Origin of the sequence: Pseudoalteromonas sp. ND6B, from assembly GCF_000764215.1 — a bacterium.
In the GTDB taxonomy this organism is placed as follows: Bacteria; Pseudomonadota; Gammaproteobacteria; order Enterobacterales; family Alteromonadaceae; genus Pseudoalteromonas; species Pseudoalteromonas tetraodonis.
Genome location: NZ_JQFL01000066.1, coordinates 1 through 42,518, shown reverse-complemented (window position 1 = coordinate 42,518; position 42,518 = coordinate 1). Strand labels below are relative to the sequence as shown.

General features: G+C 40.4%; 38 protein-coding genes and 5 tRNA genes. 10 read left to right on the top strand and 33 right to left on the bottom strand.

Translation table 11 applies throughout. The features are described 5' to 3' along the window. Positions 1-19: 19 nt before the first annotated feature. The 9 genes from ND6B_RS04245 to pspA form a co-directional block, all read right to left on the bottom strand. Positions 20-919: an IS982 family transposase gene (locus ND6B_RS04245; RefSeq protein ID WP_033103763.1), complete on the bottom strand. Its 900-nt coding sequence runs from the start codon at positions 917-919 to the stop codon at positions 20-22. Positions 920-1,027: 108 nt separating this feature from the next. Further along, complete coding sequence (locus tag ND6B_RS04250) at positions 1,028-1,372, bottom strand: 4a-hydroxytetrahydrobiopterin dehydratase (RefSeq protein WP_013465435.1); 345 nt, start codon at positions 1,370-1,372, stop codon at positions 1,028-1,030. A gap of 38 nt (positions 1,373-1,410) precedes the next feature. Continuing rightward, positions 1,411-2,208: a phenylalanine 4-monooxygenase gene (gene phhA / locus ND6B_RS04255; RefSeq protein ID WP_033104006.1), complete on the bottom strand. Its 798-nt coding sequence runs from the start codon at positions 2,206-2,208 to the stop codon at positions 1,411-1,413. Positions 2,209-2,446: 238 nt separating this feature from the next. Beyond that, complete coding sequence (gene megL / locus ND6B_RS04260; protein ID WP_033104005.1) at positions 2,447-3,628, bottom strand: methionine gamma-lyase; 1,182 nt, start codon at positions 3,626-3,628, stop codon at positions 2,447-2,449. A 135-nt stretch (positions 3,629-3,763) separates the two neighbouring features. Then, on the bottom strand, positions 3,764-4,792 hold the full coding sequence (locus ND6B_RS04265) for a TIGR01620 family protein (RefSeq protein ID WP_033104004.1): 1,029 nt from the start codon (positions 4,790-4,792) through the stop codon (positions 3,764-3,766). Beyond that, positions 4,789-6,207 carry a YcjX family protein gene (locus ND6B_RS04270; RefSeq protein WP_033104003.1) on the bottom strand — a complete coding sequence of 473 codons (1,419 nt, stop codon included), beginning with the start codon at positions 6,205-6,207 and terminating at the stop codon, positions 4,789-4,791. Before ND6B_RS04270 ends, ND6B_RS04265 begins: the two co-directional genes overlap by 4 nt. Before the next feature lie 63 nt (positions 6,208-6,270). After that, positions 6,271-6,669: an envelope stress response membrane protein PspC gene (pspC, locus tag ND6B_RS04275; RefSeq protein ID WP_013465440.1), complete on the bottom strand. Its 399-nt coding sequence runs from the start codon at positions 6,667-6,669 to the stop codon at positions 6,271-6,273. After that, positions 6,666-6,899 (bottom strand): envelope stress response membrane protein PspB, encoded by a 234-nt coding sequence (gene pspB, locus ND6B_RS04280; RefSeq protein ID WP_008111014.1) that lies wholly within the window; start codon positions 6,897-6,899, stop codon positions 6,666-6,668. The genes pspC and pspB overlap by 4 nt, the downstream gene beginning before the upstream one ends. Before the next feature lie 66 nt (positions 6,900-6,965). Continuing rightward, entirely contained in the window at positions 6,966-7,625 is a 660-nt protein-coding gene (gene pspA, locus ND6B_RS04285; protein ID WP_016899278.1) for a phage shock protein PspA, read from the bottom strand. Between the two features lie 186 nt (positions 7,626-7,811). On the opposite strand from pspA, the gene pspF reads away from it, so the two are divergent. From pspF to ND6B_RS04315, 6 genes are read left to right on the top strand one after another with little or no spacing between them, the layout of a single operon-like run. Then, positions 7,812-8,873: a phage shock protein operon transcriptional activator gene (pspF, locus tag ND6B_RS04290; protein ID WP_033104002.1), complete on the top strand. Its 1,062-nt coding sequence runs from the start codon at positions 7,812-7,814 to the stop codon at positions 8,871-8,873. Between the two features lie 14 nt (positions 8,874-8,887). Then, positions 8,888-10,495, top strand: a complete 1,608-nt coding sequence (locus ND6B_RS04295; RefSeq protein WP_033104001.1) for an ABC transporter substrate-binding protein — start codon at positions 8,888-8,890, stop codon at positions 10,493-10,495. Further along, positions 10,495-11,529 (top strand): ABC transporter permease subunit, encoded by a 1,035-nt coding sequence (locus ND6B_RS04300; protein ID WP_008111022.1) that lies wholly within the window; start codon positions 10,495-10,497, stop codon positions 11,527-11,529. The genes ND6B_RS04295 and ND6B_RS04300 overlap by 1 nt, the downstream gene beginning before the upstream one ends. After that, positions 11,516-12,409: an ABC transporter permease subunit gene (locus ND6B_RS04305; protein WP_013465445.1), complete on the top strand. Its 894-nt coding sequence runs from the start codon at positions 11,516-11,518 to the stop codon at positions 12,407-12,409. Before ND6B_RS04300 ends, ND6B_RS04305 begins: the two co-directional genes overlap by 14 nt. Next, a complete protein-coding gene (locus tag ND6B_RS04310; protein ID WP_008111028.1) occupies positions 12,410-13,402 on the top strand; it encodes a peptide ABC transporter ATP-binding protein in 993 nt (330 codons plus the stop codon). Then, positions 13,402-14,163: an ATP-binding cassette domain-containing protein gene (locus ND6B_RS04315; RefSeq protein ID WP_013465446.1), complete on the top strand. Its 762-nt coding sequence runs from the start codon at positions 13,402-13,404 to the stop codon at positions 14,161-14,163. The genes ND6B_RS04310 and ND6B_RS04315 overlap by 1 nt, the downstream gene beginning before the upstream one ends. Positions 14,164-14,214: 51 nt before the next feature. Here ND6B_RS04315 and ppiD read toward each other — a convergent pair whose 3' ends face one another. From ppiD to ND6B_RS04370, 11 genes are all read right to left on the bottom strand, one after another. Further along, positions 14,215-16,116, bottom strand: a complete 1,902-nt coding sequence (ppiD, locus tag ND6B_RS04320) for a peptidylprolyl isomerase (protein ID WP_028834040.1) — start codon at positions 16,114-16,116, stop codon at positions 14,215-14,217. A 174-nt stretch (positions 16,117-16,290) separates the two neighbouring features. Further along, complete coding sequence (locus ND6B_RS04325) at positions 16,291-16,647, bottom strand: HU family DNA-binding protein (RefSeq protein WP_255314649.1); 357 nt, start codon at positions 16,645-16,647, stop codon at positions 16,291-16,293. A 126-nt stretch (positions 16,648-16,773) separates the two neighbouring features. Then, entirely contained in the window at positions 16,774-19,134 is a 2,361-nt protein-coding gene (gene lon / locus ND6B_RS04330; RefSeq protein ID WP_028834039.1) for an endopeptidase La, read from the bottom strand. A 149-nt stretch (positions 19,135-19,283) separates the two neighbouring features. Next, positions 19,284-20,567 (bottom strand): ATP-dependent protease ATP-binding subunit ClpX, encoded by a 1,284-nt coding sequence (gene clpX, locus ND6B_RS04335; RefSeq protein WP_028834038.1) that lies wholly within the window; start codon positions 20,565-20,567, stop codon positions 19,284-19,286. A 131-nt stretch (positions 20,568-20,698) separates the two neighbouring features. Next, the gene (gene clpP, locus ND6B_RS04340) at positions 20,699-21,316 is read right to left on the bottom strand and encodes an ATP-dependent Clp endopeptidase proteolytic subunit ClpP (RefSeq protein WP_013465450.1); all 618 of its coding nucleotides are present in this window, start codon (positions 21,314-21,316) and stop codon (positions 20,699-20,701) included. Between the two features lie 159 nt (positions 21,317-21,475). Continuing rightward, complete coding sequence (gene tig / locus ND6B_RS04345) at positions 21,476-22,780, bottom strand: trigger factor (protein ID WP_033104000.1); 1,305 nt, start codon at positions 22,778-22,780, stop codon at positions 21,476-21,478. Between the two features lie 354 nt (positions 22,781-23,134). Beyond that, positions 23,135-23,211, bottom strand: a tRNA-Pro gene (locus tag ND6B_RS04350). 54 nt (positions 23,212-23,265) lie between these two features. After that, positions 23,266-23,342, bottom strand: a tRNA-Pro gene (locus ND6B_RS04355). Positions 23,343-23,359: 17 nt separating this feature from the next. Continuing rightward, a tRNA-His gene (locus ND6B_RS04360) sits at positions 23,360-23,435 on the bottom strand. Between the two features lie 24 nt (positions 23,436-23,459). Beyond that, a tRNA-Arg gene (locus tag ND6B_RS04365) sits at positions 23,460-23,536 on the bottom strand. A gap of 55 nt (positions 23,537-23,591) precedes the next feature. Continuing rightward, a tRNA-Pro gene (locus ND6B_RS04370) sits at positions 23,592-23,668 on the bottom strand. A gap of 347 nt (positions 23,669-24,015) precedes the next feature. On the opposite strand from ND6B_RS04370, the gene folD reads away from it, so the two are divergent. After that, positions 24,016-24,870 carry a bifunctional methylenetetrahydrofolate dehydrogenase/methenyltetrahydrofolate cyclohydrolase FolD gene (folD, locus tag ND6B_RS04375; RefSeq protein WP_013465452.1) on the top strand — a complete coding sequence of 285 codons (855 nt, stop codon included), beginning with the start codon at positions 24,016-24,018 and terminating at the stop codon, positions 24,868-24,870. A gap of 31 nt (positions 24,871-24,901) precedes the next feature. Here folD and ND6B_RS04380 read toward each other — a convergent pair whose 3' ends face one another. Both ND6B_RS04380 and cysS read right to left on the bottom strand, forming a co-directional pair. Beyond that, positions 24,902-25,798 carry a DMT family transporter gene (locus tag ND6B_RS04380; protein ID WP_033103999.1) on the bottom strand — a complete coding sequence of 299 codons (897 nt, stop codon included), beginning with the start codon at positions 25,796-25,798 and terminating at the stop codon, positions 24,902-24,904. 163 nt (positions 25,799-25,961) lie between these two features. Then, entirely contained in the window at positions 25,962-27,341 is a 1,380-nt protein-coding gene (gene cysS, locus ND6B_RS04385) for a cysteine--tRNA ligase (RefSeq protein WP_013465454.1), read from the bottom strand. Between the two features lie 144 nt (positions 27,342-27,485). On the opposite strand from cysS, the gene ND6B_RS04390 reads away from it, so the two are divergent. After that, the gene (locus ND6B_RS04390) at positions 27,486-27,977 is read left to right on the top strand and encodes a peptidylprolyl isomerase (protein WP_013465455.1); all 492 of its coding nucleotides are present in this window, start codon (positions 27,486-27,488) and stop codon (positions 27,975-27,977) included. Between the two features lie 67 nt (positions 27,978-28,044). Next, positions 28,045-28,779, top strand: coding sequence for a UDP-2,3-diacylglucosamine diphosphatase (locus ND6B_RS04395; protein ID WP_033103998.1), 735 nt, complete (start codon positions 28,045-28,047; stop codon positions 28,777-28,779). 12 nt (positions 28,780-28,791) lie between these two features. Here the strand turns inward: ND6B_RS04395 and ND6B_RS04400 are convergent, their stop codons facing one another. From ND6B_RS04400 to miaE, 4 genes are all read right to left on the bottom strand, one after another. Further along, positions 28,792-30,684 carry a sensor histidine kinase gene (locus ND6B_RS04400; RefSeq protein ID WP_235420567.1) on the bottom strand — a complete coding sequence of 631 codons (1,893 nt, stop codon included), beginning with the start codon at positions 30,682-30,684 and terminating at the stop codon, positions 28,792-28,794. 33 nt (positions 30,685-30,717) lie between these two features. Then, positions 30,718-31,710, bottom strand: a complete 993-nt coding sequence (locus ND6B_RS20445; protein ID WP_235420566.1) for an EAL domain-containing protein — start codon at positions 31,708-31,710, stop codon at positions 30,718-30,720. Beyond that, the gene (locus ND6B_RS20440) at positions 31,670-32,944 is read right to left on the bottom strand and encodes a DUF3369 domain-containing protein (RefSeq protein WP_235420565.1); all 1,275 of its coding nucleotides are present in this window, start codon (positions 32,942-32,944) and stop codon (positions 31,670-31,672) included. Before ND6B_RS20440 ends, ND6B_RS20445 begins: the two co-directional genes overlap by 41 nt. 195 nt (positions 32,945-33,139) lie before the next feature. Next, positions 33,140-33,910 (bottom strand): tRNA isopentenyl-2-thiomethyl-A-37 hydroxylase MiaE, encoded by a 771-nt coding sequence (gene miaE, locus ND6B_RS04405; RefSeq protein ID WP_013465460.1) that lies wholly within the window; start codon positions 33,908-33,910, stop codon positions 33,140-33,142. Between the two features lie 199 nt (positions 33,911-34,109). Between miaE and ND6B_RS04410 the strand changes: the two genes are divergently transcribed. Beyond that, a complete protein-coding gene (locus ND6B_RS04410) occupies positions 34,110-34,709 on the top strand; it encodes a Yip1 family protein (protein WP_033103997.1) in 600 nt (199 codons plus the stop codon). Between the two features lie 87 nt (positions 34,710-34,796). Here the strand turns inward: ND6B_RS04410 and purF are convergent, their stop codons facing one another. From purF to ND6B_RS04445, 7 genes are all read right to left on the bottom strand, one after another. Continuing rightward, positions 34,797-36,323 (bottom strand): amidophosphoribosyltransferase, encoded by a 1,527-nt coding sequence (gene purF / locus ND6B_RS04415; RefSeq protein ID WP_013465461.1) that lies wholly within the window; start codon positions 36,321-36,323, stop codon positions 34,797-34,799. 18 nt (positions 36,324-36,341) lie between these two features. After that, entirely contained in the window at positions 36,342-36,836 is a 495-nt protein-coding gene (locus ND6B_RS04420; protein WP_024601787.1) for a CvpA family protein, read from the bottom strand. 280 nt (positions 36,837-37,116) lie between these two features. Next, positions 37,117-37,740 (bottom strand): SPOR domain-containing protein, encoded by a 624-nt coding sequence (locus tag ND6B_RS04425; protein WP_013465463.1) that lies wholly within the window; start codon positions 37,738-37,740, stop codon positions 37,117-37,119. Positions 37,741-37,751: 11 nt separating this feature from the next. Further along, complete coding sequence (folC, locus tag ND6B_RS04430; RefSeq protein WP_033103996.1) at positions 37,752-39,017, bottom strand: bifunctional tetrahydrofolate synthase/dihydrofolate synthase; 1,266 nt, start codon at positions 39,015-39,017, stop codon at positions 37,752-37,754. Between the two features lie 25 nt (positions 39,018-39,042). Further along, positions 39,043-39,918: an acetyl-CoA carboxylase, carboxyltransferase subunit beta gene (gene accD / locus ND6B_RS04435; protein WP_013465465.1), complete on the bottom strand. Its 876-nt coding sequence runs from the start codon at positions 39,916-39,918 to the stop codon at positions 39,043-39,045. Positions 39,919-40,094: 176 nt separating this feature from the next. Next, on the bottom strand, positions 40,095-40,889 hold the full coding sequence (truA, locus tag ND6B_RS04440; protein WP_016899264.1) for a tRNA pseudouridine(38-40) synthase TruA: 795 nt from the start codon (positions 40,887-40,889) through the stop codon (positions 40,095-40,097). A 166-nt stretch (positions 40,890-41,055) separates the two neighbouring features. Then, positions 41,056-42,518: FimV/HubP family polar landmark protein (locus tag ND6B_RS04445; RefSeq protein ID WP_033103995.1), on the bottom strand; the 1,463-nt coding region annotated here is incomplete at its 5' end.

Here is a 42,518-nt window from a genome sequence, read left to right as displayed (position 1 = left end):
TAATTAACCTGAGATCTGGTTAAGCCAACATTAGATTATTACTCTCTAAAATTTCAAGTTCTTGCGATGTTAAATCTAATGACGGCTTTTCCTCTTTTAGGCAATAGGCAATTAATCCACCAAGTAAATTTAGCATAAAGCCATGCATACTGCGGTGTCTAGAGTGTTCAATGTAAGAAATGTTTTTCAATTGATCATTCACCGTTTCGATTATAAATCGTTTTTTCAATAAAGCCCTGTCCCACAATGAAATAAATTTTTTCTTCATATTCTTTCGAACCGTCGTGATCAACTCGACACCTTTTTCTAGTAACTCACCAGAGAGCGCTTTGCTGATATAACCTTTGTCGCCATAGAGTTTTCCGAAGATAGAGTCCGCCATATCAGAAACAGGCTCTCGATCATCCACATTGCCCGTTGTGAGCTTTAGCGCCACAATCTCACCTAAATGATTAATTATTAAATGTAGTTTGAATCCATATGACCAACCCATAGTGCCTTTTCCATGATGAGCAACGCCTTCAAACACTTTATTTCTTTTAGCTCTGATGATGTGACACACTTCTATTTTAGTGGAGTCAACAAATTGTATACCTGTGGGCTTGCCAAGTTTTGATGTGAGGTAACTGCACATCGGAACCACCACACTAGGCATAAGCGCGAGAAACCTTGTGTAGCTCAGCAACTCTGGAAAATAGGCTTTAAGTTGACGGCAAACATAGTGAAGGTAGTAGTTTTTGAAATCTCTGTAATGTGACTGGTGAAAATGGATGATAATAGTCATCACCTCTGACGGAGATAAGCGGCATGCTCTTCGACGTTTAATTTCACCATTTTCGAGCAATATACGCTGCCAGCTTGGGAAAAATAACTTTGAAAAATCATCGACATCACAGTACGTTTCAACTAACTTGTTCATGCTCGTTCCTTTTTGTTCTAATCACTCTTGGTCGAATGATCGGATCATGGAACGAGCATTTAGTTCCTTTAAATTAGTAATTTCTTATCCGAAGCTCAGGTTAATTAATTACAGCGCGTTAAACACATCATCTGTTTTAGCGGCACAAATAAAATCGTTTTTATGCAAACCTTTAATTGAATGGCTCCACCAAGTAACAGTTACTTTACCCCATTCGGTTAATAGACCAGGGTGATGGCCTTCATCTTCAGCCATATCGCCAACTTTATTGGTAAATGCAATAGCCTGCTTAAAGTTTTTAAACTTATAAACGCGCTCTAATTGCATAATACCGTCGCGTACTTCCGGCACCCAATCAGGGATTTTTTTAATTAATTCAGCCAATTCAGCATCTGATACTTTTGGAGCATCTGCATGACAGGCTTCACATTTTTGTTCACTTAATGAAGACATTTTAAATCCTTAATTCTAGTGTTACTTTTATTAAAAAACTAACTAGCTAATTTTTCTTTTGGGGGAAATTTCGGCTCGTGTAAACCAAGCGCCTTAGCTTGCTCAACTAAAGTCATTATATCCATTTGCGATATTTCAAACAGATCATGAATCGAATTAATGGTGTAGTACAGCGGCTGCATAATATCAATACGGTATGGCGTGCGCAGCACATCTAGCACATTCATTGGATTAATTTCTGGTGTATCTGAATACACGTATTGGGTTTCTCCTGGGCTTGATAAAATACCGCCACCGTAAATACGTAATCCTTTTTCAGTTTGCATCAAACCAAATTCGACCGTAAACCAATACATGCGCGCTAAATAAACGCGGTCTTTTTTCTCTGCCGCGTAACCTAGTTGCCCGTATTTATGCGTAAATTCAGCAAAGTCAGGATTTGTTAGCATGGCACAGTGGCCGAATATTTCATGAAAAATATCGGGCTCTTGTAAATAATCAAATTCTTCACGGCTACGAATAAACGTAGCAACAGGAAACTGCTTGTTGGCCAGTAGTCTAAAAAACTCATCAAAGTCGATAAGTGCAGGTACAGGTGCTACTTGCCAACCTGTTGTTGCCAATAGCACTTCGTTTAGCTCACTTAGCTGTGGAATACGATCATGCGGTAGATTAATTTTTTTTAACCCTTCCATGTACTCGTCACAGGCTTTGCCTTCAATGCACGCAAGTTGGCGTGCTACAAGCTCAGACCAAATTTTATTTTCTTCATCGCTCCAATGTATAACGCCATTTTTATCTGGTGTTTTAGAGGTGTAATTACTTGCTTTAGCCATAAATACCTTCTTTGGGTTTAAACCCTAAATCGGTGTCAAAATAATAGCCACATGCTCGGCTATTCGATGTAGCCATACTATGCAAAAGTGAACAAAAGTTTAATAGCTTGACTCAGATCAATACTTTCGCAGAACGCGCAGATCGTAAATTTATAATTACACCAAAGCAAAGATAAAAACACACCCTATATTTAACAGACCTTACAGATCGAAATCTCTGTAAATAATAAATTACACCTTACGATATTTTAGTAAATGCTTGGTTGAGATCGTTAATAATATCATTAACATCTTCAAGCCCAACAGATAAGCGAATTAAACCATCACTAATTCCGGCTGCTAATCTTTCTTCGGGTGTGTAAGGCGAATGGGTCATCGATGCAGGGTGTTGAATAAGTGTTTCGGCATCGCCTAAGCTAACCGCTAAAGTACATAGCTTCATGCTATCAATAAACTGCTCACCGTCGGTTAAACTCCCTTTAATTTCAAAAGCAATAACACCGCCAGCAGCTTTCATTTGCTTACCAATAAACCGATGACCTGGATGCGACTTCAGTCCAGGATAGTACACTTTACTCACTTGAGGGTGAGCCTCTAAATATTCAGCAATTGTTTGCGCACTCTGGCAATGACGCTCTACCCGTATAGCTAATGTTTTTAAACCTCGGTTAATTAACCATGCATCGTGTGGGCTAATCGTCGCGCCTATATCTTTTAACACCGTCATTTTAATATGTGTAATGTGCTCAAGGGATCCACACACAATACCTGCGACTACATCGCCGTGACCATTTAAATACTTGGTAGCACTGTGCATAATAATATCGATGCCGTATTGTTTAGGTGACTGTAGCAGCGGCGTTAAAAAGGTATTGTCGACCACACTTATTAAATTATGCTGTTTTGCTACATCACCAATAAGTGCTAAATCAATAACGGCCATCGTTGGGTTTATCGGGGTTTCTGCAAATATCATTTTTGAGTTTGGCTTTATTGCAGCACGTAACTCATCTTCATTGGTCATTTCCACAAAGGTGACTTCAATGCCCCAACGCGGCAACATATGCGCAAAAAAAGCAAAGGTGCAACCATAAAGCGCACTTGATGCAACTAAGTGATCGCCTTGTGATAAAAAGCTCAGTACTGAAGCCGATACCGCTCCCATACCTGTAGCCGTTGCCGCTGCAGCCTCACAGCCCTCTAATTGCGCCACTTTTTGTTCAAGTTCAGTGGTGGTAGGGTTACCCAAACGCGTATAAATATAACCTGGCTCATCGCCAGCAAACCGTGCAGCACCTTGGGCGGCATTTTCAAAATGAAATGTCGATGTTTGGTATAATGGCGAGGTTAATGCGCCATGGGGATCGTTGGCTTTTTGTGGGCCATGGATACATTGGGTGTGTGGATGATGCTTGCTCATTGTGTGCTCTCGTTTTTATTATGTGTGTCAATTACATAAATAAAACGCACCGCACTTTAAATCACAAGCATGCCGGATGCTCAGATGGCTATTTGTGCAAACTTTACTCAAAAAGCTGTACACAAATATTGCCAACTATTTACTCTCGGCTCTCTTAGTGCGACTCATAATTTTACTCGCAATCCCTTGAACAGTTCCTTTTAACAAGCTGCGTTTATTTTCAAGACGCGGTAAGGGTCGGCTTAATTCCATGGCTTTATAGCCTATACGAGCTGTAAATATACCCGCACTGACGCCTTGCGCGGCTCGCCCTGAAAGTTTGCCTAATAGCTCAGCACTAAGTGCCGTGGCAGCTAAATCAGATACAAGCTCTGCACTACCTACAAACATGACTTGTTTTAACAGCATTCGATAGAGTTTAATGCGACTGGCGTAACCAAAACCAATGCCATAAATTTTACCTATTTGTTCAATTAATTTTGTACCGCGCCATAACACCGCTATCATATCCACCAGCGCAAGAGGGCTTAATGCGACTAATAAGGCTGACTCTGTTGCAAAGCGGTTTATAAGCTTTTTAGCTTGGGTGTCTTGCGTTACCAGTAGGCTATTAGCGTAAAGTGTCATTATTTCTTTATCACTATGGTGGGTAGCAACTTGGTTTTTAAAGTTTTCAAAATTGTCTAACTGCTGGTGCTTGTTCAATTTTTCAAGCCAAGGGAGTGCACCACCCACTTGCTCACTGTTTAATAACCTATCGGCTTCATGGCGATGCAGCTGATTACGCTTTAAACTGCGCAACATCCGATACTCTCGCCATAACAATCTTGTTATTAATAACACACCGCTTACCACAGCGGTTAAATAAACACTGCCCAAAATAAGCGATTGCTGATAAGCAAGCACAATAGAAAACCCAAACTCTAGCAGTACTAAAATAATAAAGCTGAGCGCAAACAAGCCTTTGAGCGTTTGCCATTTTGACTTTTTATACACCGGCTCTAAATCAACTTCAGGCTCAAGCGCATCATCCTCAAGCTCAGAGATGTAATCACTTTGTCCGTGTTCAATAATTTTAGCAGGTGTTAACGCAGGCTCGTTTTGCTCAATACTTTGTGCACTAATACGACGCCCTGCTTGAAACTGTTGCGTTGACTCACTCATGTTAATTTGTCTCCTAGCAGGTACTGCATCACATGATCTAATCGAATATGTTTAAGTTGTTTGTCGGGGCTTGGTATCGGCGAAAATGACAAAAATTCAAACCCTTGCGCTGGCCACTCACTTTTATTAAGCATTCGACTTGGCGGCTCTGGTGGTAAATAAGTCAGCCACTCATGCTCATTTAAAGGTTTACCGTAAACGCAATCAAGAGTTTGACCTTTATCAACCACTTGGCGAGGTTGGGTTGCGGTAATTGATGACATAGCCATAGTTTCAATTTGTACACCATCAAACTTTAAATGATTACTTTGCTCTTTGACCAGCGAGTCTAGTAACAAGGCTAACGCTTTATGATGCTTAGCACTGATGTGATCTGACTTATTAGCCGCAAACAATATTTTATCAATATTCGGTTTGAATAAACGTTTAAAAAAGCCAGACTCCCCATAACTAAAATGTGCCAACAATTGATTAATAACACGGCTTTGCTCATGCAAAGTTTCATGGCCTTCATTTAATGCACTGAGTACATCAACCAACACAATTTGGCGGTCAAAGTGACGAAAATGCTCATTATAAAATGGCTTAACGACTTCTTTCACGTAAGCATTAAAACGTTTAATTAAATGCGCTAAATTAGAACCGGCCACCACATCGTCTTTCATTTTTTCAGGATTAATTGGAAAAAATAACAATAACGGCGCACCTTGCAAGTCGCCTGGCATTAACATTCGCCCGGGTTGTAACATCGCAAGTTTGGTGTCTTTTTTTAGCCCTACTAGCATGCGTTGATAAAGTTGTGCAATGTTAGCAAGCTCACTTTCATCCACAGGGGCATGTAAATCAAGTTGCTCTACGGCGTGTAAAAAATCGCCTGAGGTAGCGCTGCGAGGAGACTGATTTAATAATGGGTATTGCTGTTCACACCACGCAGTATAGCTTTGTTCAAGCATAGGTAAATCGAGCAGCCATTCGCCTGGATAGTCAATAATATCAAGGTATAACGTTGATTGCGGTGAAAAATGACCTCGCAGACCCGCATTACTTTGGTATTTAATCGCCAAGCGCAGGGTATTTATTCGCTCTGTAGACGCCGGCCATGCAGGATCACCTTCCATTGGCAGTAAAGCATTTATTGCACGGTTATAGTCAAAGGTGGGCACGTTTAATGCCTCTTGCGGCACAATCTTAGTGGCAATATGACGATGCTCGCGCATCACATCAAAAAAAGGTAAGTTGTTGTCATTCGCCTGAGAGGTTAAGTGCTTAACTAACGCACTGATAAACGCGGTTTTACCACTGCCGCTCAACCCAGTTACAGCAAGCTTAACATGTTGGTCTAAACTACGGTGCAGGGCTTTTTGTGCTTTGCCTTTAAAGGTTTTAAAGGTCTTTTTTGCAAATGATTGGCTCATAAAGTGTTTTGCACCCTATCTGCCGTAATTGTTCACGTTACAAACAAGGTGCTTATCAATCCTTTAAAGTTTATTAATTTCACGACTGACCGTAAATTCGCTTGAGGTAACGTAACGTTCCATCTCTTGTAAGCGAACATCAACACGTGTTAAACGCTCTTTTAAGTCTTGTAATGCACGACGAGGTGGCTCGCCCTTTTGCCATACTTTAAACTTAACTTCCAGTGGGTCATCACTATAAGTTGAATGCGTTTTATGTGTTGCAGCAGGCTTTTTATCTAAAATAAACCATGCTGCAATGTACGCTACCACAAATAATGGGCCACCGGTTAGTAGTACCGCACTAACAAATATAATGCGAACTAACCATAACTCCATATTAAAGTAGTCACTTAAACCGGCACATACGCCAGCTATTTTGCCGCGTTGTGGGTCTCTGAATAATTCGCGTTTAGTGTTCATACTTTTTGTCTCCACTGAGGTGACTCTTGATCAAGCAACGCTTCTAATGTTTCTACTCTATCAGCCATTTTTTCAGCTTTTTGTGCAAGCTCCAATAATTGGCGGTGCTCATGCTCACTCAACCCTTGGCTTACTTGCTTTTTGCTACGGTAGTGTAAAATTAACCACAGTGGCGCAACAAAAATCATAAATAAGATAAAGGGGGCAACTAGTATCTCTGGATCAAACATAATCCTCTCCTGACAATCCGTATTCTATGTTGATGTCAGGGGCACGTGGCCCCTGATATTATCGTTTTATTTATTTGCGAGTTTCTTTTTAAGTTCAGCTAACTCGTCATCAATCTTTTCATTCTTTTGTAAGTCTGCAATTTCATCAGCTAACGTTTGTTTACCTAAATCATAAGACTCTATTTGAGATTCTAGCCCATCAATTTTGGTTTCGTAACGTTCAAAGCGATTAAGTGCATCCTCTACTTTAGAACTATCAAGCGCTTTTTTAACTTCAAGGCGCGACTCAGCCGAGCGTTGACGTAAAATAATCGCTTTTTGACGTGCCTTAGCATCTGCTAGCTTTTCTTGTAGCGTAGTAACCTCTTGTTGTAGCTTCTCAATATGAGACTCTACATGGTCAAGTTCACTTTCTACCGCAGCAACTGCGTCGGCTGATTTTTGCTTTTCAAGTAATGCTGAGCGTGCTAAATCGTCACGATCTTTGCTCAGTGCCAATTCGGCTTTGTCTTGCCAATCGTTTACTTGGGCTTTTAGTGTGTCTACGCGACGTACTAATTCTTTTTTCTCAGCGAGTGTTTTTGCTGATGTAGAGCGTACCTCTACCAGTGTATCTTCCATCTCTTGGATAATAAGACGAACCATTTTTTCAGGGTCTTCTGCTTTATCTAAAATGGCATTGATATTAGAATTAACAATGTCTGCAAAACGTGAAAAAATTCCCATAACATATACCTCTATTATTTAATCTAAATGTGTCTGCTTTTATTAGTATCAATATGCTTGCCAACTTTTTTAATTTTAAAATAGCAATAAATTTCAGCTAGTTAAATGTAAATTACAAATTGCTTTTGTTATCAATCATAATGAAATACACTAACTGTTAGTAAAAATGACTAAGAGTTAGGAAATATGAGTCAATATCGCCAACAGGATAATTTGCTCGGCCAATCAGACAGCTTTTTATCGGTTCTTGATCAGGTATCGCAGCTAGCAAACCTAGATAAACCCGTACTTATTATTGGTGAACGCGGTACCGGTAAAGAGCTTATTGCAGCACGTTTACACTTTTTATCCAAGCGCTGGGATCAAAGTTACGTCAAACTTAACTGTGCGGCATTAAACGAAAATCTACTCGAAAGTGAATTATTTGGCCATGAAAGTGGTGCATTTACCGGCGCAAGTAAACGCCATGAAGGCCGATTTGAGCGGGCTAATAGCGGCACCTTATTTTTAGATGAGTTGGCAAATACTTCTGCCCTAGTGCAAGAAAAGCTATTAAGGGTAATCGAGTATGGTGAGTTTGAGCGTGTTGGCGGCAAACAAACGGTTAAAGTAGATACGCGCTTAGTCTGTGCGACCAATGAAGACTTACCGCATTTAGCGCAGCAAGGTGAATTTAGAAGCGATTTACTCGATAGGCTCGCATTTGATGTGATTACTCTACCGCCACTGCGCGAACGCCAAGACGATATTATGTTATTGGCTGAGCAATTTGCAATGAATATGGCACGCGACTTAGAGTGGGAGTTATTTAGTGGCTTTACTCGCAATGCACAAGAAAGTTTACTAAGTTATGAGTGGCCGGGTAATGTGCGTGAGCTTAAAAATGTGGTGGAGCGAAGCCTTTATCGCCACGGCAATGAACACATCCCTGTGCATAAAATTATTTTAGACCCATTCGAAAGCCGCTTTAGACCTAAAGCACGTATTAAACATACACAAGCCCCTGTTGCTGTGCAAAATGAAGTTGTTAACACCCAGCCTACAGAAGCGCCTGTAACACCGAGTTTAAGTAACGCAGAACCTGAGTTTCCTTGTGACTTAAAAACACTCTCTAATGAATTTGAGATCACATTAATAAAAAAAGCATTAGAACATAGCCAATTTAATCAAAAGAAGACTGCAGAAGTACTTGGTTTAACGTATCATCAATTACGTGGTTATTTGAAAAAATACAATTTGCTGGAATAGTAGAGGTTGTGCGGGTGCATAAATTATTACTTGCTTTATTATCATTGAGTTTAGTAGGTTGCATTGATAGTAAAGAAGAAATCTTAGAAGAAAAAAACCAAGGCCTCGTTTATTGCGCTGAGGCAAATCCTGTGTCGTTCAATCCACAAGTCACAACCACAGGATCAACCATCGATATTATTGCTAACCAGTTGTACGACCGGTTAATTAGTATTGACCCTGTGACTGCTGAATTTAAAAGCGAACTAGCCACCGACTGGAAAATTAGCAAAGACGGTAAGTCTGTCACTTTTACTCTGCGTAAAGGTGTTAAATTTCATACCACCGCGTATTTTACCCCAACACGCGAATTTAACGCTGATGATGTCATTTTCACTTTCAGTCGTTTATTTGATGTATACAACCCCTATCACTTTGTCGGTGATGCGAATTACCCCTACTTTCAAAGTGTGGGTATTGACCAACTTATTCGTAAAATTGTCAGGGTGTCTGATCACCAAGTTCGGTTTGAATTATTTAACGCAGAAAGCAGTTTTTTAGCGAATATGGCGACCGATTTCGCCGTGGTGCTCTCTAAAGAATATGCCATGGCGCTCAAAGCCAACAACCAAGAAAACCTATTTGATCAATATCCAGTTGGCACCGGTCCTTATATTTACAAAGAATACCGACGAGACCATTTAGTACGCTTTTATAAAAACGCTGACTATTGGAAACACGAGGTGGTACTTGAGCAGTTGGTGTACGACATTACCCCTAATGGCACCACGCGTATTGCTAAAATTCTTACCAAAGAGTGTGACGTAACTGCGCATCCTAGCAGTGCACAGTTAAGTATTTTAGCTCAGCGAGATGATATTAACGTTGAAAGGGAAACCAACTTAAACATAGGTTATTGGGCATTTAATACCGAACGCCCTCCGTTTGATAACTTAAAAGTACGCCAAGCCTTAGTGCATGCCATTGATATAGAAAAAATAATGCAGGCAGTTTACTACGGTAATGGACTTCGTGCGCGGTCAATATTACCACCCACGTCGTGGGCGTTTGAACCACAAAAGAACATGCCAATTTTCGACCCACAACTGGCAAAAAAACTATTAACTGAAGCCGGTTATGAAAAAGGGTTTGATATGAGCATTTGGGCTATGCCTGTCAGCCGTATTTATAACCCCAATGCACGAAAAATGGCAGAGCTGATGCAAAGCGATTTACGCAAAATTGGCGTTAACGTTAATATTGTCGAATATGAGTGGAACACCTTTATTCAACGCATAGGCGAGCACCGTCACGACAGTGTATTATTAGGTTGGGCAGCAGATACGCCTGATCCTGATAACTTTTTTAGCCCGTTACTTAGCTGCACCGCGACCTTCAGTGGCAAAAACCCAGCGAACTGGTGTAATCCTGAATTTGATTTACTGTTAACTAAAGCTCTCGATACGACCGATTTAAATTTACGTAAACAATATTACGACGCTGCACAAAGTATGATCATCGAACAATTACCCTTATACCCAATAGCCCACGGCATGCGTTTTCAGGCAAGTAGTGCTGATGTTGAGGGGATCACACTCGGGCCATTTGGCGCTATTTCATTGGCTAACGCGAGGAAGAAGTAATGTTATTCGATTATATTTTACGCCGCCTCGGATTGTTATTTTTCATGGTGTTATTACTGAGTATTTTTACTTTTTCGCTGAGCTACTTATTCCCTGGCGATCCACTGAGTAACTTAAGCGGCATACCAGACACTAACTTTACTCAAAATGCACAGCTAGAAGAAAAGTACCTGTTTAACAGTAACTACTTTATGCAGTACATTGCCTTTGTTGGGCGAATAGTACAAGGCGATTGGGGCGTGTCGTTTGCCTCAGGAGATAGTGTTTTTGCTCACGTGGTTGATTTAATTCCAGCGACCTTAGAGCTGAGTATTTATGCGTTAGTCATCTCGGTTGTAGTAGGCGTGCCTGTCGGGATTTTAGCATCGGCTTATCATAAACAATGGCCTGATAAATTAATTAGCTCAACAGCTATGGTTGGTTATTCTATGCCTATTTTTTGGCTCGCGTTATTACTAATTATGGTTTTTTCGCTCAAACTTGGTTGGTTTCCTATGTCGGGGCGAGTGAGCTTATTGTATGAAATACCTGCCAGTACGGGGTTTATCTTACTGGATATTTTACTAGCTGATTTTCCCTACAATGGCATGGCAATGCTTGATGCACTGCATCACCTAACTTTACCTACCATTGTACTGGCTATGTATCCGACCACTGTATTGGTGCGCTTTACCCGCGAGTCAATGTTAAAAGTAATGGATCAAAACTTTATCAAAACAGCTCGCGCCAAAGGCCTTAACCGTGGACAGCTTATTATTCATCACGCCCTGAGAAATGCATTACTGCCAGTCATAAAGCAAATAGGTTTGCAATTTAGCACCTTAATCACCCTTGCTATGATCACCGAGGTTATTTTTTCATGGCCGGGGATTGGCCGTTGGTTAATAGACAGTATTTATCAACGTGACTACCCTGCCATACAAGGGGGGTTAATGGCCGTTTCTTTTTTCATTATTATTGCCACAATTATAGCTGAACTAACATACACCCTACTCGATCCTCTGTCTCGGAACCAAGCGCATGGCAAAGTTTAATTTATTTTCAGAAGATTCAAATAAATCGCCATTAGCGAGACTGTGGCGAAAATTTAAAAATAACCATCCTGCATTGGTGGGCTTATGGGTGTTTATTGCCTTTAGTATATTAGCTGCAACAGCGCCGTTTCTTGCGCCCTATGGAGTAAACCAACAGCACAGTAATGCACTACTGCTGCCACCTTCATGGAATGAAATGGGCGATGTACGGTTTATTTTAGGCACCGATGACTTGGGCCGAGATGTGCTTTCACGCTTGATGAATGGCGCAACTTATACATTTGGCTTGTCGGTCGTGGCTGCACTAATTACCACCATAATTGGTGTGTTAGTCGGGACATTTGCTGGTATTAGCAAAGGCATACGCTCTAGCTTTTTGAACCATTTACTTGATGTAACCTTATCTATCCCCTCATTATTATTGGCCATTATTATTATTGCCATACTCGGCCCAGGATTAATGAATACCGTTTGGGCAATTATTTTAGCGCTGTTACCACAGTTTATTCATTCCATTAGAAACCTAATCGTTGATGAGCTGGGTAAAGATTATGTCACAGCGTACCGGCTCGATGGGGCCTCTAAGTGGCATATTTTATCGCGCGGTATTTTTCCTAATGTGTATGAGTATATTGTGGTTATTTTTACTATGGCCCTCTCCACAGCTATTTTAGATATTGCTGCGCTAGGGTTTTTAAAACTTGGCGCACAGCCGCCGACCACTGAATGGGGTGCTATTTTGGCCGAAAACTTAGGGCTTATTTATTTAGCGCCATGGACAGTGGCACTTCCGGGTGTACTGCTATTTTTAGCCGTTCTTTCAACAAACTTGGTGGGCGATGGACTTCGCAAAGTTTTACAAGCGCGTAAGGCCGATTAAATGCATTTACTAGATATTCGAAACTTAACCATAGAGCTGCAAACGTCTGAAACCGCTATTCGCGCTGTTGACCGGGTAAGTTTTAGTTTAAAAGAAGGTGAAGTACACGCCTTAGTGGGAGAATCAGGCTCAGGAAAAAGCTTAATTGCAAAAGCCATTGTAGGCGTACTTAACGAACGCTGGGTTATAACCGCCGATAGAATGCATTGGCGCGGTGTTGATTTAATGCGCCTCACACCAGAGCAGCGCCGTAAAACCGTCAGCCAAGACATTGCAATGATTTATCAAGATCCAAGTCGCTGCCTTGACCCTACTGCAAAAATATTTAACCAAATCGCTGAAACACTGCCTGAAGTGGCCGCCAAAGGGTTTTTCTTAAAACGCAACCGAGAGCGTAAAGATCGTGTAAAAGCACTGATACACAAAGTGGGCATTAAAAATCATGAAGCCGTGCTTGATAGCTACCCTCATGAACTCTCTGAAGGCGTTTGTCAAAAAGTCATGATAGCCATGGCCATTGCGCGTACACCTAAATTGCTCATTGCTGATGAGCCAACAACCGCACTAGAAAGTACCACTCGTGCGCAGGTATTTCGATTATTAAAAAGTTTGAATCAGCTAAAGAATATGTCTATTTTGATGATTTCCCATGAGCTAGAAGAAATAGTAAATTGGTCACATGGTATTCATGTTTTGTATTGCGGACAAATGGTTGAAGCGGGTCCAACGCACCGTATTTTTAGCCAACCGCGTCATCCCTATACGCAGGCTTTATTAAAAAGCTTACCTGATTATGAGCACGGCTTAGCCCATAAAGAACCTTTTTATGCATTAAAAGGCACCATACCTACACTACAACATTTACCGATTGGTTGTCGTTTAGGACCGCGTTGCCCGCAAGCACAAAAAGAGTGTGTGGTTGCCCCTAAACTCTCTAAACACCACGGCCATAGTTACGCATGTCACTTTCCATTGATCAAGGAAGTAAAATAATGCAACCTTTGTTAAAAGTTCAAGCCTTATCAAAAGCCTTTAACATGCGTGCAGGCTTATTTAGCCGTAAAAAATTTGATGTACTAAAAAACATCTCATTTAGTATTGGTAAAGGTGAAACGATTGCCATTATTGGTGAAACCGGCTCAGGAAAAAGCACCCTCGCTAAATTGTTAGTTGGCGCATACAGTGCAGACAGCGGACAAATATTATTAGAAAATAACACCATTGAAAACAACGGCCAGCGCGATGCTCAGTGCCGTTATATCCGAATGATTTTTCAAGATTCGGCCACCTCGTTAAACCCAGCACTAACCATTGCAGAAATGCTCGACGATTGCCTAAAATTTAATACCGATTTTGATAAAGATCAGCGCAGTGAAAAAATTGGCAGTACTTTACTTAAGGTCGGTTTGCTGGTTGATCATCAACAATACTATCCGCATATGTTTAGTATTGGGCAATTACAGCGTATAGCGCTCGCTCGCGCACTTATTTTAGATCCCAAGGTAGTTGTACTCGATGAGGCACTTTCGTCGCTTGACCCCTCTGTGAGGGCGCAAATAGTTAACTTATTACTTAAATTACAGCTCGAAACCGGTTTAACCTATATTTTGATCACCCATCACTTAAGTTTAGTGCGTCATATTAGCGACCAATTAGTCGTTCTCAATAAAGGTGAAATTGTTGAATACGGTCCCACTGAAGCTATTTTTCAAAGCCCACAGTCAAAGGTTACTCAACGCTTATTAAGCTGTTAATACAAAAACAAAAAAGGCGCCAATTGGCGCCTTTTATAGTTTAGCTATTATTTATTCCGCAGGTTGCGCTGCTTTTGGTACATTTAGTTCCGCTTGTTGCTTAAGCGACTCAATGAATACCGTATAGTTTTTCTGTGCTTGGGCCATCGTGATATTTTGCTTCATTTGTGGCTCAATGCTGTCACTTACAGGTGCATCCGTGACTGAGTTAAGCGCAACAATGGCAGCATCACCATTGTTTAAGTTAACTACATCATAAACTGCGCCATCACGTGGGTGCGCCATTTTAAATACTTGAGTAACAATAGCAGGCGAAACAGCAAAGCTTTCACGAGTAAGTTGCGACTCTTGACGAACGCTTAGTGACTGCTCAGCAGCAACATCGTTTAAGCTCTTACCGTCTTTGATTTGTGCAAATAAGGTACGTGCTTTTTCTTTAGCAAGATCCGACGCTTTTTCGTTTACTAAGCGTGTTTTAATTTGCTCGCTTACTTCGCTCAATGCTTTAGTTGCAGCCGGTTGATGCTCGTTAACACGAACCACAATCACGTGCTCATTACCTAGTTCGATTACTTCTGAGTTTACTTTATCTTCTAGTAATTCAACTGATGATAATGCGGTTATAACCGCAGGATTATTAAGCGGCTCAGGAAGCGCACTCAGTGCTAATAGCGGTGTAGATTGTACTTCAACACCCGCCACTTCAGCAGCATCGTCTAAGCGGTCAGAAATCTCAAATGCTAACGCACCCATTTCTGTTTGCTTCTCGTAAAACGCATCCACTTTTTCAGCTTGTTCAAGTTCAGCACGTAAATCGGCTTTCACGGCATCGTAAGGTTTAACTTGCTGCGATTGAATGTCTGTAAGTTTAATGATGTGATAACCAAATTCAGAGGCTACTACATCAGAGTAATCACCTTTGTTTTGCAGTGCAAAAGCAGCATCTTCAAATGCAGGCTCCATGACATCACGTTCAATCCACTCTAGGTCACCACCCATTTCGGCGCTAACAATATCATCTGACGACGATTCAGCTAATTGTGCAAAATCAGCACCCGCATTAAGCTGTGCTAATAAAGACTCAGCTTTCGCTTTTGCCGCATCGTCATCTTCACTGTTATCAATTAAGATATGTGATACACGACGTTTTTCAGGCTCAACATATTGCGCTTTACTCTGCTCATAATATGCTTTTACGTCGTCTTCGCTTACCGATGCAACATCGATATCATCTGCATCTAACTCAATGTAATTAACTGAAATAAGCTCTGGCGATAAAAATTGCCCTGCATTTAATTCGTAATAATCTGCCACTTCTTGATCAGTAACGTCAACATCAGCCTGCATTGCTTGTTTATCAATGACTAAATAATCAATGCTGCGAGTTTGTTGTTGCAGTGCAATGGCTGATTTAAGCTCGTTTTGCAATGCAAAGTCAGTTCCTGCAACCGCTGACACTAACTGGCTACGTGTCATATCATCACGAAGGTACTCTCGAAATGAATCAGGTTGGAAGTTCATTTGACGAATCACTTGTAAGTAACGGTCGTTATTAAACTGATCGCCAATTTTAAAATAAGGAAGCTCTAAAATTGTTTGACGAATACTTTCATCACTCACACGCAGACCCAGCTCAGTCGCTAACTGGCTTTGTAATTCTTGTTGTACTAAACGGTCAATCACGCCTTGACGTATTTGAGCCATATAAGTTGGATCGGCTGCTATTTGGGTAAAATATTCACCAAATTGTTGTTCTAAGCGGCTACGTTCATTTTGAAACGCACGGCTAAATTCTGTTTGGCTAATTTTAATTCCATTTACTTCAGCAACGGGTTGTTCTGTGGTTTGACCTAAGTAACTACCGATCCCAGCTAAGGCAAAAGATAAAATCACCGCGCCTAAAATGACTTTGGCTACCGGCCCTTGCGAACCTTCTCTGATTTTCTCAAGCATTTGTTTATCTCTTTTCTGACCAAGGTCTTTTCTACCTTGTCATATGTAAAAAAAGCGTATCTTACCAGATACGCTTTTTCACTTGAAGTAACTGGCGGTGAAGTAACTTAATTCATCGATTAGAATAATTAAGCGTATTGTTCACTCGCCATAACTAATTTGTTTACACAGTGATTAGTTTACTGCGTCTTTAAGCGCTTTACCGGCTTTAAAAGCTGGGATGTTAGCAGCAGCAATTTGAATCGTTTCACCAGTTTGTGGGTTACGACCTGCACGAGCAGCACGCTCACGTACAGAGAAAGTACCAAAACCAACAAGTGCAACTGAGTCGCCATCTTTTAGCGCGCCAGATACAGATTCGATGAATGAATCTAGTGCACGACCTGCAGCCGCTTTAGAAATGTCAGCATCAGCTGCGATTTGATCGATTAATTGAGATTTATTCACAATATCATCCTCTTTCATTGTTGTTATCAAGAGCGATTGTTTTTTTAAACTAACATCACTGTTTTGAAATTTTTGAGCATTTATTTAAAGCTCATATGATTATATTTTTCTTAAGCCTAGGCCCTGCAAGGGCTAGGCTTGAAAACCAGTGCTTAACTTATCATACCGTTTAGATTTGAAAAGCCCCTAAAAGCACTTTTTTTGGCTTTTTTACTGCTTTTTCGGTGTTTCGACTGAAAAACTATCAACTGGATGCACTAAAGCAAGCTTTAATACCTCATCAATCCATGTAACTGGGTGAATATCAAGACCCGCCAATACATTGTCAGGTATCTCTTTTAAGTCACGTTCGTTAATTTTTGGAATGATGACCGTTTTAATCCCACCACGGTGAGCCGCTAATAATTTCTCTTTTAAACCACCAATAGGCAATACTTCACCACGTAAGGTAATTTCACCTGTCATGGCTACATCAGAGCGCACCGCATTACCGGTTAAGCTTGAAACCAAACACGTTACCATTGCAATACCGGCACTTGGGCCATCTTTAGGTGTTGCGCCCTCAGGTACGTGTACGTGAATATCGCGTTTTTCATAAAAGTCGCTATTAATACGCAGCTCATCAGCACGATTACGCACAACGGTCATCGCCGCTTGAATCGACTCTTGCATCACATCGCCTAACGAGCCTGTATAGGTCAGCTTACCTTTACCTGGTACTGCAGCACATTCAATCGTGAGTAAGTCACCACCGACTTCTGTCCATGCAAGGCCTGTAACTTGGCCAATACGGTCGCCGTCTTCTGCTTTACCGTAATCAAAGCGTTGCACACCTAAGTATTCTTCAAGGTTATCTGCATCAATTGTCACTGTTTTAGTGTCTTTTTCGATTAAGATATTTTTAACCGCTTTACGACATAGCTTAGATACTTCACGCTCTAAATTACGCACGCCCGCTTCACGAGTGTAATAACGGATAATACCAATGATAGCACTGTCGGCGATTTCAACTTCTTTAGCTTTTAGACCATTACGCTTAATTTGCTTAGGAATTAAGTGCTCTTTAGCAATATTTAGCTTTTCGTCCTCGGTGTAACCCGATAATCGAATCACTTCCATGCGGTCTAATAAAGGACCTGGAATATTAAAGCTATTTGAGGTTGCCACAAACATCACATCAGATAAGTCGTAATCAACTTCTAAGTAATGGTCCGCAAAGTGACTGTTTTGTTCAGGATCCAGTACTTCTAATAATGCTGATGCAGGGTCACCGCGCATATCTGCTGACATTTTGTCAATTTCATCTAACAAGAATAATGGGTTTTTAACGCCCACTTTAGTCATGTTTTGAATTAACTTACCAGGCATAGAGCCAATGTAAGTACGACGATGCCCACGAATCTCAGCCTCATCGCGTACACCACCGAGCGCCATACGAACGTATTTACGACCAGTAGAACGGGCAATCGACTGTCCAAGTGATGTTTTACCTACACCTGGCGGTCCAACTAAACATAAGATTGGCCCTTTAAGTTTATTTGTGCGCTGTTGTACTGCGAGGTACTCAATAATGCGCTCTTTGACTTTATCAAGGCCGTGGTGGTCGCTATCTAATATTTTTTGCGCGCCGGCTAAGTCTTTTTTCACCTTAGAGCGCTTTTTCCACGGTACGTTAATTAACGTATCTATGTATGAGCGAACAACACTGGCTTCTGCCGACATTGGCGACATCATCTTAAGCTTATTTAACTCAGCTGTGGCTTTTTCTTTCGCTTCTGATGGCATGCCAGACTCTTCAATGCGCTTTTTCAACGCTTCAAATTCATCCGGTACGTCATCAATTTCACCCAACTCTTTTTGAATCGCTTTCATTTGCTCATTGAGGTAATACTCACGCTGCGATTTTTCCATTTGCTTTTTAACGCGGGTGCGAATTTTCTTCTCAACTTGCAATAAGTCTATTTCACCTTCCATCAGCGCCATTAAGTACTCTAAACGTTCTGTAACGCTAGATATTTCAAGTACTTTTTGTTTTTCAGGCACTTTCAATGGCATATGTGCTGCCATAGTGTCAGCAAGACGCGCAGGCTCATCAATACCCGATACCGAGGTCATGACTTCAGGTGGAATTTTTTTATTTAATTTTACATAGCCTTCAAACTGGCTCAATGCACTACGAATAAAGATATCTTGTTCTTGTTCGTTTACTGAATCAGACTCAATAAACTGTGCATTGGCAACGAAGAAGTCTTCGTTATCAATAAACTCTTCGATATTCGCACGTTGTGTGCCTTCAACTAATACTTTTACTGTACCATCGGGTAGCTTTAATAATTGAAGTACAGTCGCAATTGTCCCAACACGATAAATATCGTCTTTCTCAGGCTCATCTACAGTTGCATCTTTTTGTGCAACTAAGAAAATTTGTTTGTCTTTATCCATTGCCGCTTCAAGGCATTTTATTGATTTTTCACGGCCTACAAAAAGCGGGATCACCATGTGTGGATACACCACCACATCGCGCAGTGCTAGCACAGGGATTTCGACTCGATCGTTTCTCTCAAGCGTCATTGTATTTTCTCTTTGCACTTCATTTATTTAAAGATTACTCAAGTATATGGGGATAACCTAATTAAAGTTCAACAATTTTTGTTAACTCGATTAAATTAATTATAAAAAAAGGAGCCATTGGCTCCCTTTTTTTATAATTCGCTCAGAATTTAATCTGCCGCAGCGTGTTCTTGATGATTGCTATCATAAATTAAGATGGGATCAGACTCACCTTTAATAACGGTTTCATCAACAACCACTTTGCTAACGTTATCAATTGAAGGCAGCTCATACATAGTATCAAGTAATACACCTTCTACGATTGAACGTAGGCCACGTGCACCGGTTTTACGTTCCATTGCTTTATGAGCAATAGCACGCAGTGCATCATCACGAAACTCAAGCTCAACATCTTCCATACCAAACAATACTGAAAACTGTTTAGTAATGGCGTTTTTAGGCTCACTTAGAATTTGTACCAGCGCGGCTTCATCAAGTTCTGTCAGTGTTGCAACCACAGGTAAACGTCCAATAAACTCTGGAATTAAACCATATTTTACTAAATCTTCTGGCTCAACATCTTTAAATGTTTCACTCAGAGAACGGCTCGCCGCCGACTCTTTAACGTCAACACCAAAACCAATACCGGTGTTTTTGTGGCTACGCTGCTCAATAACTTTATCAAGACCAGCAAATGCACCACCACAAATAAACAGTATTTTAGAGGTGTCTACTTGCAGGAACTCTTGCTGTGGATGTTTACGTCCACCTTGTGGAGGAACAGAAGCTACTGTACCTTCAATCAGTTTAAGTAAGGCTTGTTGTACACCTTCACCTGATACATCACGTGTGATTGATGGGTTATCTGATTTACGAGAAATTTTGTCAATTTCATCAATGTAAACAATACCACGTTGTGCTTTTTCTACGTCGTAGTCACATTTTTGTAAAAGCTTTTGAATAATGTTTTCAACATCTTCACCTACATAACCGGCTTCGGTTAGTGTGGTGGCATCGGCCATAGTAAACGGCACATCAAGTAAACGAGCTAACGTTTCAGCTAATAATGTTTTACCACTCCCGGTTGGGCCAATTAATAAAATATTACTTTTACCTAGTTCAACGTCTTGTTTAGTTGATTGATTGCGTAAACGCTTGTAGTGATTGTAAACCGCTACAGACAATACTTTTTTAGCATGGTCTTGACCAATAACGTAGTCGTCTAAGTGGTTACGAATTTCTTTTGGCACAGGTAATTTGTCAGCGGCATCATGCTTAGGCGCGATGTCTTTAATTTCTTCCCTGATAATATCATTACACAGCTCTACACATTCATCACAAACGTATACTGAAGGTCCTGCAATTAACTTTCGAACTTCATGCTGGCTTTTGCCACAAAAAGAGCAGTATAACAATTTATTACTTTTGTCGCCGTCTGTAGGAGTGTCAGACATTCAGCTACCTCATTTTATTACGTTGGCCACCAAAGTCTTGGTGGCTATTTTAATACGCTTTAACTATACCAAAATTTAGTGTTTTTCGCATAGTAACTCTCATTAGCAAGCATCACTGCTTGCAGGCATACTTACTTGCTACCGCGATTAGTAAATACTGAGTCAACAATACCGTAATCTACAGCTTGGCTTGCACTCATAAAATTGTCACGGTCTGTATCGCGTGAAACAACGTCAAGCGGTTGGCCAGTATGCTCAGCCATTAAGCGATTTAACTTGTCTTTAATAGACAGGATTTCTTTTGCGTGTATTTCAAAGTCAGACGCTTGACCTTGGAATCCACCTAACGGTTGGTGAATCATCACGCGTGAATTTGGTAAACAAAAACGTTTACCCTTCGCGCCACCAGACAGTAAAAATGCGCCCATGCTAGCCGCTTGGCCTACACAGATTGTGCTTACGTCTGGTTTAATGAAGTTCATTGTATCGTAAATAGCCATTCCCGCAGTGACAGAGCCACCCGGTGAATTGATATATAAGAAAATATCTTTCTCTGGGTTCTCTGATTCTAAAAATAGCATTTGCGCTAAGATCAGGTTTGCCATGTTGTCTTCAACTTGGCCCGTTAAAAAGATAATACGCTCTTTTAATAGTCTCGAATAAATATCAAACGAGCGCTCGCCTTTAGCTGTTTGCTCAACAACCATAGGGACTAATGCGTTTAGGGGATCTGTCATACCAGTGTTCATACTTATTTAATTCCTTATGCGCTTATACTTATTCTAAGAAAAGCATAATGATCATTTTTAGCTAATTAAGAACCACAAACTAAAATGGCCCGGGCACACTGCATAAACAGAGTAACACGAGCCATTTAATCGTTAGCGAGCGCTTAAGTCAATGACTTATTATGCACCTTGCTGTGGATTCATGATGTCATCAAATGCTTTTTCAACATCAGTCACAGTTGCTTTAGCTAAAATAGCTTCAACAGCTTGCTCTTCCATTGCTACATTACGCATTTGCTGCATTAGTTGATCATTCGCTTTGTAGTATTCTACTACTTCAGTTGGATCTTCGTATGCAGAAGCTACAGTAGCAATTAATGCTTCAACTTTAGCGTCATCAACTTTGATGTCATTCGCTTTAATCACTTCACCTAATAATAGGCCAGTTTTAACACGTGTTACCGCTTGCTCGTGGAACAATTCAGCTGGAAGCTCTGGCATATTTTGACCATTGCCACCAAAACGTTGAGCAGCTTGCTGACGTAGTGCGTCAACTTCTTGGTCGATTAATGCTTTAGGCACTTCAACTTCGTTTTGCTCTAAAAGACCTTTGATTGCTTGGTCTTTAACGTTAGCTTTAACCGCTTGGTCTAGCTCACGTGTCATGTTCTTTTTAACTTCTTCTTTAAGCGCGTCTACGCCGCCTTCGGTAACACCGAATTTAGTTGCAAACTCATCGCTTAATTCAGGTAATTCTTGCGCTTCCACTTTTTTCACTGTGATAGTGAATTGAGCCGCCTTACCTTTTAAGTTTTCAGCATGGTAATCTTCAGGGAAAGTTACATCAGCAACCACTTCTTCGCCTGCTTTTTTACCAACGATGTTATCTTCAAAACCTGGGATCATACGACCTTGGCCAAGTTCTAATGGGAAGTCTTCAGCTTTGCCGCCTTCAAATTCTTCGCCGTCGATAGTACCAACGAAATCAACCGTTACACGGTCGTTTGCGCCAGCCGCTGCATCAACATCAGCCCAAGAAGCGTGTTGCTTACGAAGTGTTTGTAGCATGTTTGCTAAATCTTCGTCAGTAACTTCTACCGCTGGTTTTTCAACGGCAATTTTCTCTAAACCTTGAACTTCAACTTCAGGATAAACTTCAAATGTTGCTGAGAACTCTAAATCTTTACCTGCTTCAAGTGCTTTAGGAGCAAATGTTGGTGCGCCTGCAGGGTTAATTTTTTCAGCAACAATTGCTTCAATGTAATTACGTTGCATTACTTCGCCAGCAACTTCTTGACGAACAGCTGGTCCGAAACGCTTGTTGATTACTGATACTGGAACTTTACCAGCACGGAAACCGTCGATACGCTGCGTTTTTGACAGTTGTTGTAAGCGTTTTTTTACTTCGGTCTCAACGTTCTCTGCAGGAACGGTGATGGTCAGACGGCGCTCAAGGCCTTGAGTCGTCTCAACAGAAACTTGCATGATTTACCTCAATATTCAATTTTGGCGACTGTTCGCCTTCCTTACAAACAAAGTAATCTATAGGCGTCTTGATAAAATTCAAGCTTTGGGGCTTAAAAAAATCCGTCGCTACCAGGAGATACCATTGCTGCTCTGCCCTTAGGGCACTATATTATTAAACAAATAGACGCGGCATTATAACCTAATATTTATGATAGTCGAGTGTAGGGGGCAATTATTTGGGGTAGATCAGGGTAGATAACGACTAAGCGAATAAAAAACAGACTAATTAAGTGAAAATACGATTAATAAAGAAAAAATTAAGGGTGTTGTTTAATAAAAGTAGAATTTAGATGTGTTTTACTTAGGGGAAAATGGTCGGCGATGCAGGATTTGAACCTGCGACCCCTTGGACCCAAACCAAGTGCGCTACCAAACTGCGCTAATCGCCGATATAACTTTTCTTGAATACTTAAATGTTGGATTTAAGACCACTTATAAGAAAGTGGTCGGCGATGCAGGATTTGAACCTGCGACCCCTTGGACCCAAACCAAGTGCGCTACCAAACTGCGCTAATCGCCGATATTCTTTTTGTAAATTGGGGTGACTGATGGGGCTCGAACCCACGACAACCGGAATCACAATCCGGGGCTCTACCAACTGAGCTACAATCACCACGGCATTACAGTGTTTTCAAAATGGCGCACCCAGAAGGATTCGAACCTTCGACCGACGCCTTAGAAGGGCGTTGCTCTATCCAGCTGAGCTATGGGCGCATCGAAAACTTCATAGTTCACTAGTAAGTTAAATTGTTATGAATAAACATAAAAATGGTCGGCGATGCAGGATTTGAACCTGCGACCCCTTGGACCCAAACCAAGTGCGCTACCAAACTGCGCTAATCGCCGATACTTACTATTGTCTGCGAGTGACCTCGTTGACAACGGGGTGCATAATAGTGATTTGACTGGGTTAGGTCAAACGTTTTTTTAAGAAAACAAATCAATTGCTCATTTTTAGTTCATAATGGTCAAATATTACGATACAGGGATAAAATTTAAACTCTTTTTTATAATTCGAGCGCTTATACTTTAAAAGCAACTTGGCGCTTAACCGCTTTTCTGCGAAAATAGCTGCCATATTAAAAAATGAGTAAGATAAAGGTGTTTTCTTTATCGGCATTTTAACCCCTATATATGCATTCGTTTTTTAAATGTATCGGTATCAAGTTAATTAACCTAATTAAAGGTCACCCATGACGGCAAACATCATTGATGGTAAAGCAGTAGCAAAACAAGTACGTAGCGCAGTGGCTGAACGAGTTTCAGAACGTGTTGCACAAAACCTTAGAGCCCCAGGATTAGCTGTGGTACTTGTTGGACAAGATCCAGCAAGCCAAGTTTACGTTGGTTCAAAACGTAAAGCCTGTGAAGAGGTTGGTTTTATTTCTAAGTCATTCGACTTACCAGCAGACACCACAGAGCAAGCGCTATTAGCATTAATTGATGAGTTGAATGTTGATGGTGAAATTGATGGTATTTTAGTGCAGCTCCCTTTACCAGAGGGCTTAGATGCAGAAAAAATTCTTGAGCGTATTACTCCACACAAAGACGTTGATGGTTTTCACCCTTATAATATTGGCCGATTAGCACAGCGTATGCCTGCTCTTCGTCCATGTACACCTAAGGGTATTATTACTTTACTAGATTCAACCGGCGTACGTTACAAAGGCATGCATGCTGTGGTTGTTGGTGCCTCTAATATTGTGGGTCGACCTATGTCACTTGAGCTGTTACTCGCCGGATGTACCACCACTGTTTGCCATAAGTTTACCCAAGATTTAGAAACGCATGTACGTCGTGCTGACTTACTGGTTGTAGCAGTGGGTAAACCTGAATTTATTCCTGGCGATTGGATAAAAGACGGCGCCATTGTTATTGATGTAGGTATTAACCGTTTAGACAACGGTAAATTAGTGGGTGATGTAGAGTACGCCGTCGCAGAACAAAAAGCTGACTTTATTACCCCTGTACCAGGCGGTGTGGGCCCGATGACGGTTGCTAGCTTAATTGAGAATACGCTAGAAGCGTGTGAAAAATATCACAGCTAATAAACAAAAAATAAAGTAATGAAGAGCCCGCTTAATTGCGGGCTTTTTGTATCATCATTCTTCGTTTTATTAATGCCAAGCCTTGTGGCAATACCGAAAATACGATCATTAATAACATAATCGCGTACTGCCAACTTTCATATTGTTCGTTAATCAATAACCCTGCACATAAAATGCCGGCAATTGGGTTAGCTATAGTGCCAAAAGTAAATTCAACCACTGTCATTCGCCCTAATAACCAAACATACAAAATATAGGCTAAAGCAGTGTTAGGCACCACCAGCCAAAATAGCGCCAGCCATTGGGTTGTATTTATTGATGCAGTTAAAAATTGATACTGCTGGGGAGCAAAATAAAAAGCCTGTATTGCAGCAGCAATCGCTAGCAAACTGCCACCAATGATTAATTGCCACGTTAATACTGTCCACCAGTGTACTTTAGCGGTCACTTTTTTTACCAGCGTACTGCCTATAACAATAGTCAATAGCGCCCCTATCAATGCCACTACTCCCAATAAATTAAGTGCAATATGTTGTGGGTCAAATAAGCGCCATGCTAAAACCACTAAAGCAAGGGCACAAAATCCTTGCACTAGCGCTGGCTGTTGTCGTTTAACAAGCCAGGCATACAATAATGCCACTACCGGTACAGACACCATACCGACACCTGCAATCGCAGCAGGTAAATTAATCGCCATTACAAAAATAAAACTAAAAAACAACGCAATATTGATTGCGCCTATTAGAAAAATGCCTGGCCATTGCTTTGCTGTTGGCCAAGAAGGTTTAAATAACAACAATAATAAACCAGCAGGGAGTGCACGTATGGCTCCTAGCAAGATTGGCGGCCACTCTGGGGTTGCGTATTTAGTTACCGCATAAGTCGTTCCCCATAAAAAAGCTGGGATCATGGCAAGTAAAATATTCATTAATTTTCCATTTTTAAATTGATGAATGCGAGTTTAAAACCTCAACTATAATTGAGGTCAACAATATCAATTTTATTAAAAGCATAATCAATCTAATGCAATTGATATAACCAAAAAAGGGTTACCCTATGGCAACCCTTTTTTTGTGTTCCGCGTGTTGTAGCTAAGCTTTACGCCACGTTGTTTTTCCCGCTGAATCTTCAAGTACTACACCTAACGCATTTAGAGCATCGCGAGCTTCATCTGCTGCAGCCCAATTTTTACTGGCACGTGCGTCATTACGTTTTACAATCAGTGCCTCAATTTCAGCCACTTCATCGTCGTTTTGACCGCCTTGTAAAAATGCCTCTGGTGCTTGTTGAGCAATACCAAGTATTTCACCTAAGCTACGAAGAATAAAGGCTAAATGTCCTGCTTTTTCGCTATCACTGTCTTTTACACGATTTAGCTCTTTAGCAACTTCAAACACAACCGGTAATGCTTCTGGCGAATTAAAGTCATCATTCATGGCTTTTCTAAACTTAGCCACATACTCATTACCCTCAAGCTCACATTCAACTGGCTCAACGCCACGTAATGCGGTGTAAATACGCTCAAGAGACGAACGTGCTTGGTCTAAGTTTTCTTGAGAGTAATTGAGCTGACTGCGGTAATGACCTGATATTAAAAAGTAACGAACCGACTCAGCATCGTATTGTTTTAATACCTCACGAACGGTAAAAAAGTTATCTAACGATTTAGACATCTTCTCTTTGTTCACTTGTACCATACCGGTGTGGATCCAAGTATTTACATACTGGCCATTATTTGCACAGCACGATTGCGCGATTTCGTTTTCGTGGTGCGGGAACTGTAGGTCTGAACCACCACCATGAATATCAAAATGCTCACCTAAATGCTTAGAGCTCATTGCTGAACATTCTATGTGCCAACCAGGGCGACCCTCACCCCAAGGTGATGACCATGACGGCTCCCCTGCTTTGGCTTTTTTCCATAAAACAAAATCAAGAGGATCGTCTTTATCTTGAGCTACTTCAACACGCGAACCTGATTGCAACATGGTTAAATCTTGTTGCGAAAGAGCTCCGTATTGCTCAAAGGTAGAAACATCAAATAAAACGTCGCCATCGGCTGCAACATAAGCGTGGCCTTTGGCAATCAAACGCTCAACCATAGCAATAATTTCATCCATGTGGCCGGTTACGGTTGGCTCTATATCAGGACGTAGCATATTTAAACTGTCAAAGTCTTCATGCATGGCTTTAGTCATACGAACGGTTAAGTCGTTAATCGCCTCACCGTTTTCATTTGCGCGCTTGATAATTTTATCATCAACATCGGTAATATTACGTACATACTTTAAATCGTAACCTAAGTGGCGAAGGTAGCGAACAATTACATCAAAACCCACAAATGTGCGTGCATGGCCAATGTGACAGTAATCATAAATGGTGATACCACACACATACATGTCGATTTTTCCATCGACCATAGGTTTAAACTCTTCTTTTTGGCGTGTCAGTGTGTTGTATATTTGTACCATTTAGTTGCTTTCCTTCACGATTAACAGAAAAGCTATGTTACCACTTGCTAAGCATGGGCTCTAGCGGTTTATCAAAGCTCTTTGTTAATCTGGGTCAACTACGATAAAATAGCGTCAATATTCAAACCAGCTATAGGAAATCTCATGGTTGTTCTACACACAAATTTTGGTGATATCACCATTAAAATGCACGAAAGCGAAGCTCCAAATACAGTAAAAAACTTTTTAGAGTATGCAAACTCAGGTTTTTATAACGGCACTATTTTTCATCGTGTAATTGATGGTTTTATGGTTCAAGGCGGTGGTTTTGCACCGGGTATGGAACAAAAAGAAGTAAACGACCCAATTGAAAATGAAGCGAACAATGGCCTATCTAACAAAGTAGGTACATTAGCAATGGCACGCACGCCTGATCCACACTCAGCTACAGCGCAATTTTTCATTAACGTAAATAACAACGACTTTTTAAACCACAGCAGTGAAACATCACAGGGCTGGGGTTACTGTGTGTTTGCTGAAGTAGTAGAAGGCATGGACGTAGTAAATAAAATCAAAGGTGTTGCTACAGGTAGCAATGGCTTCCACCAAGATGTACCACTTGAAGATGTGGTAATTGAAAGTGTAACTGTCAGCTAAGACCGCATTATTCTTCAAAGAATACATAAAGCGGGTATTCACCCGCTTTTATCTAAATGGAATCACCATGACTCGCCAAACCTACTTTATCGCCGATTTACATTTGAGTGAAAATCGCCCTGATATTACAGCGGCATTTTTTAAATTTTTACACGCCCATATTACTCCTCAAAAAGTAGACGCCCTATATATTTTAGGTGATTTTTTTGAAGTGTGGGTTGGTGACGATTATGTTAGCGAACTCTCAGCTGCAGTGGCAGAGCAGCTAAAAGCAGTTAATAACTTAGGTATTCCTATTTATTTTGTACACGGTAATCGCGACTTTATCATGCGTGAAAAATACGCCAATATGGCAGGAATGACTCTACTCGATGAACAAACAGTGATCGACCTTTACGGCACACCTACTGTAATTTTACATGGTGATGAAATGTGTACCCAGGATGTTGAGTACCAAAAGTTTCGTCGAAAGAGCCGTGGTTGGTGGTGGCCTAAACTTATGCTTGCTATGCCATTGTGGTATCGTAAAAAAATAGCGCGTGATGCACGTGAAAAAAGTAAACTTAGCCAAGCAGACAAACCTATAGAAATACTGGATGTGGTGCAAAGCGCAGTACTCGAAACCTTCGACAAACATAACGTGGCTAATATGATCCACGGCCATACTCACCGCCCTGATGTACATACCTATAAAGTTGATAATCATATATTAACACGCACTGTATTAGGTGATTGGTACACTCAAGGTTCATATTTAGTAGTTACCCCCGAGTCACAACAATTAATTTCAATGCCTTTGTAACGCCTTTATTGATTAATGATAATGAGTTTTTGTCGCGACCTCTGGCAGTAAAATAACAAATTGTGTTTTGTAGTCTTCATTACTGTGTGGATCAGATTGCAACGAAATCTCCCCTTTTAAAACCTGGGTTACCCATTGATAAACCATATATAAACCTAAACCCGTGTTACCTTTACCTCTAGCTGTAGTATAAAAGGGTTCAAATATATCTGCCTTTATCTCACCATCAACACCTTTGCCATTATCTGACACGCTCAGCCTCACCCTATTATTAGTCGCTTGTTCGACTTTTATTTCTATTACCCCTTCCTGCTTTTCATCAAAAGCATGGTTTAGCGCATTAACCACTAAGTTTTCTACAACCTGAGAAATAATACCTGGCAAGCTAATCATCTGTTTATTAAGTAAAAAAACAGTTTTCACTTTTATTGGCGAGTTTTTTAACCTGGAGTTTAATGACAATAATAGCTCTTCAATAATTTTTTCAATATCACATGCTATAAATTCATCATTATGGCGATCAATCGCCATTTTTTTAAAACTTTTTACTAATACGGCGGTTTTATTTAAATTAATTTTAGCCAGCGCTAGGTTCTCTCCAATACTTGTTGTAGTACTTTCTAACGTTGATTTAGTCAGCCCCTGTTTCATCGCTTCATTTAATTTATTCAATGCCATATCTGCATTTGAAACAGAAATAACGGCTCCACCGATAGGCGTATTCATTTCATGAGCAACACCTGCCACGAGCAACCCTAATGAGGATAGTTTTTGCGCTTCAATTAACCCTTCTTGCAGTTGCTGCTGCTTAATTGTGGCATCAAGCTCACGGTTAACGATATCTAGTTCTATCTTTTCAATATGTAATTTATGTGACAGGGCTAATAGCTGATTTTGAAACTTATACTCACGATAAATAAAACCAAAGCTAATTAAACATAGTAATCCACTGCAAATTAACGCTAACCGTAAGGCCGCATTTCGTACAGTTATTAACAATTCATTGGGGCTACTTATAAGAATAATTAATTCTTTGTCAGCATTGCTAATTCTACCTTTGTTCTCGCGCAACGAAAAAATAGAAAAACGGCGGTAGGTATAAAGATTATAGTTAAAAAAGTGCGAACCATATTCTACATTGCCATCAATAATTTGCTGCCAAAGCTCTGGTTTTTTTAAAGCGAGTGTTTGCTCATTTTTACCATACATAAACCCCCACTCTAATTCAGCATCAGTATTTAATAACCAAAAGCCATCGTGGTTTAAAATGCTAATTAAAGTGCTCTCTTGGTTGTAACTTTTAATCTGATCAAACAAATAATCTAAGTTAAAGTTTACCACTAGCAAACCATCTAATAGATAATTTTCTTTATCCGTACGGTAGGTTACACGGATTGTTGGTTGATGAGGCATTACAATTTGGTTGCGTTCGATATTTAAATCTATTTCTGTGGCAAAAATGTCAGGCGCACTGACCTGCATCCCTTTTTGAAAGTAGTAACGGGTTTGCTTATTTTGCAAACCACCTGGCGATACAATTTCGCCAACACCATTCACTGCGTTAATGCGGTATTGCTCTTGCCCGTGCTTATCTAGCCAGCGAATCTGAGAGATATTGTCGGTGGTAGCTACAAAATCTAGAAAATAGTTGTTTATCTCAGCTCTACTTTGTCTGAGCGCTGACGAGGCACTTTTACTATTGCTCTTTAATACTGGCGCTTGCGCTAGTATCCGAGTTAGCATTTTGATATTACTGATCTCCGAGGAAAAGTCACTACTGATAAGGACTAACTTTTCATCTTGCTTAGCTTTTATGGTATTTATTTTTTCTTGATATGTTTGTTCGTATATAAGCCAGCCAATAAATAAAGTGATAAATAAACTGAACGAAGACTTTAATAACACACTTTTTTTGAGCCGATCGGAAAGCTACTGAAGCTATTCATTCTTACACACTTCAAACTGTTTTAGCCACACAATTAAATCTTTTAAAAATAATGGTTTAGAAAAGTAGTATCCTTGAGCAGTTTCGCACCCCTGCTGATGTAACCACTGAGCCTCAAATTCATTCTCAACACCTTCAGCAATTACCGAAAAGTTAAACTGATTCGCTAAAGATAATATCATCTTAATCATGTACTGATTATTGTCATTAAATTCAAGATCACTAACAAAGTAGCGATCTATTTTTATCGACGTAGACGGTATTTCATTAATGTGAGCTAACGACGAGTAACCAGTGCCAAAGTCATCAATGCTGACTTTCATACCTAAGGTGATAAACCGTTCAAGTGCTTCTTTAATTAAGTTATAGTTACTTATGGCTTGCGTTTCTGTCACCTCTAGCTCAAGCATAGAAGGCAGAATGTTGTACTCTTCAATTTTAGTTTTTATTTGCTCAAAGTAACTAGGTTCAACTAAATCATAAGAGGATGCATTAAATGCAACGGGTAAGTTGCAGCCTTGCTCTTTAAGTTGATTAATAGTCTCTAGTATTTTTTCGAAAATCACATGGTCTAGTTCATTAATTAATCCGACTGTTTCAGCTAACTCTATAAATTCATCAGGGCGAACAAAACTACCATCGGCTCTTTGCCACCTAGCAAGCGCTTCAAAACCTACTGGTTTCAAGGTTGATAAGCTGATTTTGGGTTGTAACGCCACCTGTAAACTTTTATTACCTATAGCCGTTCTGAGCTCAGCCATCAGCTCATATCGACGAGTAATTTGATCTGTTTTTTCCTCGGTATGCTGAATATACTTTGCTTGATTAACCTGCGAAGAGTTCAAACTTGACTCTGCCAAGCTGATGACTTTTTCTGGGGGAAGGTTTAAAGCTACACTTAATTTTAATTCTAAAATACGCACATCAATGTATTGCTTAACTTGTTCAATTTCGAATTTTTTTATTTTGAAAGTAACTAACTGCATCTGAGATATCAAAGTCAACGCTCACTAACATGCCAAACGCTTTGTTACTAATCAATGCTATGCGGGGGTCATACCTAGTAAAGCTATCAACAATACTCTGGTAAACTAACTTCATTAATTTATTACAAAATTCATAACCAAAGGTAAATGCTTTTTCGTCAAATTGATAGATATCAAAAATGACTAATCGCGTTTTTAACCGCTCCTGCGCATTCATGTTTTTTATTTCACGGGTTAGCCAGTTACGGTTTTGCAAGTTAAGTGACACATCGGTATAAGCAAGCTCTGTTAACCGATTTAATAACGAAATATTAGCAAATCCCGTGCTCACATTTTCGCTAAATACTTTTAGTAAATACTCATTTTGCTCACTAATTGGGTTGTCTGATTTGACGATAGTTATGTAATCAGCGCCCTGCTGATCTGGCGTTTCGAAAAAAAACACACTGTGGTGCTTTGAAAAAATATGACGACGCTCTCTAATCGCTTGTTTAAAGTCTTGCAGCATTTCTGCAGGCAGATTAGGTCCCACAGGTTGCCCTTTAATGCCACTAAAGCAACCATGGGTTGAGAGTATTAAACATTCAGAGCTAGGGTCTGAATTACTCGAACAAAAAATACCACCCCCTTCGGTTATTTTTAAAATGTTGCTAATTTCTTTAAGCACAGCATAAGAGAAAGAGGCCATATCGTGCTTACCGTTAATACTTCTAGATGCATCAAGCACCAACTGTAAACCTTGCTTGGCTGACCTAATTTGTGAGATATACTCCCAAGTGCGCATGTTGCTATTAACAATTGATTGCAGCTTCTCGGCAGATAGGTCTGATTTATTCCAGTATTCATCGATATCGAGCATTTTCATGATATCGCTCTCTGGTGCAAAACCAGGTTGCCCTGTTAAGAGCACAATACGCATTTCTGCGTTACCGATGACCTCTCGAATAGTATTCACTAAACGCAGACCTGAGTCATCCTCCTCCATCACCACATCTATAAAAATAAGTGCAATATCAGGGTGCATGCTCAACGCCAAAGCCGCCTCTGGTACCGAATTTGCTGTTAACAACTCGTATTTATAACCATCTTTGGCTTTTAGCTCTTTTAAGCTGTTAACTAACGCGTTTTGATAATCAAGATCATCCTCAACGGTTAATATTTTCCAAGTTTTCAGATCTGTATCTGCTTGTTCTTCTTCAGCTGCAAATACAAATAATCCCTCTTTATCTTGCATACATTCTCACCCAATAATAAATAAGGTATGGCCCTTTTATTAAAATGAATTACAAAGCAATATAGACCGTTGATAACTCAAAATTCGACTTGCTTAAATATTAGGAGAGAGTTTTGGAAGTGTCTAATTTAAAAATAATTTTGATACTAAAGTATGTGCTACAACAACATAACCCATTTGTAGCACTCAAGTATACTAAGCACTTTTACTTAACGGTGTTCCACTGTGAAACTTAAAGTCTTCGTCATCAGATAAAATTAACTGTGCTTCTATTTCAGCAAATTCTTTTACCCGCTCGGTAATATCAAAATCAGCAATGTCTTGAGCAAGGGTTAAATAATCTTGGTAATGACGTGCCTCAGAGCGCAGCAATGAAATATAAAAATCCCCTAAGCGTTTATCTACATGGGGTGCAAGCTTGGCAAAGCGTTCACACGAGCGAGCTTCTATGTAAGCACCTACAATAAGCTTATCAACTAAGGCATTAGGCTCAAACGTTTTAACATTGCGTAGCATGCCTTTGGCATAACGACATGGCGTTATACTTTTATATTCAACACCGTATTCATCCATAATTTCGAGCACTTGATAGAAATGATGCAGCTCTTCTTTTATCAGCATTACCATTTTATCAATTAAATCTTGGCCATAAGGCGAGTCAGATTTAGGGATAATGGATTTAGTGAGTTTATTTTTAGCCGCTAAATCACGCCAATTTCCCTCACGTTTATAAATAAGCGTTTCAAACGGTTTAAGCCATTCAAGCAGTGCATCACTGCTCTCTTTATCTACCGCATACTTACGAATTAAAAACATGGCACTTTGCGCCGCTTTTAATTCACATATTAAGTGATCAATTAATATGATGGGTAAGTTTTCTTTTTTGATTGCTTGTTCAACCCACTCATCAGGAGTACTGCATAATAAAAAATTGTTAATTGGCTCTAAAAGCTGGCTATGTGGCACGCTGACTACTCATTGCTAAAAATTGCGATTATGGCATTTTAACATGAAATATTACTCTGAATAAAATAAACACTCGCCCTTATTGCAAGCATGTGGATAACTTGACTTTGTATACTTACTGAACCATAACTAAATGGACTGTATAAAAACAAACCAATTATAACCAAACAGTAATATATCCTTTTATGGAGAGCACGCAATGATACTAAATCACCTATGGGGTTTATACGCCCATCCACTCGAAGAATGGCAAACAATTGATAACCGTCACGAAAGCTTAACCTATAGCTTATCGCACATTTTGCTTATCGCTTTATTTCCCTCTGTAATGGGGTACTACTCATCGGTTTACTTAGGCTGGAGTATAGGTACAGGTAATCCAGTATTTTTAACCCATGAAAGCGCACTGATGATTGGCGCAGCCATGTATGTCGCTTTAATTGGCGGTGTATTTGCACTGGCCTATTTAGCCCATTGGATGGCGGTTACTTTTGGTGCTAAACCGACTTTTACCCAAACAATTGAGCTGGCAGCTTATACCGCTACACCGGTGTTTATGTCGGCATTGGCAGCTTTTTGGCCTGAGCTGTGGTTTGTGGTGTGTGTTGGATTAGTTGCACTCGCCTACTCAGTTTATTTACTGTACACCGGCGTGCCAATTTTGATGCACATTCCGCAAGAGCGCGGCTTTATTTATGCAAGCTCTGTTGTTACCTGTGGATTAATTTTACTGGTTATTATATTAGCACTTACCGCTATGCTATGGACCAACGGTATTATCAGCCCCATGTTTACTTAAATATTCCTTTTCTATAGACGCAAAAAAGGAGCTGTTAAGCTCCTTTTTTTATTAGCCTTAAAATACTATCAGGCTAACATTACATTATTAATCAGATTCGTTTTCATCTTGATTATGTATTTCTAAACCAGATGACATTGCGTTTTCACGGATGCTTTTAGCTGAATCGTTGCGCAGCTTATCTATACGGTTTAAGTAATCTTGATCAATGTCGCCAGTAATGTATTGTCCGTCAAACACTGATGTTTCAAACTTAGTGATCTCTGGGTTTTCTTGGCTAACGGCAGCAATTAAATCGCTTAACGATTGAAAGATTAAACCATCAGAGCTAATGCTTTGGTTAATATCTTCTACTTCACGGCCGTGTGCAATAAGTTCTGCCGCAGATGGCATATCTATACCGTATACATTTGGAAAGCGTATTTCAGGTGCTGCTGATGCAAAGTAAACATTTTTAGCGCCTGACTCGCGTGCCATCTCTACAATTTGTGCCGAGGTGGTACCACGTACAATTGAGTCATCAACAAGTAGGACATTTTTACCTTTAAACTCACGGTCAATCGCATTGAGTTTTTGGCGAACTGATTTTTTACGAAGCTCTTGGCCAGGCATAATAAACGTACGACCAATATAACGATTTTTAACAAAGCCTTGGCGATACGGTAAGTCAAGCACGCGTGCCATTTCTAATGCAATATCACACGAGGTTTCAGGAATAGGAATAACCACATCAATGTCTTTGTCTGCCCATTCACGCGCTACTTTTTCACCTAACTTAGTCCCCATATTTACACGCGCTGCATACACTGACATACGGTCAATGGTTGAATCCGGTCGCGCAAAATAAACAAATTCAAAAATACACGGTGAGTAAGACACTTTATCTGCACAGCTTAAAGAGTGAAACTCTCCATTTTCAGTGACATAAATAGCTTCGCCTGGTGCAACGTCACGAACAAATTCAAAACCGTCAGGCTTTAATGCTACGCTTTCTGAGGCAAACATGTATTCAGTGCCGTTTGCTGATTCACGTTTACCAAACACCAATGGACGAATACCGTTTGGATCGCGAAACGCCACAATACCATGACCAATAATCATGGCGATAGTGGCATAACCGCCACTTACTTTATTGTTAACTTCAGTAACCGCGGTGAAAATATCTTCAGGGTCTAATTTTAGTTTGTCTGATTTACTTAGCTCATGCGCCATGATGTTAAGTAAAATTTCAGAATCAGAGGTCGTATTAACATGGCGACGTGCCTCTGAAAATAACTGCTCTTTTAACGACTCGGCATTGGTTAAGTTACCATTATGCGCAAGCGCTATACCAAATGGAGAGTTTACATAAAACGGCTGAGCCTCTGACGAACTTGAAGAACCCGCTGTTGGGTAACGCACATGGCCAATGCCAATATTGCCTTGCAAACGTTTCATATGACGAGTGTGAAATACATCTTTCACTAGGCCATTTGCTTTGCGCAAGCTAAATGTATTGTTCTCAATAGTTATGATACCCGCAGCATCTTGGCCACGGTGTTGCAAAACGGTTAAGCCATCATAAATCGCCTGATTAACTGGCGATGTTCCGACTATTCCAACGATACCACACATGTAATTTATCCTCGCCGATTAACGGTTTACTGAATTTAAAAAGCTCGAGTTGTTTTCTAGGTACGAAAAGAACCATTCAACTACAAAGCCAAATTCTGGAATCAAAATAGAGTTGCCCCACCAATGCGTACTTGGCGCACCAGTAAAAGCATCAAGAAAGAAGAGTAACGCGCTCACGACCAACACGCCTCGAAGAGCACCAAACACCACACCAAAAACACGGTCTGTGCCGGATAATCCGGTTCGCTGTACAAGCTCACCTAAAATATAGTTTAGTAAACCGCCTAACAATAGCGTCGCAAAGAATAATATGGCAATGGCCGCCGCATTTCTTAAAAGGGGTTCAGAAATGGATGTTAGGAAGGAAGCTAAATATTGATAAAATAAGCTGGAGATGATGAAAGCCCCTGCCCATACCGCTAATGACATAGCTTCTTTAACAAAGCCGCGTATTAAACCGATGATGGTAGAGAGTGCAATAATGCCAAGAATGGCGTAATCAACCCAGATCATAAGAACCAATTAGTCGCTAATTTTGGGCGCATTCTATACCTAAACCTCCTTGTGATGCAAGTTTAAGCGTGAGATTACAGGTGAGTAAACACGCACCATTTTTAGATTAAAAATAGCGCAGTCTCACCGTTATAAAAACAACAAACATTTTGTTTATAGCGCATCTATTTTGCTATTTTTGTGTGGGCATTGATAAGCGATAAAGGTCTATTTAAACGTATAAAATAAGACGAGGTAAGTGTGTAATATCTCGCGATAAACACACTTCCTTTTATTGAATTTATTTGGTCACTTCAAATTGGGTGACTTTACCGTTGAGTTTGGTTAACTCTTTAAGTGCAGGAAGTTGAGATTGCAGTTCTTGTTTATTCAGTGATGGTCCGACAAAAACTTTCGTTAACGTCCCATTTGGCGTTTTAACTGGTTTAGTAAAAGTTTTAAACCCTTTAGCCTTGAGCTTAGCTTGCAGCGCTTTTACATTGGCTGCATGTGAAAAACTACCTAACTGAATAACATACGCCATGCTAGTTAAGTTTTCGTTAGCTGGGCGCGTAGGTTCTTGAATTGCAGCCGTACTGCTTTGGTTTGTATCAGGTATTACCGCTTCAACCATTGCAGGCTGGTCGGTAATGTCTGTTTGAGCAGCACTGTTTTGCTGTTCAAATGCGGCATCATCAGGCTGAATATCTTCAACTTCATCCTCTTTTAAAGGCTGTGCATTTGCCACTTTTTGATCGATTGATTCTTGCAAATCAATGGTCTTGAACTCAGAGCGTTCTGGAATCGCTTTAAAGCCTTCTTTATAGTGCACTTTTTCACCATCGAGTATATTGGGAATAAACACAATTGCTGCGATCACCACAATACTTGTTCCGACTAAGCGATTAATAAAACCTGAGTTCACCGACATCCTCTCTATTTTTTAAAGTAATGAATAGCGCCAGCCACGGTAAAAAATGAACCAAATACAATTAATAGTGTGTTAGTTGGCTGGTTTGGCAAGATAGCATCCAATGCTGCCTCTACGCTATTATAACCCTGTTTAAAATAACTATTAGGAATGCTTAAAAGTGCCTGATGTAAATTAGCAGCGCTATCGCCGCGTGGGCCCTCTAAGCTCGCAAACGACCATTCATCTACTACATCACTAACTTCTTTAAGCACACCAACCTTATCTTTATCAGCAAGCATAGCGGCTAATGCATGAATTTTAAAGCCTTTATCTTTATAGCTTGCTAATTTAGTCGCTAAATAGCGAGCTGATTCAGGGTTATGTGCTACATCGGTATACACTAATGGCTCTGCACTTAGTTGTTGAAAACGTCCCTCAACGACTAAGTTCGCTAAACACTGAGTAATCACCTCATCGCTCGGTAATAAGTTTAATACCGATAGAGCGGTTAATGCCGTGGCTACATTTTGACATGGGATTGCTGGTTTAGGTAACTCAAGATTATGCTCTTTAAATTGCCAACTAAAACTCTGCGCGTGCTCTTTAAAAATAAAGTCGCTGCCAAATAACACCATATTAGCGTTAATTTCTTTACCATAATCGGTCATTGTATGTGGAATATTTAAGTCCCCAATAATTGCAGGAGTACTCTCTCGAAAAATACCCGCTTTATCATAAGCAACTAATTCACGCGTGTCACCTAAGTATTCTTTATGATCTAAGTCGATGGTGGTGATGATGCTGGCATAGGGGGTAACAATATTGGTCGCGTCAAAACGCCCGCCTAAACCTACCTCTAACAGCACGTAATCAACCTCTAAACGCTTGAATATTGCTAACGCGCCTAAGGTGCCATATTCAAAATATGTCAGTGGGGTGTCACCACGACCTTGTTCTAATAAATTAAACGCATCGACATGGTATTGATCGTCAAGCTCTGCGCCATCAACGCGTACGCGCTCATTGTAACGAATTAAATGCGGAGAAGCATACGTACCAACACGATAACCTTGGGCTAATAACAGTGACTCTAAACAACGTGCTGTTGTGCCTTTGCCATTGGTGCCTGCAATAAGAATGATTTTACTTGAGGAGGTTAAAAGCCCAATGTTGTTAGCAACACGAGCAACGCGTTCTAAACCCATTTCTATATTAGCAGGGTGAACACTCTCTAAATAACAAAGCCAATCATCAAGGCTTGATGATTGGCTAGGAATTGTTTTTGTCATAGCATGTAATCAGTAAAGCTGAAATTTACGCTACTCTATGCTCTTGTTCCGTAGAAGGCAAGTTCATAAATTTTGCTAAGATACGTGCTAGCGTATCGCGCATTTCGCGACGGTCTATAATCATGTCGATTGCGCCATGTTCTAACAAGAATTCACTGCGTTGGAAACCCTCTGGTAGCGTTTCGCGAACAGTTTGTTCAATAACACGCGGACCGGCAAAACCAATCAAAGCTTTAGGCTCTGCAACATTAATATCACCAAGCATTGCCAATGATGCTGATACACCACCCATTGTTGGATCTGTCATTACAGAAATAAACGGTAGGCCTTTTTCAGTCATTTTAGCCAGTGCCGCACTGGTTTTAGCCATTTGCATAAGTGACATAAGGGCTTCTTGCATACGAGCACCGCCCGATGCAGAAAAACAAATCAGCGGCATATTATGCTCTAAACATTGGTCAACCGCGTCAACAAAACGAGCACCCACTACCGATGCCATTGAGCCACCCATAAATGAGAATTCAAATGCAACAGCAGCAACCGGAATGCCTTTTAGGTTCCCTTTCATTGCGACAAGCGCGTCTTTTTCACCGCTTGACTTTTGAGCTGCATTGATACGATCTGAGTATTTTTTTGAGTCTCTAAATTTAAGCACATCTTTAGGTTCGTGTTGGGCACCTAACTCGTGACGATCGCCTTCATCTAAAAACTGTTCAAGACGTTTACGACCACTAACACGCATATGATGATCGCATTTAGGGCATACGTTCAGTGATTTTTCTAATTCTGCTTTATATAAAATTGAATCACATGACGTACATTTAGCCCATACACCTTCTGGAATTTCTTTACGACCTGAAGATTTAGTCGTTTTTGGTAAGATTTTTTCTAGCCAACTCATTTGCAACTCTCTTAATGCTGTTCTGTGTCGCGAGTCTACATGTTAACCATGCAAACAAATTTTTCCAATTAAAACATGAATTACGCTGTCACGGTATAAAAAACTGGTCTTAGTAGTTAGCAATACGAATAACAGCGTATAAATTTAGCCTCAAAATATACACATCTCGTTACTTATCAAATATCACTGTCGGCTAAAAACAATGGTCCTAGCGGCGTTCTAGGGATATTAAAATGATCTGGATAATCAACATCCACTAAATATAAACCTGCTGCTTTTGCTGTAGCGCTCGCTTTAGCTCGCTCTTTAACATCTAGCAGCTCTTTTAACCAAATTGGTTCATGTTTGTGTAAGCCAATATCCATTAAACAACCCGTAATATTACGTACCATATGGTGTAAAAACGCATTGGCTTTAATATCAATAATGACATAAGCACCTTGGCGCTGTACCGATAAATGATGAATCGTTCGCGTTGCCGTATTAGCTTGGCAGTGCAGCGCTCTAAACGAGGTAAAGTCATGCTCACCTAGTAAATATTGACACGCCTGCTGCATTTTCACTTCATCTAGTGGGTGATGAAAATGTGTAACACCTTCATTTAATACCGCACCACGAAACGCATAATTGTAAATAACATAACGATAACGACGAGCAGTTGCACTAAAGCGGGCATGAAAGTCTTCCGCCACAGGTTGTGCAAAACGAATAGCAATATCTTTGGGTAATAAGGTGTTCATACCTAATGTAAAGGCCACCATTTCACGCTCAGCATGTGTATCAAAATGCACTACTTGTCCAGTGCCATGTACACCGGCATCGGTACGCCCTGCACATACAATTTCAACTGGATGATTACAAATGCGCGACAACGCTTTTTCTACTTCTTGTTGTACACTATTTACGTGTGATTGACGCTGCCAACCACTGTAACGTGCGCCATTGTATTCTACTCCAAGTGCTACTCGCATAATTACTGCTTTACCTACTGTGCTAATCGACGCTGCATTTTATGCTATATGGCGTCCCAATAAAAGCAGCGAACTAAGGTTCCTAACTATGCAATACAAAAAACCCGCTATTAGCATCACTAATAACGGGTTTTCATATCAACCATACCTTACAGGAGCTTGGTTATTAATTTTTAAGTTTAGCCTTTAAGCTTTGCGCTTCTTCTTGCACATCATCCGGGCCATTATTAATGATCTCATCCAGGATTTTAACTGCTGAGTCTGCATCATCAATCTCAATATAAGCATGTGCAAGGTCAAGCTTAGCTGAGTAACCCCCGCTTTGGGTATCAACATCCATAGGGTTATCACCAGCCAGAAGTGAATCATACTCACCTAAACCAACATCCATATCGACGTCTGTGTAAGGTTCGTGATCTAAATCAGCTTCATCGCTTTGCTCTAACAATGCATCAATATCAACAAAGTCATCCTGCGCTAATGGCTCAGTAACCTCAGGTTGCTCAATAGGCTCTTGCAACGAGGATGCGCTTTCGTCAGCTAAGTCTTCACTTAGTAAGCTATTAAAATCAACATCAAACTCACTGCTGTCACTTAAATCAACATTTTCAGGTTCTGCCAGTTCATTAAGCAAGGCATCAAAATCAGTTTGTGTTAAATCAGCCATGAACTCATCGTCAAGCTCATCATCTGAAATCATGTCTGATTCTGGCGATACTGGGCTTTGCGTTAAATCAGCTTCACGGTCAGCGTTCGTTTGCTCGTCAGTAAACTCTGATGATTCAGCTAAAACATCAAGTTGTTCATCATCAAACTCATCGTCTGTGCTAACGCTTTGCTCATCTGTAATTTGTTCAGTCAGCTTTTCAGGCTCTGAAGCTTCATTATCTAGACCTTGCGCAGTGTTTGACTCTGAAAACTCATTGTCTAGTAATAATTCATCATCAAAATCGTCTTCTAAGCTATCGAGATCATTGCCTGCGGATAGTGCATTAGCGAGATCTTGCTCTGCTTGACTTGGTGACATGCCCGTTGCATCACCGTCTAAATTATCACCTTGTAGCTCTTCTGGTGTTAGTAATTGATGCTCTTCATCAGATAAAGGCAACTCATCATCAAGCTCTAACTCAGGATACTCTTCAAGCTCTTCACTCGGTGTAACTATTTCTGGCTCGTATAGCTCATCGTCATCTGTCGATAAATCATTGTTTTGGATATCACCAGCAAGCGGATCATCACCTAAATCAATTTCATCTTCATCAAGCTCATCGTTTAAATCGTCGAGTGACCAATCAGGAACGTGTTCACCTTCATCGCTTGTTTGCTCAAGTTCACTTAAAAGATCATCAACGCTTTTAAAGTTTTCACCGTCGTACTCGTCGAGCGCATCTTCTGGGTCGAGTAAGGTTGAAGACGTATCGGTAAAGTCATCTTCTGATTCAACGTCAAACTCAGGATCTTGTTCAAGCTCAGGCTCTACTTCAAGCTCAGGCTCAGCTTCAAGCTCTGGTTCTGCTTCAAGTTCAGGCTCTGCTTCAAGTTCAGGCTTTGCTTCAAGTTCAGGCTCTGCTTCAAGTTCAGGCTCTGCTTCAAGTTCAGGCTCTGCTTCAAGCTCAGGCTCTGCTTCAA

Bases quoted from the DNA above. Each gene is read 5' to 3' on its own strand.
- ND6B_RS04245 (WP_033103763.1), bottom strand. From the start codon at position 919: ATGAACAAGTTAGTTGAAACGTACTGTGATGTCGATGATTTTTCAAAG.
- ND6B_RS04250 (WP_013465435.1), bottom strand. From the start codon at position 1,372: ATGTCTTCATTAAGTGAACAAAAATGTGAAGCCTGTCATGCAGATGCT.
- phhA (WP_033104006.1), bottom strand. From the start codon at position 2,208: ATGGCTAAAGCAAGTAATTACACCTCTAAAACACCAGATAAAAATGGC.
- megL (WP_033104005.1), bottom strand. From the start codon at position 3,628: ATGAGCAAGCATCATCCACACACCCAATGTATCCATGGCCCACAAAAA.
- ND6B_RS04265 (WP_033104004.1), bottom strand. From the start codon at position 4,792: ATGAGTGAGTCAACGCAACAGTTTCAAGCAGGGCGTCGTATTAGTGCA.
- ND6B_RS04270 (WP_033104003.1), bottom strand. From the start codon at position 6,207: ATGAGCCAATCATTTGCAAAAAAGACCTTTAAAACCTTTAAAGGCAAA.
- pspC (WP_013465440.1), bottom strand. From the start codon at position 6,669: ATGAACACTAAACGCGAATTATTCAGAGACCCACAACGCGGCAAAATA.
- pspB (WP_008111014.1), bottom strand. From the start codon at position 6,899: ATGTTTGATCCAGAGATACTAGTTGCCCCCTTTATCTTATTTATGATT.
- pspA (WP_016899278.1), bottom strand. From the start codon at position 7,625: ATGGGAATTTTTTCACGTTTTGCAGACATTGTTAATTCTAATATCAAT.
- pspF (WP_033104002.1), top strand. From the start codon at position 7,812: ATGAGTCAATATCGCCAACAGGATAATTTGCTCGGCCAATCAGACAGC.
- ND6B_RS04300 (WP_008111022.1), top strand. From the start codon at position 10,495: ATGTTATTCGATTATATTTTACGCCGCCTCGGATTGTTATTTTTCATG.
- ND6B_RS04305 (WP_013465445.1), top strand. From the start codon at position 11,516: ATGGCAAAGTTTAATTTATTTTCAGAAGATTCAAATAAATCGCCATTA.
- ND6B_RS04310 (WP_008111028.1), top strand. From the start codon at position 12,410: ATGCATTTACTAGATATTCGAAACTTAACCATAGAGCTGCAAACGTCT.
- ND6B_RS04315 (WP_013465446.1), top strand. From the start codon at position 13,402: ATGCAACCTTTGTTAAAAGTTCAAGCCTTATCAAAAGCCTTTAACATG.
- ppiD (WP_028834040.1), bottom strand. From the start codon at position 16,116: ATGCTTGAGAAAATCAGAGAAGGTTCGCAAGGGCCGGTAGCCAAAGTC.
- lon (WP_028834039.1), bottom strand. From the start codon at position 19,134: ATGACGCTTGAGAGAAACGATCGAGTCGAAATCCCTGTGCTAGCACTG.
- clpX (WP_028834038.1), bottom strand. From the start codon at position 20,567: ATGTCTGACACTCCTACAGACGGCGACAAAAGTAATAAATTGTTATAC.
- clpP (WP_013465450.1), bottom strand. From the start codon at position 21,316: ATGAACACTGGTATGACAGATCCCCTAAACGCATTAGTCCCTATGGTT.
- tig (WP_033104000.1), bottom strand. From the start codon at position 22,780: ATGCAAGTTTCTGTTGAGACGACTCAAGGCCTTGAGCGCCGTCTGACC.
- folD (WP_013465452.1), top strand. From the start codon at position 24,016: ATGACGGCAAACATCATTGATGGTAAAGCAGTAGCAAAACAAGTACGT.
- ND6B_RS04380 (WP_033103999.1), bottom strand. From the start codon at position 25,798: ATGAATATTTTACTTGCCATGATCCCAGCTTTTTTATGGGGAACGACT.
- cysS (WP_013465454.1), bottom strand. From the start codon at position 27,341: ATGGTACAAATATACAACACACTGACACGCCAAAAAGAAGAGTTTAAA.
- ND6B_RS04390 (WP_013465455.1), top strand. From the start codon at position 27,486: ATGGTTGTTCTACACACAAATTTTGGTGATATCACCATTAAAATGCAC.
- ND6B_RS04395 (WP_033103998.1), top strand. From the start codon at position 28,045: ATGACTCGCCAAACCTACTTTATCGCCGATTTACATTTGAGTGAAAAT.
- ND6B_RS20445 (WP_235420566.1), bottom strand. From the start codon at position 31,710: ATGCAGTTAGTTACTTTCAAAATAAAAAAATTCGAAATTGAACAAGTT.
- ND6B_RS20440 (WP_235420565.1), bottom strand. From the start codon at position 32,944: ATGCAAGATAAAGAGGGATTATTTGTATTTGCAGCTGAAGAAGAACAA.
- ND6B_RS04410 (WP_033103997.1), top strand. From the start codon at position 34,110: ATGATACTAAATCACCTATGGGGTTTATACGCCCATCCACTCGAAGAA.
- purF (WP_013465461.1), bottom strand. From the start codon at position 36,323: ATGTGTGGTATCGTTGGAATAGTCGGAACATCGCCAGTTAATCAGGCG.
- ND6B_RS04420 (WP_024601787.1), bottom strand. From the start codon at position 36,836: ATGATCTGGGTTGATTACGCCATTCTTGGCATTATTGCACTCTCTACC.
- folC (WP_033103996.1), bottom strand. From the start codon at position 39,017: ATGACAAAAACAATTCCTAGCCAATCATCAAGCCTTGATGATTGGCTT.
- accD (WP_013465465.1), bottom strand. From the start codon at position 39,918: ATGAGTTGGCTAGAAAAAATCTTACCAAAAACGACTAAATCTTCAGGT.
- truA (WP_016899264.1), bottom strand. From the start codon at position 40,889: ATGCGAGTAGCACTTGGAGTAGAATACAATGGCGCACGTTACAGTGGT.